This is a genomic window from Streptomyces sp. NPDC050560, assembly GCF_044457285.1.
Lineage (GTDB): Bacteria > Actinomycetota > Actinomycetes > Streptomycetales > Streptomycetaceae > Streptomyces.
This window is the reverse complement of sequence record NZ_JBITGT010000004.1, coordinates 56518-112885: the sequence shown is the minus strand read 5'-3', so window position 1 is coordinate 112885 and position 56368 is coordinate 56518. Positions and strand designations below refer to the sequence as shown.

Annotated in this window: 50 protein-coding genes and 1 pseudogene (2 of these 51 running past the window's edge); 29 read left to right on the top strand and 22 right to left on the bottom strand. The window is 70.7% G+C overall.

The window, feature by feature from the left end:
• Window positions 1-555 carry the 3' portion of a LysR family transcriptional regulator gene (locus ACIBIW_RS10545; protein WP_399334214.1) on the top strand. 375 nt of this gene lie to the left of the window's left edge, so only the last 555 of its 930 coding nucleotides appear in the window; its start codon lies beyond the left edge, outside the window; the stop codon is at window positions 553-555.
• A 59-nt stretch (window positions 556-614) separates the two neighbouring features.
• Here the strand turns inward: ACIBIW_RS10545 and gdhA are convergent, their stop codons facing one another.
• Together gdhA and ACIBIW_RS10535 are read right to left on the bottom strand one after the other, a co-directional pair.
• The gene (gene gdhA / locus ACIBIW_RS10540; protein WP_399334212.1) at window positions 615-1952 is read right to left on the bottom strand and encodes an NADP-specific glutamate dehydrogenase; all 1338 of its coding nucleotides are present in this window, start codon (window positions 1950-1952) and stop codon (window positions 615-617) included.
• A 233-nt stretch (window positions 1953-2185) separates the two neighbouring features.
• Window positions 2186-2716 (bottom strand): MarR family winged helix-turn-helix transcriptional regulator, encoded by a 531-nt coding sequence (locus ACIBIW_RS10535; RefSeq protein WP_399334210.1) that lies wholly within the window; start codon window positions 2714-2716, stop codon window positions 2186-2188.
• A gap of 192 nt (window positions 2717-2908) precedes the next feature.
• Between ACIBIW_RS10535 and ACIBIW_RS10530 the strand changes: the two genes are divergently transcribed.
• Window positions 2909-3493, top strand: a complete 585-nt coding sequence (locus tag ACIBIW_RS10530) for a flavin reductase family protein (RefSeq protein WP_399334208.1) — start codon at window positions 2909-2911, stop codon at window positions 3491-3493.
• On the top strand, window positions 3490-4959 hold the full coding sequence (locus ACIBIW_RS10525; RefSeq protein ID WP_399334206.1) for a 4-hydroxyphenylacetate 3-hydroxylase family protein: 1470 nt from the start codon (window positions 3490-3492) through the stop codon (window positions 4957-4959). The genes ACIBIW_RS10530 and ACIBIW_RS10525 overlap by 4 nt, the downstream gene beginning before the upstream one ends.
• Before the next feature lie 123 nt (window positions 4960-5082).
• Here the strand turns inward: ACIBIW_RS10525 and ACIBIW_RS10520 are convergent, their stop codons facing one another.
• The 8 genes from ACIBIW_RS10520 to ACIBIW_RS10485 all read right to left on the bottom strand — a co-directional run bounded on the left by ACIBIW_RS10520 (window position 5083) and on the right by ACIBIW_RS10485 (window position 12403).
• Window positions 5083-5427, bottom strand: a complete 345-nt coding sequence (locus tag ACIBIW_RS10520; RefSeq protein WP_399334204.1) for a cupin domain-containing protein — start codon at window positions 5425-5427, stop codon at window positions 5083-5085.
• 69 nt (window positions 5428-5496) lie between these two features.
• Window positions 5497-6174: a DUF2848 family protein gene (locus ACIBIW_RS10515; protein ID WP_399334202.1), complete on the bottom strand. Its 678-nt coding sequence runs from the start codon at window positions 6172-6174 to the stop codon at window positions 5497-5499.
• Complete coding sequence (locus ACIBIW_RS10510) at window positions 6171-7001, bottom strand: carbon-nitrogen family hydrolase (RefSeq protein WP_399334200.1); 831 nt, start codon at window positions 6999-7001, stop codon at window positions 6171-6173. The genes ACIBIW_RS10515 and ACIBIW_RS10510 overlap by 4 nt, the downstream gene beginning before the upstream one ends.
• The gene (locus ACIBIW_RS10505; protein ID WP_399334198.1) at window positions 6998-7927 is read right to left on the bottom strand and encodes an ABC transporter substrate-binding protein; all 930 of its coding nucleotides are present in this window, start codon (window positions 7925-7927) and stop codon (window positions 6998-7000) included. Before ACIBIW_RS10505 ends, ACIBIW_RS10510 begins: the two co-directional genes overlap by 4 nt.
• A 10-nt stretch (window positions 7928-7937) precedes the next feature.
• Window positions 7938-8696 (bottom strand): isochorismatase family protein, encoded by a 759-nt coding sequence (locus ACIBIW_RS10500; protein ID WP_399334196.1) that lies wholly within the window; start codon window positions 8694-8696, stop codon window positions 7938-7940.
• Complete coding sequence (locus tag ACIBIW_RS10495) at window positions 8693-9316, bottom strand: UbiX family flavin prenyltransferase (protein WP_399334195.1); 624 nt, start codon at window positions 9314-9316, stop codon at window positions 8693-8695. Before ACIBIW_RS10495 ends, ACIBIW_RS10500 begins: the two co-directional genes overlap by 4 nt.
• Window positions 9317-9332: 16 nt before the next feature.
• Window positions 9333-10787: a UbiD family decarboxylase gene (locus ACIBIW_RS10490; protein ID WP_399334193.1), complete on the bottom strand. Its 1455-nt coding sequence runs from the start codon at window positions 10785-10787 to the stop codon at window positions 9333-9335.
• A gap of 68 nt (window positions 10788-10855) precedes the next feature.
• Complete coding sequence (locus ACIBIW_RS10485) at window positions 10856-12403, bottom strand: UbiD family decarboxylase (RefSeq protein WP_399334191.1); 1548 nt, start codon at window positions 12401-12403, stop codon at window positions 10856-10858.
• Window positions 12404-12641: 238 nt separating this feature from the next.
• On the opposite strand from ACIBIW_RS10485, the gene ACIBIW_RS10480 reads away from it, so the two are divergent.
• Entirely contained in the window at window positions 12642-13991 is a 1350-nt protein-coding gene (locus ACIBIW_RS10480; protein WP_399334189.1) for an MFS transporter, read from the top strand.
• A gap of 27 nt (window positions 13992-14018) precedes the next feature.
• Here the strand turns inward: ACIBIW_RS10480 and ACIBIW_RS10475 are convergent, their stop codons facing one another.
• Window positions 14019-14555 (bottom strand): MarR family winged helix-turn-helix transcriptional regulator, encoded by a 537-nt coding sequence (locus ACIBIW_RS10475; protein ID WP_399334846.1) that lies wholly within the window; start codon window positions 14553-14555, stop codon window positions 14019-14021.
• Window positions 14556-14935: 380 nt separating this feature from the next.
• Between ACIBIW_RS10475 and ACIBIW_RS10470 the strand changes: the two genes are divergently transcribed.
• The 5 genes from ACIBIW_RS10470 (at window position 14936) to ACIBIW_RS10450 (ending at window position 19488) form a co-directional block, all read left to right on the top strand.
• Window positions 14936-15922 carry an ABC transporter substrate-binding protein gene (locus tag ACIBIW_RS10470; RefSeq protein WP_399334187.1) on the top strand — a complete coding sequence of 329 codons (987 nt, stop codon included), beginning with the start codon at window positions 14936-14938 and terminating at the stop codon, window positions 15920-15922.
• A gap of 73 nt (window positions 15923-15995) precedes the next feature.
• The gene (locus ACIBIW_RS10465; RefSeq protein ID WP_399334185.1) at window positions 15996-16847 is read left to right on the top strand and encodes an ABC transporter ATP-binding protein; all 852 of its coding nucleotides are present in this window, start codon (window positions 15996-15998) and stop codon (window positions 16845-16847) included.
• A gap of 157 nt (window positions 16848-17004) precedes the next feature.
• Window positions 17005-17769 (top strand): ABC transporter permease, encoded by a 765-nt coding sequence (locus tag ACIBIW_RS10460; protein WP_399334183.1) that lies wholly within the window; start codon window positions 17005-17007, stop codon window positions 17767-17769.
• Entirely contained in the window at window positions 17766-18590 is an 825-nt protein-coding gene (locus ACIBIW_RS10455; protein WP_399334181.1) for an ABC transporter permease, read from the top strand. The genes ACIBIW_RS10460 and ACIBIW_RS10455 overlap by 4 nt, the downstream gene beginning before the upstream one ends.
• Window positions 18591-18711: 121 nt before the next feature.
• The gene (locus ACIBIW_RS10450; RefSeq protein ID WP_399334179.1) at window positions 18712-19488 is read left to right on the top strand and encodes an NYN domain-containing protein; all 777 of its coding nucleotides are present in this window, start codon (window positions 18712-18714) and stop codon (window positions 19486-19488) included.
• A 7-nt stretch (window positions 19489-19495) separates the two neighbouring features.
• On the opposite strand, the gene ACIBIW_RS10445 is transcribed toward ACIBIW_RS10450, so the two are convergent.
• Complete coding sequence (locus ACIBIW_RS10445; protein WP_399334177.1) at window positions 19496-20047, bottom strand: TetR/AcrR family transcriptional regulator; 552 nt, start codon at window positions 20045-20047, stop codon at window positions 19496-19498.
• Window positions 20048-20194: 147 nt separating this feature from the next.
• Between ACIBIW_RS10445 and ACIBIW_RS10440 the strand changes: the two genes are divergently transcribed.
• Together ACIBIW_RS10440 and ACIBIW_RS10435 are read left to right on the top strand one after the other, a co-directional pair.
• Window positions 20195-21247, top strand: coding sequence for an aldo/keto reductase (locus ACIBIW_RS10440; RefSeq protein ID WP_399334175.1), 1053 nt, complete (start codon window positions 20195-20197; stop codon window positions 21245-21247).
• Window positions 21248-22351: 1104 nt separating this feature from the next.
• Window positions 22352-22885 carry a GNAT family N-acetyltransferase gene (locus ACIBIW_RS10435; RefSeq protein ID WP_399334173.1) on the top strand — a complete coding sequence of 178 codons (534 nt, stop codon included), beginning with the start codon at window positions 22352-22354 and terminating at the stop codon, window positions 22883-22885.
• 77 nt (window positions 22886-22962) lie between these two features.
• Here the strand turns inward: ACIBIW_RS10435 and ACIBIW_RS10430 are convergent, their stop codons facing one another.
• The 3 genes from ACIBIW_RS10430 to ACIBIW_RS10420 are packed head-to-tail and all read right to left on the bottom strand — an operon-like array spanning window position 22963 to window position 25207.
• Complete coding sequence (locus ACIBIW_RS10430) at window positions 22963-23832, bottom strand: ABC transporter permease (RefSeq protein WP_399334171.1); 870 nt, start codon at window positions 23830-23832, stop codon at window positions 22963-22965.
• A 44-nt stretch (window positions 23833-23876) separates the two neighbouring features.
• Entirely contained in the window at window positions 23877-24830 is a 954-nt protein-coding gene (locus ACIBIW_RS10425) for a M56 family metallopeptidase (RefSeq protein WP_399334169.1), read from the bottom strand.
• Window positions 24827-25207: a BlaI/MecI/CopY family transcriptional regulator gene (locus ACIBIW_RS10420; protein WP_399334167.1), complete on the bottom strand. Its 381-nt coding sequence runs from the start codon at window positions 25205-25207 to the stop codon at window positions 24827-24829. The genes ACIBIW_RS10425 and ACIBIW_RS10420 overlap by 4 nt, the downstream gene beginning before the upstream one ends.
• A 208-nt stretch (window positions 25208-25415) precedes the next feature.
• Between ACIBIW_RS10420 and ACIBIW_RS10415 the strand changes: the two genes are divergently transcribed.
• The 5 genes from ACIBIW_RS10415 (at window position 25416) to atzF (ending at window position 34101) form a co-directional block, all read left to right on the top strand.
• Window positions 25416-25964: a hypothetical protein gene (locus ACIBIW_RS10415; RefSeq protein ID WP_399334165.1), complete on the top strand. Its 549-nt coding sequence runs from the start codon at window positions 25416-25418 to the stop codon at window positions 25962-25964.
• A 236-nt stretch (window positions 25965-26200) separates the two neighbouring features.
• Window positions 26201-26935, top strand: coding sequence for a GntR family transcriptional regulator (locus ACIBIW_RS10410; protein WP_399334163.1), 735 nt, complete (start codon window positions 26201-26203; stop codon window positions 26933-26935).
• 152 nt (window positions 26936-27087) lie between these two features.
• Window positions 27088-28746, top strand: a complete 1659-nt coding sequence (locus ACIBIW_RS10405) for an allantoin permease (RefSeq protein WP_399334161.1) — start codon at window positions 27088-27090, stop codon at window positions 28744-28746.
• A 58-nt stretch (window positions 28747-28804) separates the two neighbouring features.
• On the top strand, window positions 28805-32389 hold the full coding sequence (gene uca, locus ACIBIW_RS10400; protein WP_399334159.1) for an urea carboxylase: 3585 nt from the start codon (window positions 28805-28807) through the stop codon (window positions 32387-32389).
• On the top strand, window positions 32386-34101 hold the full coding sequence (atzF, locus tag ACIBIW_RS10395; RefSeq protein WP_399334157.1) for an allophanate hydrolase: 1716 nt from the start codon (window positions 32386-32388) through the stop codon (window positions 34099-34101). The genes uca and atzF overlap by 4 nt, the downstream gene beginning before the upstream one ends.
• A gap of 260 nt (window positions 34102-34361) precedes the next feature.
• On the opposite strand, the gene ACIBIW_RS10390 is transcribed toward atzF, so the two are convergent.
• A complete protein-coding gene (locus ACIBIW_RS10390) occupies window positions 34362-34613 on the bottom strand; it encodes a transposase (RefSeq protein ID WP_399334155.1) in 252 nt (83 codons plus the stop codon).
• Window positions 34614-34804: 191 nt separating this feature from the next.
• On the opposite strand from ACIBIW_RS10390, the pseudogene ACIBIW_RS10385 reads away from it, so the two are divergent.
• A pseudogene (locus tag ACIBIW_RS10385) lies at window positions 34805-35071 on the top strand (transposase); the annotation flags it as partial.
• Window positions 35072-35156: 85 nt separating this feature from the next.
• Here ACIBIW_RS10385 and ACIBIW_RS10380 read toward each other — a convergent pair.
• Window positions 35157-35702, bottom strand: a complete 546-nt coding sequence (locus ACIBIW_RS10380; RefSeq protein ID WP_399334153.1) for a hypothetical protein — start codon at window positions 35700-35702, stop codon at window positions 35157-35159.
• On the bottom strand, window positions 35699-36691 hold the full coding sequence (locus tag ACIBIW_RS10375) for a hypothetical protein (protein ID WP_399334151.1): 993 nt from the start codon (window positions 36689-36691) through the stop codon (window positions 35699-35701). The genes ACIBIW_RS10380 and ACIBIW_RS10375 overlap by 4 nt, the downstream gene beginning before the upstream one ends.
• Here ACIBIW_RS10375 and ACIBIW_RS10370 point away from each other — a divergent pair.
• Window positions 36681-37013 carry a hypothetical protein gene (locus ACIBIW_RS10370; protein WP_399334150.1) on the top strand — a complete coding sequence of 111 codons (333 nt, stop codon included), beginning with the start codon at window positions 36681-36683 and terminating at the stop codon, window positions 37011-37013. The two genes, ACIBIW_RS10375 and ACIBIW_RS10370, sit on opposite strands and share 11 nt — an antisense overlap.
• A gap of 37 nt (window positions 37014-37050) precedes the next feature.
• On the opposite strand, the gene ACIBIW_RS10365 is transcribed toward ACIBIW_RS10370, so the two are convergent.
• Window positions 37051-38580 carry a helix-turn-helix domain-containing protein gene (locus ACIBIW_RS10365; RefSeq protein WP_399334148.1) on the bottom strand — a complete coding sequence of 510 codons (1530 nt, stop codon included), beginning with the start codon at window positions 38578-38580 and terminating at the stop codon, window positions 37051-37053.
• A gap of 431 nt (window positions 38581-39011) precedes the next feature.
• On the opposite strand from ACIBIW_RS10365, the gene ACIBIW_RS10360 reads away from it, so the two are divergent.
• A complete protein-coding gene (locus tag ACIBIW_RS10360; RefSeq protein ID WP_399334146.1) occupies window positions 39012-39584 on the top strand; it encodes a TetR family transcriptional regulator C-terminal domain-containing protein in 573 nt (190 codons plus the stop codon).
• Between the two features lie 400 nt (window positions 39585-39984).
• Window positions 39985-42714 carry an aconitate hydratase AcnA gene (gene acnA / locus ACIBIW_RS10355; protein ID WP_399334843.1) on the top strand — a complete coding sequence of 910 codons (2730 nt, stop codon included), beginning with the start codon at window positions 39985-39987 and terminating at the stop codon, window positions 42712-42714.
• Window positions 42715-42787: 73 nt separating this feature from the next.
• Here the strand turns inward: acnA and ACIBIW_RS10350 are convergent, their stop codons facing one another.
• The 3 genes from ACIBIW_RS10350 to ACIBIW_RS10340 are packed head-to-tail and all read right to left on the bottom strand — an operon-like array spanning window position 42788 to window position 45614.
• Window positions 42788-43360 carry a hypothetical protein gene (locus tag ACIBIW_RS10350; RefSeq protein ID WP_399334144.1) on the bottom strand — a complete coding sequence of 191 codons (573 nt, stop codon included), beginning with the start codon at window positions 43358-43360 and terminating at the stop codon, window positions 42788-42790.
• Window positions 43350-45167, bottom strand: a complete 1818-nt coding sequence (locus ACIBIW_RS10345; RefSeq protein WP_399334142.1) for an alpha/beta hydrolase — start codon at window positions 45165-45167, stop codon at window positions 43350-43352. The genes ACIBIW_RS10350 and ACIBIW_RS10345 overlap by 11 nt, the downstream gene beginning before the upstream one ends.
• Window positions 45168-45176: 9 nt before the next feature.
• A complete protein-coding gene (locus ACIBIW_RS10340) occupies window positions 45177-45614 on the bottom strand; it encodes a hypothetical protein (RefSeq protein ID WP_399334140.1) in 438 nt (145 codons plus the stop codon).
• Between the two features lie 260 nt (window positions 45615-45874).
• Between ACIBIW_RS10340 and ACIBIW_RS10335 the strand changes: the two genes are divergently transcribed.
• From ACIBIW_RS10335 to dxs, 9 genes are all read left to right on the top strand, one after another.
• On the top strand, window positions 45875-46246 hold the full coding sequence (locus tag ACIBIW_RS10335) for a hypothetical protein (RefSeq protein ID WP_399334138.1): 372 nt from the start codon (window positions 45875-45877) through the stop codon (window positions 46244-46246).
• 704 nt (window positions 46247-46950) lie between these two features.
• Window positions 46951-48399, top strand: coding sequence for an N-acetylglucosamine/diacetylchitobiose ABC transporter substrate-binding protein (gene ngcE / locus ACIBIW_RS10330; protein WP_399334136.1), 1449 nt, complete (start codon window positions 46951-46953; stop codon window positions 48397-48399).
• An 80-nt stretch (window positions 48400-48479) separates the two neighbouring features.
• Window positions 48480-49400 carry a carbohydrate ABC transporter permease gene (locus tag ACIBIW_RS10325; protein ID WP_399334134.1) on the top strand — a complete coding sequence of 307 codons (921 nt, stop codon included), beginning with the start codon at window positions 48480-48482 and terminating at the stop codon, window positions 49398-49400.
• Window positions 49400-50323 carry a carbohydrate ABC transporter permease gene (locus ACIBIW_RS10320; protein WP_399334132.1) on the top strand — a complete coding sequence of 308 codons (924 nt, stop codon included), beginning with the start codon at window positions 49400-49402 and terminating at the stop codon, window positions 50321-50323. Before ACIBIW_RS10325 ends, ACIBIW_RS10320 begins: the two co-directional genes overlap by 1 nt.
• A 291-nt stretch (window positions 50324-50614) precedes the next feature.
• Complete coding sequence (locus ACIBIW_RS10315; RefSeq protein ID WP_399334130.1) at window positions 50615-51814, top strand: ROK family transcriptional regulator; 1200 nt, start codon at window positions 50615-50617, stop codon at window positions 51812-51814.
• A gap of 121 nt (window positions 51815-51935) precedes the next feature.
• The gene (locus ACIBIW_RS10310) at window positions 51936-53048 is read left to right on the top strand and encodes a sugar ABC transporter substrate-binding protein (protein WP_399334128.1); all 1113 of its coding nucleotides are present in this window, start codon (window positions 51936-51938) and stop codon (window positions 53046-53048) included.
• A 218-nt stretch (window positions 53049-53266) separates the two neighbouring features.
• Window positions 53267-54055, top strand: coding sequence for an ATP-binding cassette domain-containing protein (locus ACIBIW_RS10305; protein WP_399334126.1), 789 nt, complete (start codon window positions 53267-53269; stop codon window positions 54053-54055).
• The gene (locus ACIBIW_RS10300; RefSeq protein ID WP_399334124.1) at window positions 54052-55344 is read left to right on the top strand and encodes a sugar ABC transporter permease; all 1293 of its coding nucleotides are present in this window, start codon (window positions 54052-54054) and stop codon (window positions 55342-55344) included. Before ACIBIW_RS10305 ends, ACIBIW_RS10300 begins: the two co-directional genes overlap by 4 nt.
• Window positions 55345-55641: 297 nt before the next feature.
• Window positions 55642-56368 carry the start of a 1-deoxy-D-xylulose-5-phosphate synthase gene (gene dxs, locus ACIBIW_RS10295; RefSeq protein WP_399334122.1) on the top strand. 1187 nt of this gene lie beyond the right edge of the window, so 727 of the gene's 1914 nt are visible here — the first part of the coding sequence; the start codon lies at window positions 55642-55644; its stop codon lies beyond the right edge, outside the window.

The window sequence follows — 56368 nt, the reverse complement described above, 5'->3', positions numbered from 1 at the left end:
ACCGGCCGCCCCGCGACCAATGTCGAGCTGACCGCCGCCAACAGCGTCGCGGTGGCCGACGCGGTGGCGGGCGGCAGCGCCGACGTCGGCTTCGTGGAGGGCCCCAGGGCGCCCCTCGGGCTGCGCTCGCGCACCGTCGCCAGCGACGAGCTGCTGGTCGTGGTCGCCGCGGGCCACCCCTGGGCCAGGCGTACGTCCCCGGTCACCGCGGCGCGGCTGGCCGCGACCCCGCTCGTCATGCGCGAGGAGGGCTCGGGCACCAGGGAGGCACTGGCCGCGGCCCTGCTCGACGCCGTGCCCGGCACCCCGCAGGCCGCCCCGGTGCTCGAACTCACCGGCACCGCCTCGGTCAAGTCCGCCATCCTCGCGGGCGCGGGGCCCGGCGCGCTCTCCTCGCTCGCGGTGGCCGACGACATCGCCCTCGGCAGGCTGCACGCGGTCCCGGTGACCGGTGTGGACCTGGTACGGGAGCTGCGGGCGGTCTGGGCGGGCGGCACCCAGCCGCCCCAGGGCCCGGTGCGCGACCTGATCACCCTGGCCTCACGCGGCCGGTGAACGCCCCACCGCCCGGCGGTGGGTACCCGGGCGGGCACCCACCGCGCCGGTCGGCCGGGTCAGATGAGCCCCTGCGAGAGCATCGCGTCCGCGACCAGCTCGAAGCCGGCGATGTTGGCGCCGGCGACGTAGTTGCCCGGGCTGCCGTAGCGCTCCGCTGTGGTGTAGCAGGAGTCGTGGATGTGGCGCATGATCGCCGCCAGCCGCTCCTCGGTGTGCTCGAACGTCCAGGAGTCGCGCGAGGCGTTCTGCTGCATCTCCAGGGCGCTGGTGGCCACACCGCCCGCGTTGGCCGCCTTGCCGGGCGCGAAGGCGACGCCCGCCTCCTGGAAGACGCGTACCGCCTCGGGCGTGGTGGGCATGTTGGCGCCCTCGGCGACCGCCTTCACACCGCCCCGCACCAGGGCCTGCGCGTCGGCCTCGTTCAGCTCGTTCTGGGTGGCGCAGGGCAGGGCCACGTCACAGGGGACGCCCCACAGGCCGGTGCCGGGGACGTAGGTGACGTGCTGGCCGCGGCGCGCCGCGTACTCGGAGATCCGGCCCCTGCCGACCTCCTTGATCTCCTTCAGCAGGGCGACGTCGACCCCCTTCTCGTCGACGATGTAGCCGTCTGAGTCGGAGCAGGTCACCACGGTCGCGCCGAGCTGCTGGGCCTTCTCGATCGCATAGATCGCGACGTTGCCGGAGCCGGAGACCGCGACCCGCTGCCCGTCCAGCATCTCGCTCCTGCGGTGGAGCATCTCGGCGGTGAAGAGCACACAGCCGTACCCGGTCGCCTCGGTGCGCGCCTGGGCGCCGCCCCAGCCCAGGCCCTTGCCGGTGAGGACCCCGGACTCGTAGCGGTTGGTGATCCGCTTGTACTGGCCGAACAGATAGCCGATCTCCCGGCCGCCGACGCCCACGTCACCCGCGGGGACGTCGGTGTACTCGCCGAGGTGGCGGTGCAGCTCGGTCATGAACGACTGGCAGAACCGCATGATCTCGGCGTCCGAGCGGCCCTTCGGGTCGAAGTCGGCACCGCCCTTGCCGCCGCCGATCGGCATCCCGGTGAGGGCGTTCTTGAAGATCTGCTCGAAGCCGAGGAACTTCACTATGCCGAGGTTCACCGAGGGGTGGAAGCGCAGGCCGCCCTTGTACGGTCCCAGCACGCTGCTGAACTCGACGCGGAAGCCGCGGTTGACATGGATGTCGCCCGCGTCGTCGGACCACGGCACCCGGAAGATGAGCTGGCGCTCGGGCTCACAGATCCGCTCGATGATGCGGGCGTCCAGGAACTCGGGTCGCTGCTCCAGTACCGGATCGAGGGTCTCCAGCACCTCCCGTACCGCCTGGTGGAACTCGTTCTCCCCCTGGTTGCGGCGGAGGATCTCCGCGTACAGCGGCTCGATGACGCGCATGTGGGCCGTACCTTCCGTGAGTCGGGATCGCGTGCGGAGGCGCCCCCGTCCCAGGGGCGCCAGCGGTCCCCCTCCCCGTTGAGGGCGTCGCCCGGACATCGCACGCTCCGCGGCTCACGAAAGCGACGTACAGAACCGTCGTGGCCGGTCCATTGTCCCCGTGACGTCTGCACAGCGTAAGACCGCCTGATGCCGGTGTGACTGAAGTGACCTCCCGCGGGTCGCGGCGGCGCTCAGCCGTCGGTCTGCGCGCGAATGGCACCGGCGACCGGGCCGCGGGGGTCGAGGCCCACGTAGAAGGCGAAGACCGAGAGGGCCATGCGCCGCTCGTCCGCGCCGAGCTGGTGGTGGAGGAGGGCGGCGTGGCGGTGCACGTCGTCGTCGATGTCGGAGAGCTTGTCGACGCCGTCCCCCGTGGCGGTCACGATGGTGACCCGCCGGTCGGTCCGCGAGGGGGTGCGGGTGACGAGGCCGGTCTCCTCCAGGCGCCGCACCAGGCGTGAGGCGAAGGCCGCGGCGATGTCGAGGCGCCCGGCGAGGCGGCTGACGGTGACGCCCCCCTCTGCCCCGTAGATCTGGAGCAGGGCCTGGTGGCTCAGGGGTTCGAGGCCGTGCTCCTTGGCGCGGTCCTCGGTGATGCGCAGCACACGGCGCATGACGTAGCGGGCCTCCGCGACACCGCGCACATACGGCTGGAACTCGCGCACCCGGCGCCCCTCGCCGAGGTCGGCCCATTCCAGATAGGCGCGCATGCCGTCGCTCATCGGTGCACCCCACTCTCCGTCGATGCCCTCTACGGCATCGCGCACAAAAGTAACACACTTGAAACAAACACTTTTCTCCCGTACTGGAGTACCTCACTTCGGCGTTCCTGCCCATCGGAAACCGACATTTCATCTACTCAAGTACTTGACCTAAGTACTCCATTGCCGTTCACTGAGGACGAGGAGGTTTTCATGAGTCTTCAACCTGCCGCCACGGACGCCGACGGCTTCCGGGCCGCCCTCGGCTCCTTCGCCGCCGGTGTCAACGTGATCACGCTCAACGACGCCGACGGCAGCCCGCAGGGGATGACCGCCACGGCGTTCTCGTCGGTCTCCACCGACCCGTTGCTCGTCCTGATCTGTGTCAACCGCGCCAACCGCACCTATGAACGCATCGCGGAGACCGGCAGGTTCGGGGTCAACATCCTGGGCGCGGCGGCTCGCGAGATCTCGGACCACTGCGCACGCCCCGGCTCGGACAAGACCCTGGCTGGCGAGTGGCTTGTCGACCGCCCCGAGTGGCACGCGCCCGCCCTCGCGAAGGCTCTCGCCTTCCTCGACTGCGAGACCGAGAAGGACGTGGAGGCCGGCACCCACGCCGTGCTGATCGCCCGCGTCCGCAGCATCGGGATCGCCGGCGACGACCGCCCGGGCCGCGCCCCCCTGATCCACTTCCGCGGCGCCTACCGAGAACTCGGCGGCGCCGCGTCCCCCGCGTCCCGTCCGCAGGCCGCGGACCGGACAAGTCCGCCGTCCGTCGTGAAGGAGTACGCGTGACCCGCTCAGGCAAGGGATACATCGAGGGGCTGCGCGACGGCCGCCGAGTCTTCATCAACGGCGAGTTCGTCGACGACGTCACCACCCACCCCGCCTTCCGCGGCGCGGTGCGCTCCATCGCCGGCCTCTACGACCACGCGAACGACCCGGCCAACGGCGACGTGATGACGTATCCGTCCCCCACCACGAGCGAGCGGGTGAACAAGTCCTTCCTCATCCCCCGCGGCGAGGACGACCTGCGCGCCCGCCGCACCGCGCTGCGCGCGCAGGCCGAACTCACCTTCGGCCTGATGGGGCGAGGCCCCGAGCACGTCGCGGGCTTCCTCGCCGGCTGGGCGGCACGCCCCGACGTCTTCGCCGAGGGCGGCCAGCGGTACGCGGACAACATGGTGCGCTTCTACGAGCACGTCCGCGACAACGACCTCTACTGCTCGTACGCCATCGTGCCGCCGCAGATCGACCGCTCCAAGCCCGCACACCAGCAGGCCGACCCGCACCTGTACGCGGGCGTCAAGGAGGAGCGCGAGGACGGCGTCGTCCTGGCCGGGGCGCAGATGCTCGGCACCGGCGCCGCCCTCTCCGACTACCTGATACTGAGCTGCATCGTGCCGCTGCGCCCCGGCGACGAGGACCAGGCCGTCAACGTGGCGATCCCGATCGGCGCCGAGGGCCTGAAGATCTACTCCCGGCGCGGCTACGCGGAGGCCGCCACCAGCTTCTACGACTACCCCCTCGCCTCCCGATTCGACGAGACCGACGCCCTCATCGTCCTCGACGACGTCTTCGTCCCCTGGGAGCACGTCTTCGTCTTCCGCAACCTGGACATCGCCCGGGACCAGTGGAGCCGCACCCCGGCCCATCTGCTCGGCAACAACCAGGCCCAGACCCGCTTCTCCGTCAAGCTCGACCTGATCGCCGGCATGGCCATGCGGGTCGCGGAGATGAACGGCACGGCCGGCTTCCCGCCCGTCCGCGGCACCCTCGGCGAGATCGCGGCCCACGCCGCCATGGTGTCCGGGCTCGTCGCCGCCCAGGAGCAGAACTGCACCGTCGACGAGTACGGCATCGCCTGGCCGGGCAGGGCGGAGGCGTACGCGGTGATGACCCTCCAGTCGGAGTTCTACCCCAGGCTCCTCAACACCGTACGCGACCTGTGCGGCGGCGGCGTCATCCAACTGCCCTCCGCCGCCGCCGACTACGCCGACCCGGAGGCGCGCGCCGACCTGGAGCGGTATGTGCAGTCGCCCGGCTTCCCGAGCGAGGAGCGCGTCAAGCTGTTGAAGCTGGTGTGGGACATGGTCGGCTCCGAGTTCGCCAGCCGGCACCAGCAGTACGAGATGTTCTACGCGGGCGCCCCCTTCCTTGTGCGCACCCGCATGAGCGAGATGTACGACTTCGACCGCGCCACGGACCTGGTCGACAGGGCCCTGGCGGGCTACGGCCTTGAGGGCTCCCGCACCGACTGACCGCCGCTGCCGCCCTGCCTCCTCCCCGGCCGGCCACGACAGACCCGGGCACGACAAAAGGGGTGGGGAACCCGGCCGGGTTCCCCACCCCTCGTCTGCGTCGCACGCTCCCGGCCCTGGCCCTCAGGCCCGGTAGCGGACCTCGAAGGTCGTCACACCCTCCTCGGTGGTCCAGGGGCCGTGCTCCATGCCCGGCGGGCGGCAGGCGAAGTCGCCCGCGGAGAAGGTCTGTCCGAGCCGGGTGTCGGTGAAGGAGCCCGCGACGATGTAGACCTCCTCCCAGAAGTCGTGCACCTGCACACCGTTGGGCGTGGTGTCGGTGCCCGGCGGCATGTGCAGGACGCGGGTGGCGACGCCCGACGCGGGGTCGCGTGCCAGCACCCGCTCGACCAGGCTCTCGACCGCGCCCTCGCAGCGGGTGAACTCGACGGACTCGGCGGGGAAGAACTCGTACTCGGGCTTGGCCACGGCACGGCTCCTTTCGGGAGGGGGCGTACATGGGGGAGGGGCGGAAGGGCGGAGGCGCGGGGGGCCTGGTCAGACCGCGACGCGCGTCCTGACCGTGTAGGCGTGGCGGATCTCGGCGCCGTCCGGCAGCCTCAGCGCCAGCCGCCAGGAGGTGCCCGCGACGAAGGTGCCGTCGAGCAGCGGGAGCGTCCCGCAGAGCATCACCACGCTACGGCCCGCGTGCACCGCGGCGTCGCGCAGGGCGAGTACCTCGGTGGGGACGCGGAGCGCTTCGAGGGTGCCGCGCTGGTAGACGGCGCCGTCCACCACGCACTCCGCGCCCACCGCGTCCCAGTCGAAGTCCGCGCCGCCCCGGGGGAGTTCGACGACCTGCGCGGAGACCGGCTTCGGGCACACCTCCTTGGACCTGGCGACGCTCTCGCGCTCCAGGTCGCGGTCGGTGTGGTCGGAGGCGACCCCGAGGAAGAGGCGCCCGCCGTGCCGCACGAGCAGGGGCTCCACCTCGCCCGAGGTGTAGCCGCCCGCCACGGCGATCTCCGGGTCCTGGACGGCGAGTTCGGGACCCATCGGGTAGAACGCGGGCACCGAGTCGGGCTCGGGGACCCCGATCGCCGCCAGCTCCTCGATATGCGCGCGCACCGAGACCTCGTCGCGTCCTGTGTAGCCGGCGACCACCAGGTCGAAGTCGTCGAGGCGCAGTTCCTCACCTGTGCCGGCGACCGTGAACGTCAGTGTCGTGGCGGTCATACGGGGCTCCTCGTGGAATCGGGGGTGTCGGCGCGCAGCGGCGCGTAGGACGGCAGCCGGTCGCCGAGCACCGGGAACTCCGCACGCACGCTCGGCACGACCTCGGGGTCCACGTCGCAGTACGTGATGCCCTCGCTTTGGCCCGCCTCGGCGCGTACGTCGCCCCACGGGTCCACCACCCGGCTGTGGCCGCCGAGTTCGACGCCGTCCTGGACGCCGACCGCGTTGCAGGCGATCAGCAGCACCTGCTCCTCGACCGCGCGCGCGGAGGTGAACAGCCGCCAGTGGGCGAGGCGCGCGGCGGGCCAGGCGGCCGGCACGATCACCACCCGGGCGCCCAGGTCGACAAGACCGCGCCAGAGTTCGGGGAAGCGCAGGTCGTAGCAGGTGGTCGCGGCCACCGTGCCGAACGGGGTCGGGGCGGTGGAGATCCGGTCGCCGGGCCGCAGCAGCCGGGCCTCCTTCGACCGGTAGCCGAAGACGTGCACCTTGCTGTACCTGTGCACGACCCCGCCGTCCGGGCCGAGGAGCACCGCGGTGTTGCGCAGCCCCCCGTCCGCGAGGCGTTCCACATGGCTGCCTGCGTGCAGATGGATGCCCAACTCGCTTGCCAGCGCGCCGAACTGACGTACCGTGACGCCGTCGGCGGGCTCCGCCTCCGCCTCGTAGGAGTCGAAGGCGAAGTAGCCCGCGGCCCACAGCTCGGGCAGTACGACGAGGTCGCCCCCGCCGCGTGCCGCCTCGCGGACCAGCGACTCGGCGCGCGCCCGGCGGTTTGCGGAGGGCTCGTCGGCCGGGCTGGCGATCTGGATCAGCGCGATCCTCACGCCGCGCCCCTCTGCCAGACGGCGCGCGCCGCATCGGGCACCACCGCCGCCAGGTCCGTCACACCCTCGGCCAGGCCCGCCCAGCGGGCGAACCCGGCGAGGCCCGCCAGCGCCTCGGCGTCCAGTCCTGGCCGGTAGTAGGGCAGGTCCCGCTCGATGAGCCCGGCGATCAACTCGGCCTCCATGACCGGGAAGAGGGCGCGCCCGACGGCCGTGGCGCGCCCGGTGTCCTCGCGCAGCGCCCGCTGGGCCCGCACGATGGCCCGGGTGGCGGCAGCGGCGGCCTCCGGCCGCTCCTCGGCCAGCCGCCGGGAGGTCATGAGGGCGGGGAAGGTGAACAGGGCCGGGCCGCCGCCGTCGCGGCGCGCGTCGACGACGACCTTGCCGACCCCCTCGCGCACGGCCACCTCGGTGCCCATGCCGTTGGCCCAGAACGCGTCGATACCGCCCTGCGCCAGCGCCCGCGCGGCGGTGACACCGAAGGAGACGTCGCCTGCGGCGCCGGGCACGGGCGCGATCTCGATGCCCGCTGCCTCCGGTGCGACCCCGGCGGCCGCGAGCAGCCCCCGAAGGCCGAGGTCGGGTCCGGGCGCCGCGCCGATACGGAGCCCCTTCAGCAGGTCGAGCCGGTCCCTGGTGGGGAGCGGGTCGAGGTCGGCGCGCACCACGAGGAACCAGTACATGTTGCGGGCGAGCGCCGCCAGCAGCCTGGTCTCCCGCCACCCGGGATCGACATGGAACGGCGCGTGGGCCGCCCCGGCGAGGAAGTCGAGTTCCCCGTCGCGCAGCGCGGCTGCCGCGTCCGTCACGGGGAACCGCAACTCCAGGTCCACGTCGAGGCCCTCGTCGCGGAAGTAGCCGAGTTCCGCGGCCGCCACCGCGGGGAAGTACGAGTTGGACACGAGGTCGGGCACTGCCAGGCGCATAGCGGGCTCCCTACTTGAGCGTCGTGAGGTGGCCGACCGTCTCGTCGGTGTCGATGACGTCGCCGTACTTCATGTCGATGTCGAGGAGGCCGGCCCAGTGCGGGGTCCCGACCCGGTCGAAGCAGGCGTCGCGGACGACGGTGACCTTGAAGTTGTGGGAGAAGCCGTCGACGGAACTCGCGTACACACAGCCGCTCGTGGTGCCGCCGCACACGATCAGGGAGTCGACGCCGCGCGCCACGAGGTGGTCGAGCAGATTGGTGCCGTGGAAGATGCTCGGCTTGCCCTTCGCCAGCACCAGGTCGCCAGGGGCGGGGCGCAGTTCGTCGACGACGTCGTTGTCCCTGCGGGGGGTATCCCCGCGGGGCCCGTCGCCAGCCGCGGGGCTGTCCTCCGTGCCGCGCGCGTTCTTCGCGCCCCACAGCCCTGGCTCGTACGCGGGGCTGTCCGGGTCGATCATGGTGCTGTACACCACGGGCACCCCCGCCGCGCGCGCCGCGTCGACGAGCCGGACCATGGCGTCGACGGCCTCCCAGGCCCACTCGCCGCAGGAGCGGCGGTTCCTGCTGATGGCGTCGAGCACCGGCATCGGGGTGGCGCCGCAGAAGCTGTAGGTGACGTCGACGACCAGCAGGGCGGGCCGCTCGCCGAAGCCCATGCGGGCGCCGTAACCGGCGGCGGCGAGGACGTCGAGTTCGGCGGCGGGGAAGTGCGCGCCCCACTTGTCGGAGAGTGCTCTGGCGTGCTCCGCGGTCGTCGTGGCGGTCATATGAGGTGGTCCTTCCGCTCGGTGTCGGTGTCGGCGCGGGTGTCGGCGTGCGTGGGCCCGGCGGGGCCCTCCCCCCAGCGCCGGAAGCCGGGGAACGTCAGGCCGAGCTGGTCGAGGACGCGCGCCACGATGTGGTCGACGATCTCGTCGACGGTCTTGGGCCGGTGGTAGAAGGCGGGCATGGGCGGGACGAGCCGTACGCCCATGCGGGCCAGGGCGAGCATGTTGTCCAGGTGGATCTCGCTGAGCGGTGTCTCGCGGGGGACGAGGACCAGGGGGCGCCGCTCCTTGAGGACGACGTCGGCGGCCCGCCCGATGAGGCCGTCGCTGTAACCGGCCCTGATGCCCGCGAGCGTCTTCATGCTGCACGGCGCGACGACCATCCCGTCGGTGAGGAACGAGCCGCTGGAGACGGGCGCGGCCTGGTCGCGGGGGCCGTGCACCCGGGCGGCGAGCGCGCGGACGTCGGCGATGCTCCAGTCGGTCTCCGTCTCGATGGTGACCCGGGCCCACTGGCTGAGGATCAGATGGGTCTCGACGCCGAGTTCGGCCAGGACCTGGAGGAGGCGGATGCCGAGGGGGGCGCCGGTGGCGCCGGTCACGCCGACGATCAGCCGCATGGGGCGCCCCCGCCGTTCATCGGGCGCCGCCCAGCTCTTTTGGCCAGCGGCGCAGCATCTCGTCGAGCAGGCCGCGGTCGGCCTCGGCGACCGGGGGGAAGCTGTCGAGGCGGGACCAGGGCCGGCAGGCGTCGATGACGGCGCGGGTGTTGAACGGCGGCGCACCGGCCTCCTTGAGCGGGTCGACGCGGCTGCCCCAGGTCTGGCGCAGCGTCTCGATGTCCTGCGCGGGGTCGGTGCGGGTGCACATCGCCCAGACGACCTCGTCGAGGCTGCGGGGGTCGACATCGGCGTCGACGACGACCACGAACTTGTTCATGTAGGCGGCGGCGGGCAGGTGCGCCGCGAGGTGGCCCGCCTGCCGGGCGTGGCCCGGGTACTGCTGGTGGACGGCGACGGCGATGAGCTGGCGCCCGCCGCCCGACTCGTGGGCCCAGACGGCTTCGAGCCCGGGCAGCCCTGTGCCGACGAGCGCGTCGTGGATCATGGCCGACTTCATGACGCTGCGCATGTACGAGTAGTCGTGCGGGGGCTTTCCGGGCGGCGCGCCGAGCAGGATGGGGTCGTCGCGGAAGTACATGCGCTCGATGTCCATGGCGAGGACCTCGGTCTGGCCGCCGCTGTAGTAGCCGGTCCACTCCCCGAACGGGCCCTCAAGCTCCCGCTTGTCGGGGTACAGCCAGCCCTCGACGCAGATCTCGGCGGTGGCGGGCACGGGCAGCCCCGTGAGGTCCCCGGGGATGACGTCGACCGGCTCCCCGAGCACCGCGCCCACGTACTCCAACTCGGAGACGGTGCCCGGGACTTCGGTGCCCGAGGCGATGAGGAGCAGCGGGTCGCTGCCGAGGGTGGCGGTGAGGGGCGCGCGGCCCTCGCGCGCGAACCACTTGCGGACGTGGGCGGCGCCGTGCTTGCCGGCCTCCATGTTGACGGTGGCGGTGCGGCCGCCGTGGTGGACCTGCATACGGTAGGCGCCGGCGTTGAGCTGCCCGGTCTCGGGGTCGGTGGTGAACACCGCGCAGCCGGTGCCGGCGTAGCGGCCGCCGTCGCCCTCGTGCCAGCGCGGGACGGGCAGGTCGAGGAGGCTGGCCTCGGGCGCGCTGCGGACGTTCTGGAGGACGGGCCCGTCGGAGACCTCGCGCACCGGGTAGCGGTGTGCGTCGGCGGCCCACTGCCCCGGGCGGCTGCGCAGCGCCTGGACCAGGGAGCGGTCGGTCATGTCGGTGCCCAGGCGCAGGGTCATCCCGAGCAGCCGTGCGTTGCTCGTGGAGGACGTGAGGACACGCAGCCCGGGACGGTAGCCGACGATGTCGTCGAAGAGGAGCGCAGGGGGCGCGGGGCGCTGGTAGTTGACGGTGCCTGCGGCGCCGATCTCCTTGTCCCAGTGGGCGCCGTGCAGCGTCCTGACGTCGTTCAGCCTGTGCGCCGTGTCGAGCCAGGCGCGCAGGTCGAACGGGGGGTGTGCGGGCATGACGGGTGCCACCGTCCCTTTCACTTGGTGTGCGGGCAGAGGGCGTCTGCGGCGCAGGACCTCGCGCCCTACTCCGGCCGTTCGCCCCGGACCGCGGCGTCGGCGTTGCGGCGGTCCTCGTCGCTCCACGCGCCCAGCTCGTAGCCGTGCCAGGGCTCGGCGAGCCGCAGCTCGGGCAGCCCGAGTTCGTCCCACAGGGCGCGGGCGTGCTCCATGTGAGCGCGCGCGGGCAGCGAGGTCGGGGGGTACGGGGTCTTGCGGGTGGCGTCGATGAGCAGGGCCGACGAGGAGGCTTCCGAGCCGTCCGTGGTGGCGGAGGGGTCGAGGCGGGGGAGCTTGCCCGGCAGGACGGTGACATCGCGTGCGGGCTGCATACGGAAGCTCATGGCCCACACCACGGCGTCCATGTCGTCGGGGTCGATGTCGTCGTCGACGGCGACGATGGTCTTGCCCATGGACGCCTCGTACCCGGAGGCGGCGTAGAGGGCCTGGCGCGCCTGGCCCGCGGTGGGGTCGCTGAGCTGGACGACGAAGAACATGTTGCAGGTGCCGCTCTCGTGGGTGACGACGCGGCGCACAGCGCCGATGTTGCAGGACTGCCTGAGGAAGCGCAGGTAGACGTTCTCGAAGGCGATCTTCCGCATCAGCGTGGACTCGCTGGGCGGGAACTCGCTGATGAACGCCTGGACGACCGGCCTGGTGCGGTGGGTGACGGCCGTGACCCGCAGCACCGGCGACATGGTGCGCGCCCCCATATACCCGGACGCCTCGCCGAAGGGGCCCTCGGACTCCAGGTGCCCGGGGTCGATCTCGCCCTCGATGACGATCTCGGCGTGGGCGGGCACCGTGAGGTCGACGCTCTCGCACGGGACGACGTCGAGCGGCCGGCCCATGAGGCCCCCGGCGACGGCGTACTCGCTGACGCCGTACGGGATCTTCTGGACGCTGGCGAAGCCGACGGCGGGGACGGCGCCGATGACGACCGCCGCCTGGAGCTTGCGCCCCGCGCGGCGGGCCTTCGCGAGGTGGATGGCGATGTGCTGGGTGGGCGTGTCCATCTGGAGCCCGATGCGGTCGGGGCCCTTGACCATGCCGCGGTAGGTCCCGACGTTGTACGTGCCGTCCTCGGGGTCCCTGGTGATCCAGTACGGGGCGGTGAGGAACGGCGCGGGGTCGAAGCCGGGGGTGGAGACGGGGTGCGGGAACGCCTCGACACCGCCGGAGTCGAGGAGGTCCTGGCCGGTCAGGACGTTCTCCTTGCAGGGGCCCGTGTCGACGAGCACCGGCTCGACGGGGTGGTCGAGGGCGGCGGCCCAGCGCGCGCCCACCTCGTCGGGCTTCGCGCCGAGGGCGGCGGCGTACACGTCCCGTGACGCGGCGAAGCCGCCGATGAGGACGGAGCCCTCGTAGCTGCGGCCGTGGGCGTCGGTGACGTGCGTGAAGTGGAAGGCGCGGCGCCGGCTCTCCGGCAGCCCGCGGAACTGGAGCCGTACCAGGGGAACGAGTTCGGAGTTCTTGTCGATGGGTTTGTCGACGCGGCAGAGCAGGCCCTCGGTGTCGAGCGTGTGCAGGTAGTCGCGGAGGTCTCGGTACGGGTAGGCGCCTGCGTCGGCCACGTGTGGGCTCCTCGTCGAACGGGCCGGTCGTCGGCCTGTGGAAGCGGGCTGTGGGTCGGTGGCGGTGGACCGGTCCGCTGAGCGATCCGTTGACAGCGTGGTTCTGGCCACTTAGCCTCACCCCACTAATTCAAGTTGTCAAGTCAGGTACTTGGGTACTTGACATGGTTGAGCGGGATGTGGCGATGACGCCTTCCCCGACAGTCGTATGTGCCCGGCGTCTGCCCTGGAGTTGCGCATGGAAGCAACAACCTTCGATCAGGCCGTCTCCCATGTACCGATACCGCGACGTGTGTACGCGATCGCGGCCATCGCGGGTGTGGCCGTCATTTTCGACGGCTTTGACCTGCAAGCTCTGTCCTACACCCTGCCGAAGCTGGTTGCCGAGTGGCACATCTCCTCCGTGGAGGCGGGGCTGCTCGCCTCGTATACGTTCGGCGGGCTCTTCGCCGGTGCCGTCGGCCTCGGCGCGGTGGGCGACCGCCTTGGCCGCAAACGCATGCTGGTCATCGGCATCGTGGTCTTCGCCCTCTTCATGGGGTCGGCCGGGTTCGCCCGCAGCTACGAGCAGTTCGTGGTCCTGCGGTTCTGCGCCGCGCTCGGCATGGGCGGTGTGCTGCCAGGCGCGATCACGATGATGAGCGAGTACACACCCGCCAAGTTCCGCGGCCGGATCGTCGCCATCGGCGGTGGGTGCTTCACCCTCGGGTTCACGGTGGCCGCGGTGCTTGCCATGGTCATCGTGCCGCACCACGGGTGGCGGCCCATGTTCCACCTGTCCTACCTGGCGCTCGCGGTGGCCGCGCTGGTGGCGTGGTTCATCCCGGAGACCCCGCAGTACCTGGCCTCCAAGGGCCGTTACGACGAGGCGTTCGCCACCGTGCGCAGGGTGTTTCCCGCCGCCGCCGTGCCCGGGGCGGTGTCACCGGATGTTTACTTCAGCGTCGAGGACGAGAGCGCGGGCCGGGCGGCCTTCCGCACCCTGTGGGCACCGCGGTACCTGCGCTCGACGGTGCTCGTCACCCTGCTGTACCTGTTCCTTCAGTTCGTGGTGTACGCGCTGGACTTCTGGATGGTCAGCCTGCTGGTCAAGCACGGTATGTCGCTGGTCGGCAGCTACTCGTACGCGATCGAGCAGGCGCTCGCGGCGACGGTGGGCGGGTTGGCCATCGGCTGGGTACTGGACCGGGTGGACAAGCGGCTCGCGCTCGCGGTCGCGTTCGCGGCGGGCGGTGTGTGCCTGGTCCTGTTCGGTTTCACCGACGCGGTGTGGGCGCTGTACCTGCTCAACGCGCTGGCGGGCGCCCTGATCATCGGCGGTCAGAACGTGGTGCACACCCTGGTGATGGGCACCTACTCCACCGAGATGCGGGCGACGGGGCTCGGCTGGGCGCTCGGTGTGGGGCGCCTCGGCGGCATCCTGGGCCCGCTGGTCGGCGGCTACCTGCTGGAACTCGACCTGCCGTACCCGGTGTACTTCATCGTGTTCGCGGTGCCCGCGCTGCTGAGCTGCGGGACGACGCTGGCGCTGCGGGCGGCACAGGTGCGCCAGGTGCGCGCCGAGAAGCTGCCGCAACTGGCCTCCTGAACCGGCCCCGTGCCCCGGGGCGCCGCGTCAGTCGCCCATCGCCGAGCGGATCTCGCGGGCCACCGGCGCCTCGGGGCTCAGGCCCACGTAGAACGCGAAGATCGACAGCGCCATCAGCTTCTCCTCGTCGCCCAGCTCCTGCTGGAGGAAGGCGACGTAGCGGTGCACGGAGTCGTCGATGGCGGCGAGCCTGTCCGCCCCTTCGGGGGTGGCGCTGACGATGATGGCGCGCTTGTCGGTGGCGCTCGGGCTGCGCACGACCAGGTCCTTCTCCTCCAGGCGGCGCACCACCCGGGAGGCGAGGGCGGCGGCGATGTCCAGGCGTGCGGCCAGCGCGCCGACGGTGATGCCCTGGCCGTCGCCCGTGCCGTAGACCTGGAGCAGGGCCTGGTGGACGAGCGGGTCGAGGCCGTGCTCCTTGGCGCGGTCCTCGACGATGCGCAGCACGCGGCGCATGACGTAGCGGGCCTCGGCGATGTTGCGCACGTAGGACTGGAACTCGCGCTTGCGCCTGCCCTCTCCGAGGTCGGCCCAGTCCAGGTAGGCGCGCATCCCGTCGGTCATCGACACCAGGTCCCTCCTGCGGTGGTCGGCCGGTTGCTCAAGCTATCGGAAAGGCAGACCCATGTCACACACTCAGGTGCGCTCGCAAGGTGCCGCCCGGGGCGGTCCCCTCCGTGTCGAACTCGTACCGGGCATGTTTTGCTTCGGAGAATTACTTGACTCCAGTACCTCATTAAAGTTCCATACCGGTCAGAGAGTGTTCCCCCGGTCTTCAGCCGCCAGGGCGTGGCCCGGGCCGTGTCCGGTGGATCTTCGCGGGCCCGCGACGCCCGGCACCCCACCTTGCCGCGCCGAGCGGACGGCCCCGCAGTCTGCCACCCGTCACAGGTCACGCACTGCCGTACCCGCCATTTCCCCTCAGCCACTGAAATGAGCCTCGCATGAAGAACCACCCCATCGGTCATCGCAGAACGACCGCGCAGGTCATGGGCGGGACGGCGCTTGTCCTCCTCGCCGCGTTCTCCCTCGCAGGCTGCGGCTCGTCCGACTCGTCGTCCGGCAGCGGGAAGACGGGGAAGGTGAAGCTGGCGGCCAGCCCGAACGCCTCCGCACTGGCCATCGCGATCGCCGACAAGAAGGGCATCTTCGAGAAGAACGGCCTCGACGTGTCGATCAACAAGATCGACAACCAGCAGCTCATGCCCGCCGCGATCGCGTCGAACCAATACAACTTCTCCAACATCACACCGCCGCTGTTCCTCAACGCGGTGCTGCAACATCTGCCGGTCGTCGCGGCCGCGGGCGGCAACATGGAGAACAAGGACGACCCGCAGTTCGGCCTCATGGTGCCCGAGAAGAGCCCCGTCAAGTCGCTGGGCGACCTGGGCGGCCGCAAGGTCGCCACCCCGACCGTCGGCGGCAACCTGTCGCAGTGCCTCCAGTGGCACATCAACCAGAAGGGCCTGAAGCCCGCCCACCTGGTCGCCGTCCCGTTCACCAACATGAAGAGCCAGTTGAGCGCGGGACAGGTGGACGCCGCCCTGCTCCAGACCCCGCAGACCGCCGCGATGACCAAGTCCGGCTACCGCATGATCGAGGACCCCTGCCTCTCGATCGGCACCCCGCAGCAGACTTCCTTCCAGATGGCCAACTCCCAGTGGGCCAAGCAGAACCCGAACGCCGTGAAGGCGATGCAGAAGTCGCTGGAGGAGGCCGCCGCCTGGGCCGGGAAGAACCCCGACGAGACGCTGAAGATCCTGTCGGACTGGACGGGGCAGCCCGCCGCCGACGTCGCCGCCTTCGAGATGCCGCAGGTCGTCGGAGTCCCGCCCACCGCGGACGACCTGGGCAACTGGTCGGAGGCGCTGACCACCCTCGGGGCCATGAAGTCGAAGCCCGATCTGTCCGACGCGATCTTCAAGGGCTGAGCCCCCGCGCGCAGCGGCCGCACACCGCACCGCGACCCGGATCGCGCGCTCTACGTCAGAGGAGAGAACAGCGATGAGCACATCCACCACCGGCTGGCTCAGCAGGGGAGGGGCGCCGACGGCAGCGGCGAAGGGCGGCGGGGCGGGCGGCTTCGTCTGCGAGAACGTGTCGCTGAGCTTCCCCACGGGCACCGGGCACACCAGGCTCGTCCTCGGCCCGCTCGACCTGTCGATAGCGCCGGGGCAGTTCGTCTCGCTGATCGGCGGCTCGGGCGTCGGCAAGACCAGCCTGCTGCGCGTCCTCGGCGGCCTGCACAGGCCGGACCCGACGTCCCATGTCAGCTACGGCGGCCAGGGCGTCTCGGGACCCCCGGCCGGGGTGGTGACCGTCTTCCAGGACTACGCGTCCTCGCTGCTGCCCTGGCGCACCGCGCAGCAGAACATCGAACTCGGCATCGAGCAGACCTGCGACAAGAAGGAGCGCCGCGAACGCGCCCGCGAGGCACTGGAGATGATCGGCCTCACCCGGTACGCCTCCTCCTACCCGTGGCAGCTCTCCGGCGGCCAGCAGCAGCGCGTGCAGATCGCCCGCGCCGTCGTCACCCGGCCCACCGCCCTCATGATGGACGAGCCCTTCGGCGCCCTCGACGCCATGACCAAGGCGTCCCTCCAGGACAGCCTCCTGAGGATTCACGCCGAGACGCGGACGACCGTCGTGTTCGTCACCCACGATATCGACGAGGCCGTCTACCTCGGCGACCGCGTGATCATGCTCGCCGGCTCGCCCGGCGCCGTCGCGGTCGACGCCGAGATCACCCTGCCCCGCCCACGCCACCAGGTCACCACCAAGGAGGCCCCCGAGTACCTGCGCATCCGCCACCTCCTCTACAGCGCCCTGCGGGAGAGCCATGAGAACGCCAGCTAGGTCGTGTCTTCAAAAGCCCGTCTGGTCGGGGCGGCCCGGCACGCACGCTCGCCGCGTTGTCGTCGGTCGCCGACGCGCCGCGTCGACTCCCTCCTCCGCCTTGCGATCGCACGCACCGGACCACCCCGCCCCCGCCCTCCAGGCGGACGACGCTCTTTTGAAGACACTCCCTAGGGCGGCGCTCGGCGTCGGTGCGATCGTCGCCGTGCTCGGCATCCTCCAGGGCCTCGCGAGCCTCGGCGTCTCCCGGCTGAAGTACCTCCCCGAGCCCACCGAGGTGTTCGCGGCGGGCGGCGGCCTCGTCGGCACCGGCGAGTTCTGGAACGCGGTCGGACACACCGCCTGGGTGTCCCTGCTCGGATGGCTGATCGGCTCCGCCGTCGCCGTCGTCGTCGGCACCGCCGTCGGCCTGTCGCGCCACGCGCAGATCTGGTCGATGTCGACCCTCGACATCTTCCGCGCCATCCCCGTGGTCGCCGTCCTGCCCGTCATGGTGCTGGTGCTCGGCCTCACCACCAGGATGGAGATGTACCTCGTCGTCTACGCCTGCCTCTGGCCCGTGCTGCTCAACACCGTCGCCGGGGTCTCCGGTGTGAACAGGGCGCTCCACGACGTCGGCAGGACACTCCACCTCGGGCGTCCCGCGACCCTGTTCAAGATCGTGCTGCCAGGTTCGACGGCACAGATCGCGGTGGGTGTGAACCTGAGCCTCGGCATCTCCCTCGTCGTCTCCGTCATCGCCGAGATCATCGCCACACCGGCCGGCGTCGGCCACGAGGTGACCATGGCCCAGTCGGCGCTCGACCCACCGCGGATGTTCGCCTACATCGCGGTCAGCGGCCTGCTCGGCATCCTCTTCTCCTACGGACTGCACCTGCTCTACGGCCGCGTCAGGCCGGGAATCCTGGAGGCGAGGCGATGACCACGCAGACACTGGCCCGCACACCGCCGAAGCCCTCCGCGGCCCGCAGGACGGGCCGCGGCGCCCTCGCCGTCCTCAGACCGCTGCGCGGCCTCGCGCCCCTCGCGGTGCTGCTCCTGCTGTGGCAGCTCCTCGGGAACAGGAACTCCCCCTACTTCCCGGTGCCTTCGCAGTGGGCGTCCGCCCTCGTCCACGACGCCGAGTCGGGGGTGCTCGGCGACGCGGTCGTGCTCACCGTGGTGTCGTTCCTCGTCGCCCTCGTCCTGGCCGTCGTCATCGGCGGCGTCATCGGGGTGGCCGTCGGCTCCTCGCAGCGCGCCGACGCGGCGTTCAACCCGCTCATCCAGTTCCTGCGCGCCATCCCGGCGGCGGCGATCGTCCCCGCCGCCACCCTGCTGCTCGGCACCGGCGACGCCACCGCCGTCGCCATCGTCGTCTTCACCAGCGTGTGGCCCGTCATCATCGCCACCCGCAGCGCCGTACACGCGCTCAACCCGCTGCTGCTCGACGTCAGCGCCACCCTGCACCTGTCGCGCGGCGCCCGCCTGCGCAAGCTGCTGCTGCCGTCCCTCATCTCGCCCGTCCTGCTCGGCGCGCGCGTCACCGCGCCGATCGCCCTGCTCATCACCCTGCTCGTCGAACTGCTCACCGGCACCACCGGCATCGGCGGACTCCTGGCCACCGCACAGCAGCAGTTCCTCAGCGCGACGGCGTACGGCTACGTCGTCATCGCCGCGGTGCTCTCCCTGCTGGTCAACGCGGGCCTGCACGGCATCGACGCCTGGGCGAAACGCTACGCACCCCGCACCACCGACCACTGACCGCGCCGCCCCGGAACCCGGCACCGTCAGGACGCGGTGTGCGGGGGCCCGGCGCGGGCCGCACCGTGCCACGTCCTGGCGCGCTCCCCTTCCCGGGGGCGGCTGCGCTACGGTCGACTTCGTGGACAGAGCCGAGGAGAGCACCGCGAAACTGGCGCTGCTGATCGACGCCGACAACGCCAAGCCCACCGCCGTCGAGGAGTTGCTCGCGGAGGTCGCCAAGTACGGGACGGCGCACGTCAAACGCGCCTACGGGGACTGGACCGGCACCCAGTTGAAGGGCTGGAAGGACCAACTGCTCACCCAGTCGATCCAGCCGATCCAGCAGTTCGCCTACACCACGGGCAAGAACGCCACCGACTCCGCCATGGTCATCGACGCCATGGACCTCCTGTACTCGGGCAGGTTCGACGGGTTCTGCATCGTGTCGAGCGACAGCGACTTCACCCGCCTCGCCGCCCGTATCCGCGAATCCGGCCTGACCGTGTACGGGTTCGGCGAGCGCAAGACCCCGAAGCCGTTCGTCGCGGCGTGCGACAAGTTCATCTACACCGAGAACCTCAGCAGCGCCACGGCCCCCGCCGAGGCGAAGCCCGCCGAGCGCGCCACGGCCGCCCGGCTGAAGGGTGACACCGCCCTGGTCAACCTGCTGCGCCACGCCGTGGAGGCGGCCTCGGACGACGACGGCTGGGCCCATCTCGCCAACGTCGGCCACATCATCACCAAGCAGCGCTCCGACTTCGACTCCCGCACCTACGGCTACACCAAGCTCAGCGACCTCCTCACCGCCACCACCCTGTTCGAGATGGCCCGCCGTGCCCCAGGCGACGGGAAGACGGCCGTCATCTACGCCCGCGACAAGCGCCGCTCGGGCGAGGGCCACAAGCAGACGACCTGAGGCGGCGCTACGGGCGGAAGCCGGTGATGGCGAGTTCCAGCAGGCGGTCGGCCTGGGCGACGCCCTCGGGGGTCTCGGGGGTGCGCCACAGGCAGCTCAGCAGCAGCACGACGTCGACGGGGTCGATTCCGGGGCGTACCTCCCCGGCCGCCTCGCACGCCTGGAGGAGCCGGGCGACGGCGGCGGTGACCGGGGGCCACGCGGCGCTGACGGCCTCCTGCGCGGCGGCCGAGTGGAGCGCCTCGCCCAGGCCGTGCTTGATACGCCCCGAGGTGGCGAGGGTGGTGAACCAGAGCCGCAGCGCGTCCAGCGGGGGATGGGCGGCGAGCAGGTCGGGCACGGAGGCGACAAGGCGCTCCATGTAGTGCCTGTGGACCTCAAGGAGCAGCGTCTCGCGGGTGGGGAAGTGCCGGTAGAGCGTGCCGGCCCCGACACCGGCGCGTTTGGCGATGGAGTTGAGCGAGGCGTCGGGGGACTCGGCGAGCGCGTCATGGGCGGCCTGGAGGATCGTCTCCCGGTTCTTCAGCGCGTCGGAGCGCTGCGCCGCTGCGTCGGGCATGGGGGCCTCCTGGGGTGCGGTCCTGGCATGCGGTCCGGTGTGCGGCCGAGGGCTGCGATTGCCATCCGGAGAGTTCTCCGTTAGCGTCGGCGATGTCAGGCGGAGAATTCTCCGTTTACTGTCGCCTCCCATTGTAGGAGCTTTCCCGTGCGCTACATCAAGCTCGGCCGCACCGGCCTCGACGTCTCGCCGCTCGCCGTCGGCGCCATGACCTACGGCGAGCCCGACCGCGGCCACCCCGTCTGGTCCCTCGACGAGGAGGCCAGCCGCCCCCTGATCCGGCACGCCCTTGAGGCCGGCATCAACTTCTTCGACACCGCCAACATGTACTCCTACGGTTCGAGCGAGGAGATCCTCGGCCGCGCCCTCAAGGACTACGCACACCGCGACGACGTCGTCATCACCACCAAGGTGCGCCACAGCATGCGCCCCGACAGCCCCAACGGCGGCGGGCTGTCCCGCAAGGCGGTCATGGCCGAGATCGACAACAGCCTGCGCAGGCTCGGCACCGACCACGTCGACATCTACATGATCCACCGCCTCGACGTCGACACACCGCTTGAGGAGACCCTGGAGGCCCTGCACGACGTGGTGAAGTCCGGCAAGGCCCGCTACCTCGGCGCCTCCTCCATGCACGCCTGGCAGTTCGCCAAGGCGCTCCACCTCCAGGAGCGAAACGGCTGGGCCCGCTTCGTGACCATGCAGGACCACTACAACCTGCTCGCCCGTGAGGAGGAGCGCGAGATGCTGCCGCTCTGCGCGGACGAGGGCGTCGCCACCATGGTGTGGAGCCCGCTGGCCAGGGGCCGCCTCGCCCGTCCCGTGGGCCAGGAGGGCGGCACCGAGCGCGCCGCCACCGACGCCGCCTACGCGGACCTGCTCTACACCGAGGCCAACGCCGACAGCGACCGGCAGATCCTCGACGAGGTGGGTGCGGTCGCCGACGCCCACGGCGCCACCCGCGCCCAGGTCGCGCTCGCGTGGCTGCGCCGCAACCCCGTCGTCGCGGCCCCCGTCGTCGGCGCCCGCTCGATCCAGCAGATCGACGACGCGGTGGCCTCCCTCGACCTCGACCTCGACGACGAGGAGGCCCGCCGCCTCGAAGCCCCCTACACCCCGCGCCACGACTTCCAGGGCATCTCCGACCCCCGCGCGATCGAGCGCATCAAGGCACTCATCCCCGGCTACGCCCGCCACTGACCGGCCGTCACCCCGCGCCCCGAAGTCCCGTACGGCGCCGCCCAGGGTCTTCCGCTCGGATCAGGGTGGGCCAGGGGGACCAGGGAGCGATGGGGGTGCCCCCAGGGGCCCGTGATCCGCCGGGTGGTCATGACGTCGTCGGGCAGCACCGTGGAGGCGTCAGGCCCGGGGCCGTACGACGAGACCCGGTGGCGGGACCCGGACGCGCCGGGCACCACCGCCTACGTACGCTCCAAGATCCTCGCCGGGCGCGCGGCCTGGCACGGGGCCGACGCCCGGGGCGACAGGGACCGCCTCGTGGCCCTCGCGCCGTCGGCCATGGTCGGCCCCGTCCTGGCGACGGGCCCCTCGTACTCGATGCGCACCGTCTCCCGACTGCTCGACGACAGCATGCCGGGGCTGCCCCACCTCGGCTTCCCCCTCGTCGACGTGCGGGGACGTGGCGGACCTGCACATCGCGACGATGACAGAACCCGCCGCCGCGGGCCGCCGCTTCGTCGCCGACGCCGGGTTCCGCTGGATGAGCGAGATCGCGGCCCTGCTGCGGCAGCGGCTCGGCCCGGCGGCCGCGAAGGTGCCGACCAGGACACTCCCCGATCTCCTGGTGCGCGTCGTCGCGCTCTTCGACGCCGAACTCGGACAGGTGGCCGGGGGGGGGGGGGCTCGGCAGGCGCGTCGACCTCGACACGGCCACCACCCGGGACGTGTTCGGCCGGTGGCCGAGGAGCGTGGAGGAGCCCCTGCTGGACGCCGCGCGCAGCCTCGGGTGGACACCCTGCCGCCCCACGGGGGTCGGCGCAGGGCGGCACGGATCTTGGGACCGAGCTTGTCGATTCCCCACCGCACGTGCAGCGCGGACGGGAAGCCGATGGCCAGCGCCGTGGACAGGTCGAGGCCGATACAGGAACCGCGGCGTACGGTGGCGAGCCTCATGCCCAGTTGGGCCATGAACTCCGCGGAGGCGTCCTTGACCCAGGGGGCGACATCGCCGGGTGTGTGTAGGTGACTCAGTAAGGTGCGGCTAACTTGTGTGACATGTCTTCGAAGGGCCCCACGGCCTCTCTTGACGCGACGGCGCGTTTCGCCCGTGAGAGGGTTGCTGCCATGACAGATGGCGCACCGGGCGGCGGGGTCGTCCTGGAGACGAGCCGTCTGCTGCTCAGGCCCTGGCGGGTGGCCGAGGCCCCCGTCCAGCGTGAGCTGTGGACCGAACGTGACCCACGGGTGCCGCCGCACCGCAGAATCGACGCGGACGGACACCCCACGGTCGCGGACCTTGAGGAGGCGATCCGCACCGAAAGGCTGTGGTCGACCGGGCTGCTGGCGGTCGAACGGAAGGCCGCCCGCGACGTCATCGGCTACTGCGGGCTGGTCCCCGGCGGGCGGACGGCGGCGGGGGAACCGGAGTTGGCGTTCGAGCTGCTGCGCCGGGTCTGGCGGCAGGGATACGCGACCGAGGCCGCGACGGCGGTTCTGGAGTGGGCGCGGTCGTCCGGGTATGAGCGTGTGTGGGCCACTGTCTGGGACTGGAACACCGCCTCTCGCCGCGTGCTCGCCAAGGTCGGTTTCACCGAGACCGACCGGAAGGAAGTGGACGCGGTGTACGGCACCACCCTGTTCACCACGAGACGCCTCTGACGCACACTCCCCCCGGACCTGCTGCCCGGCTGTCGGCTCGGAGGGCTCGGGGGCCGGCAGTCCTTGTCACTCCGCGCTCAGGGCCCTGGCACGCCGCGACGGCCGAGGAGAGCCGCGAGCGCCCGCCTCCGGCGTCCCGCCGCCCCCGGCGCCCGGCCCTGGCCGTCTGCGCCCTCGGGCGGCCGGTGCAGGACGCCGCGGGAGACGAGTTCGACGGTCACGGCCACCGCCACCGCCTGCACCGCCATCAGGGCGATCAGGACGAACAGTTGGACGGCTCCCGCGGCCGCTGGGCTCGCGCCCCCCAGCAGCATCCCGACGAACGCCCCGGGAAGCGTGACGAGGCCGACCGTACGCGTCTGGTCGAGGCCGGGCAGCAGCGCGTCCGAGGCCGCCGGGCGGGCGATCTCCAGCTGGGCCTCCCGGTCCGGCAGCCCCAGCGCCATCCCCGCCTCCACCTCGCCGTGCCGCGACCTCAGTTCGTCCAGGGCCCGGCGCCCGGACAGCACGGTCGCGGTCAGCGCCCCGCCGATCAGGATCCCGGTGATCGGAATCAGCGCGATGCCCCTGACCGGTACGAGGCCGAGCCCCACCAGCACCCCGACGACCGGGAAGGCCCCGGCGGCGATGGGGGCGGCGGTGGCCCACCACGATCCGTCCGCCGTGACCCGGCGGCCCGCGGTGCGGACGGCGACCGCGAACATCAGCGCAAGGAACGCCAGGGTGCCGGCGAGCGATCGGATGACCCACGCGATGACGGCGGACACCGCGGCGAGTTGGAGCGCCGCGCGCACCCCCGCGAGCAGCACCTGCCGTACCCGCCCCGAGCCGGTACGGGGTTCGAGGCGGAAGAGCGCCGTCACGCCGCCCGCGACCACCAGCAGCACGGCCAGCAGGGCAGCGAGCGTGGCGTTGACGGGCAACAGGGAGGCCGCGCTCAGGTCCACCACGCGACCGTACCGCGCCCGCCCGCACCCCAGGGGCGGTCCGCTCAGGGCGCGGCGGGCCGCCCCTGGGCGAGGCGCACGTCCAGGTGAAGGTCCTCGACGGCATCCGCGGCGGTGGCGACCGTGGCGGCCATGCAGCACAGCAGCGCGGCGATCACGCACAGCCGCCGCAAGCGCTGCCCCTGCGGCTGTGCGGCGTCGGTTTCGAGGAGGGCCTTCACCCGGCGGGGCACGGCGCCCCCGGCCGTCGCCAGCATCGCCCCCCGGCTCACCGCGGGGCCGTTGGCCTCGTGGGCCGCCAGCGCCGCTCGTCCGATGGCCCGCGCGGCAAGTTGCCGGTCTCCCACGGCCCGGGCGGCGGCCTCGTCGGCCCAGCGCTCCAGCGCGTAGGCCAGCGGTTCACGGAGCCCGAGGAGTACGGGGTGGTGCACGGCGGCGAGTTGGCCCGCCGCGAGGAACCGGTGGTGCCTGCCTGTCAGATGCGCGCGCTCATGGGCGAAGAGCGCCTCCCTCTCGGCCGGGCGCAGGACGCGCAGCATGGCGTCGCTGACGACGATGTGGCCCGGCCGCCCGCGCCTGCCCGGCAGGGCGTAGGCGTAGGGGTTCTCGTCCCGGCGTACGGACAGCTCCCCGGCGGTCGGCCCCGTGGCGCGCCGCTGTGCGCGCACTTCCCGGTGGTGGCGGCCCACGACGCGGGTCGACTGGGCGAGCGCGGCGAGCAGCAGCGCGACGGCCAGGGGAGCCACCCAGAGGGCCGGGGTGGCGTACCCGTTCAGTTGCCGCGGTGTGAAGTGGGCCAGTGCGGCGACGGCCTTGATCTGGAGGAGGCCGAGCGCGGCCAGCGCGCCGAGCGCCGCCGTGCTGCAACAGGCGAGGACGGTCGAGCAGCCGACCAGGACCCAGGCGGCGCGGCGCGGCGGCAGCCTGCGGACGCTGAAGCGCAGGGCCGGGACGGCGAACAGGGGTGCCAGGAGCGGAAGCCAGACGCAGTAGATCACGTCCGTGGCTCCTCGTCGCCCTCCAGCAGCGAGCGGAGCATCGCCTCGTCCTCCTCGCCGAGGTCGGACACGAAGCGGGCCAGGACGCTGTTGCGGTCCCCGCCGCGGTCGAGTTCCTGGTGCATGCGCAGCGCGTGCAGGCCGGAGTCGTCGGTGACGGGGGCGTAGGCGTAGCCGCGTCCGCTGCGGGCGCGGACGACCGTCCCCTTGTCGTGCAGCCGGGTCAGGATGGTGGTGACCGTCGTACGGGCGAGGTCCGCGTCCAGGGCCTCGCGCACCTCTCCCGGCGTCATGGGGCGGTCGGCGGCCCATAGCGCACCCAGGACACTGGCCTCCAGCTCCCCGGCCGGCCGACGCTCACCGTGCTGCTCGCTCATGCCCGCATTGTGGCAGACGGCGACGGTTCTGCGGCCCCGTACCTCGCGGGAGGACGACCGTCGGCCACGGGTGGCGGCTCTCCCTCGCGGCGCCTCTCTAGACTCTTATGGATCAGGCTGGTTGAACGAGCGTTTCGACGGTGGGCGGACTGCTCCCCGGACCCCGCACCGTGCGCGTTGAACCGACATCGAGAAGGGACCCTCCGCCATGCCGGACGCTCCGCCGGAGCAAGCGCCGAACCTCACAAGCCAGTACGCCTCGCGGGTGGCCACCGACCTCGAACGCGTCAGTACCGAGATCGCGACGCTCGAAGAACGGCTCGAACGCCTGCGGGCCGACCGGGAGTTGCTGACGGAGTTCCAGAAGGCGCTCCACGACAAGAGCGCGAACGGAGCCTCCGCACCACTGCTGTCCACCTCGCCCGCGGGACGGGCGGGCGCCGCCGCGGCGCGCGAACGCCCGGCCGCGGCACGGGCGGCGTCCGACGGCAGACGCCAGCGCCACGACATCACCCTCGTCGATCTCGTGCGCGCCTATCTGGCCGGGCAGGGCGAACCACGCTCCGCCGGGGAGATCACCGACGCCCTCGCCACCTCGCACCCGCATCGCAGCTTCAAGACGACCGTGGTGCGCAGCACGGTCGAGTCCCTGGTCGCCAAGGGGGAGGCGGAACGCAGCAAGAAGGGCACCTTCGTCTATTACGGCGCCCCCGGCACCCCGTCCGGGCCCGCCAAGGACGCGCCGCCCCCGAGCTGACCCACCTCAGGCGAACCGGCACGGGCGGCGTTTCCACCCCCGGACCGACTCCCATCGTACGGTTCCGAGCCACCTTTGTCTACGTCGTGTAGACCATGCGGTGGGCCGCGGATGCCGGGGCGGCGGTGTGCACGGGTGTGCGGCCGCCCGCGACGGCCACGGGTGAGGTCCAGGAAACGAGGCGTTCACAGCGCGGGGGCCCGGGGGGAAACAGGCGGTTCCTAGCGTGTCCGTCCATGGATGCGAAGCTGTATACGCCCTCGGACACCGCGCCGGATGCGCTCCTCCCGGCGGTCCCCCCGCTGCGTGAGGCGGTCTACGCGAAGCTGCGGTCCGCCGTGCTCGACGGTGACTTCGGCCCGCGCGAACGGCTGGCCGAGATGCGTCTCGCCGCCCGGTTCGGGGTGTCACGCACCCCCGTGCGCGAGGCGCTGGCGCGGCTCGCGTCCGACGGGCTGATCGAGCGGGGCGACGGCGGCTTCTTCGTCACCATCCCCAACCTCACACAGCTCAAGGACTTCTACGAGCTTCGGATCACCCTGGAGCTGCGCGGGATCGCCCGCGCCAGGGAGGACCCCTCCGTCGTACACACCCCGGAGGTCATCGCGGCCGAGCTGGACCGCTGGTACGCGATGCGCGAGGACCCGCCGGTGCCCGACCCGCGCTTCGTCGTACAGGACGAGCGCTTCCACGCCGAACTCTCGCGCGCCTCGGGCAACCCCGCCCTCACCGACGCGCTCGTGGCGGTCAGCGAGCGCATCCGCCGGGTCCGTATGTACGACTTCCTCACCCAGGACCGCGTCGAGGCGACCATCACCGAGCACATCGAGATCATGGAGTTCGTCCGCGACGGACGGCTCGACGAGGGCTACCGGGCCCTCCACGCCCACGTCGGCGAATCGATGGCCGTGGTCCTGGAACGCGCCCGGCGCGCCATGACCCAGATGGCCCTGCACGCCGACCGCCTCTGAACTCCCCACAAACTCCCGCGGATTCCCGCCCCCGGCCCCCCACACCGCTCCCCGCCAACGGTGTTGGCGACTGCCGACCGCGGGCGCCCCACCGCTCACCCCCTCCGCCGCACCGCACTCGGCTTCACCCTCCCCCCCCCGAAGGGCCGACCATGAGCGCCACCGACGCACGTTCGGCAACCACCACCCCGCCCGGCGCCGAGAAGAGCCAGGCGACCAAGGAGACCCTGGAGGACTACACCCTCCGCTTCGCGCCCCGCGGTTACCGCCGCTGGACCCCGATGGTCGTGGCGACCACCGCACTCGGCGGTATCGCCTACATGGCCGACTTCTCCATCGGCGCCGGCATCGGCCTCGCCCATGGCACCGGCAACGCACTCGTGGCGATCGCCGTCGCCGCGGCCGTCATCTTCGTCACCGGCTTCCCCCTGGCGTACTACGGCGCCCGCTACAACATCGACCTGGACCTGATCACCCGCGGCTCCGGCTTCGGCTACTACGGCTCGGTCCTCACCAGCGTCATCTTCGCCAGCTTCACCTTCATCTTCTTCGCGCTCGAAGGCTCGATCATGGCCCAGGGCCTCAGGCTCGGCCTCGGACTGCCGCTGTGGCTCGGCTACCTGGTCTCCACGCTGATGGTGATCCCGCTGGTCGTCTACGGCATGAAGGCGCTCAGCAAGCTCCAGGTGTGGACGACTCCCGTCTGGCTCGTGCTGATGGTGGCCCCGCTGGTCTACCTGATCGCCGACGACCCCGGTACGGTCGACCGCTTCCTCTCCTACACCGGCACCGACGACACGGGCGGCGTCAACACCGCCTCCGTGCTGCTCGGCGCGGGCGTGTGCCTCTCGCTCATCGCGCAGATCGGCGAGCAGATCGACTACCTGCGCTTCATGCCGCCCAAGACCGAGGCCAACAAGCGCGGTTGGTGGACCGCGGTGGTCATGGCAGGACCCGGCTGGGTGGTGCTCGGCGCGCTGAAGCAGGCCATCGGCGTCTTCCTCGCCGTGTACATCCTCGCCGAGGTCGGCCCCGAGGCCGCGCCCGAACCCATCCAGCAGTTCCGCAGCGCCCTCGACGCGATGCTGCCGTCCTGGCTCGTGCTCCCGCTCGCCGTCGCCCTCGTCGTGATCAGCCAGATCAAGATCAACGTCACGAACGCGTACTCGGGATCGCTGGCGTGGACGAACTCCTTCACCCGCGTCACCAGGCGCTACCCGGGGCGCATGGTCTTCGTCCTGGTCAACCTGGGCTTCGCGCTCGCCCTGATGGAGGCCGATATGTTCAGCTTCCTCAACACCATCCTGGGCTTCTACTCCAACTGCGCGATCGCCTGGGTGGTCACCGTGGCCACGGACATCGGCGTCAACAAGTACCTGCTGCGACTCTCCCCGCTCCAGCCCGAGTTCCGCCGGGGCATGCTCTACGCCGTCAACCCCGTGGGCGTCGTGGCCTTCGTCGCCGCCTCCGGTCTGTCCATCGCCCTGTACTTCCACGCGCTGGGCGACACCCTCCAGCCGTACTCTCCCGTCGCCGCCGCCGTCATCGCCTTCCTCCTCACCCCGCTGACGGCCCTGGTCACCAGGGGCAGGTACTACCTGCGCCGCGCTGACGACGGCATCGAAGAACCGCTGCTCGACGCGGCAGGCAACCCCACCGCGACGGCGTACGACTGCCACGTCTGCCACCAGCCCTACGAGCGCCCCGACCTGACGGCCTGTCAGACCCATGACGCGGTCGTCTGCTCGCTGTGCCTGAGCACGGACAGGCTCGGCGACCACGTGCTGCCCGCCCGGCCGTCCGCCGTCTGACCCGGGACCCGAGCGGCGCGTCCACCGCCCCCTGCCGTTCTTCGGAGGAGCTGCCACCATGTTCGACACGTTGCTCGTCGCCAACCGCGGAGAGATCGCCTGCCGCGTCATCCGCAGCGCGCGCACCCTCGGCCTGCGGACCGTGGCGGTGTACTCCGACGCCGACCGCACGGCCCCCCACGTCCGCATGGCCGACGAGGCCGTACGGCTGGGTCCCGCACCGGCCGCAGCGAGCTATCTGCGCGCCGACCTGGTCCTGGCGGCGGCCGCGGCCACCGGCGCCGGAGCGGTCCACCCCGGCTACGGCTTCCTCTCCGAGAACGCCTCCTTCGCGGCGGCCGTGGAGAAGGCCGGACTCGTCTTCGTCGGCCCGACACCCGCCCAGTTGGAGGTCTTCGGCGCCAAGCACACCGCCCGCGCCGCCGCGCTGGCGGCCGGAGTGCCCCTGCTGCCCGGCAGCGGCCTGCTCGCCGACGAGGCGGAGGCGCTGAGCGCGGCCGAGGCGACCGGCTACCCGGTGATGCTCAAGGCCACCGGCGGCGGAGGCGGCATCGGCATGCGGGCCTGTGCCGGCCCCGAGGAGCTGCGGGCGGCGTTCGCGCGGGTGACCCGGCTCGCCCGGAGCAGCTTCGGCGACGGCGGGGTCTTCCTGGAGCGCTGCGTCGAGCGCGCACGCCATGTCGAGGTCCAGGTCTTCGGCGACGGAGCGGGCCGTGTCACCGTGCTCGGCGACCGCGACTGCTCCCTCCAGCGCCGCAACCAGAAGGTCGTCGAGGAGGCCCCCGCGCCCGGCATCCCCGCCCACATCCGCACCCGACTCCACATCGCGGCACGGGAGTTGTGCGCCTCCGTCGGCTACCGCTCCGCCGGGACCGTGGAGTTCGTCCACGACCCTGCACGCCAGGAGGCGTACTTCCTCGAAGTCAACACCCGCCTCCAGGTCGAGCACCCGGTCACCGAGGAGACCCACGGCATCGACCTGGTGGCCTGGATGCTGCGCCTCGCCCGCGGCGAGACCGGCTTCCAGACCGACCCGGTGCCGCTCGGCCACGCGGTCGAGGCCCGCATCTACGCCGAGGACCCCGCCCTCGACCACCGGCCGAGCTCCGGCCTGCTGACCCGGGTGCGCCTTCCCGACGGGGTGCGCGTGGACGGCTGGGCCGAGACCGGGCAGTGGATATCCACGGCGTACGACCCCCTGCTCGCGAAGGTCGTCGCGACCGGCCCGAACCGTGCCGAGGCCCTCGACCGCCTCGCACGGGCCCTGGACGACACCAGGATCGACGGGGTGGAGACCAACCTCGGGCTGCTCCGCGTCGCCTGCCGCGCGCCCGAGGTGCGTGCGGCGCTGCACTCCACCGCCACGCTCGCCGGGCTCACCGACCCGCGCCCCCGTATCGACGTCGTGCGCGGCGGCGCCCAGACCACCGTGCAGGACTGGCCGGGACGCACCGGCTACTGGGAGGTCGGCGTCCCGCCCGGCGGCCCGATGGACGACCTCTCGTTCCGGCTCGGGAACACCGCGGTCGGCAACGCCGAGGGCGCACCGGGCCTCGAATGCACCCTGGAGGGCCCGGCCCTGCGCTTCTCCCGCCCCGCGGTGGTCTGTGTGACCGGGGCACCCGCCGAGGTCAGGGTCGACGGACGGGGCGTCGCCCAGTGGCAGCCACTGGAACTGACGGCGGGTCAACTCCTGGACGTGGGCGTCGCCAAGGGCCCCGGCATGCGCACCTACGTCCTCGTACGCGGCGGTCTCGACCTCCCCCCATACCTCGGCAGCACGGCCACCTTCACCCCCGGCGCCTTCGGCGGGCACGCGGGACGCGCCCTGCGCACCGGGGACGTGCTGCGCCCCGCCGCCCCCGCGGCCGACGCCCCCACCCCCACCGAGGTGCCCGCGGCCGACCGGCCGCACTGCACCGCGCACTGGCGCGTCGCGGTCAGCGAAGGCCCGCACCCCGCACCGGACTTCCTCACCCGCGACGGCATCGGGGCCGTCTACGCCACCGACTGGAAGGTCTCTGCCCAGTCCGCCCGCACCGGCGTACGCCTCATCGGCCCCCGCCCCGACTGGGCACGCCCCGACGGCGGCGAAGCCGGACTGCACCCCTCCAACGTCCACGACACCGCCTACTCCGTCGGCGCGGTCAACTTCACCGGCGACACCCCGGCGATCCTCGGCCCCGACGGCCCCAGCCTCGGCGGCTTCGCCTGCCCCGTCACCATCGTCAGGGCGGACCGCTGGAAGACCGGGCAGCTACGCCCCGGCGACACCGTGCGTTTCGTCCCCGTCGGGGAGGCCGCCGCCGACACCCTGCGCCGCGCGCCCGCCCCGCTCACCACCCTCTCCACGGGCACGGGCCCCGACGGCGACGACGGTGTACTCGCCCGCCGCCCCGCCACCGACACCACCCCCGAGGTCACCTACCGGCGCGGCGCCGAGGACAACATCCTCGTCGAGTACGGCCCGATGACCCTCGACCTGGCCCTGCGCATGCGCGTCCACGCACTCGCCCGGCATCTGCACACCCCCCGGCCGCCCGGCCTCATCGACATCACACCGGGCGTCCGCTCCCTGCACCTGCACACCGACCCCGACACCCTGCCGCTGCGCACCCTCCTCGGCCTGCTCCAGGAGGCCGAGGAACGGCTGCCGGAAACCGCAGAACTGACCGTGCCCAGCAGGGAAGTCCACCTCCCGCTCTCCTGGGACGACCCCACCGTCCGGGAGGCCATCGCGCGCTACACCGCCTCCGTACGCGACGACGCACCCTGGAACCCGTCGAACATCGAGTTCATCCGCCGTATCAACGGCCTCGCCGGCACGGGCGACGTACGCCGCGCGGTCTTCGACGCCCAGTACCTCGTCCTCGGCCTCGGCGACGTCTACCTCGGCGCCCCCGCCGCCACCCCGCTCGACCCGCGCCACCGCCTGGTCACCACGAAGTACAACCCGGCCCGCACCTGGACCGCCGAGGGCGGGGTGGGCATCGGCGGCGCCTATCTGTGCGTCTACGGCATGGAGAGCCCCGGCGGCTACCAGCTCATCGGCCGCACCGCCCCGGTCTGGGGCGGCCTGCGCCCGCCACGCTCCTTCGCCGACGGCACACCCTGGCTGCTGCGCTTCTTCGACCGCATCGTCTGGCACCCGGTGAGCGCGGAGGAACTCCTCGACATCCGCGCCGACCTGGCGGCCGAGCGCGCGTGCCTGGACATCAGGCCCGGCACCTTCTCCCTCGCCGCACACCAGAGGTTCCTGCGCGAGAACGCCCACAGCATCGACGCCTTCCGCACCCGCCAGGCCGCCGCCTTCGAGGCGGAACGCCAAGCCTGGGAGAAGGCGGGCGAGTTCGCCCCACGCCAACCGCCCGCGGCCGTCGCACAGGACGCGGCCGCCCCGGCGCTCCCGCCGGGCGGCAGCCTCGTCGAGGCACCCCTGAGCGCCACCGTCTGGAAGGTCGAGGCACGCCCCGGCACCCGTGTCGCACCCGGCGAGCCCCTCCTCGTACTGGAAGCCATGAAGATGGAGGTCGTGGTACGCGCCGCCGCCCACGGCGTCGTCGCCGACATACTCGTCACCACCGGGTCGCAGATCGACGCCGGCGCACCGCTGGCCGTCGTCGTAGGAGAGGAGACCGCATGACCCAGGCCCCGGCCGCCAGTTGCGCCGACCGCGTCACCGACGCCTACCGGCGCATCGCCGAGATCGGACGGCCCGAGATCTGGATCACCCTGCGGCCCGCGGCCGACGTCCTGGCCGAGGCCCACGACCTCGACCGGCGCCTCGCCGCCGGAGCCGAACTGCCCCTGGCGGGAACACTGGTGGCGGTCAAGGACAACATCGACGTCGCGAACCTGCCCACCACGGCCGGCTGCCCCGCGTACGCCTACACACCGGACCGCTCGGCGCCCGCCGCCCGGCGGCTGCTCGACGCCGGTGCGCTCGTGCTCGGCAAGACCAACCTCGACCAGTTCGCCACCGGCCTGGTCGGCACCCGCAGTCCCCACGGCCCGGTCCGCAACGCGCTGCGCCCCGAGAAGATCGCGGGCGGCTCCAGCTCCGGCTCCGCGGTCGCCGTCGCACTGGGCGTCGCCGACATCGCGCTGGGCACCGACACCGCGGGCTCAGGACGGGTCCCGGCCGCCCTCAACGGCATCGTCGGCGTCAAGCCCACCCTCGGCCTCGTCCCCACCACGGGAGTCGTCCCCGCCGCCCGCCCGTACGACACCGTCACCGTCTTCGCCCGCACCCTCACCGAGGCCCAGCGTGCCCTGGTGGTCATGACCGGCCCCGACGACGGCGACCCGCTCGGCCGCACCTGGCCGGACGACGTCCGCCTGGCGGCCCCCGAGCACCCCCGTGTCGCGCTCCCCGGCGACAGGGACCTCGCACCCCTCTCGCCGCAGGCACGGGCCGCGTTCCACACGGCCGTCAAGCGCCTGGAGGTTGCGGGCGCCGAGACGACCGTCATCGACGTCTCCCCGCTGCTGCGGGCGGCACGGCTGCTCTACGACGGTGCCCTGGTCGCCGAACGCTACGCCGCGGTGGGCGAGTTCATCGCCCGGGACCCGTCGGCAGCCGACCCCACGGTGGCCGGCATCATCCTCGCCGCCGCCGCGCTGCCCGCCCACGCCCTCGCCGCCGACCAGCACCGCCTTGACCGGTACAAGGCCCTGGCCCACCGCATCCTGTCCGGCCACGACGCCCTGCTCCTGCCCACCACCACGGAGCACCCCGACATCGCCGCCGTCGCGGCGGACCCCGTCGCCCTCAACTCCCGCCTGGGCACCTACACCAACTTCGTCAACCTCCTCGACCTGGCCGCCGTCGCCGTCCCGGCGGGCGAGGCCGACGGCAGCCCCTTCGGCGTCAGCGTCATCACCCGCGCCTTCGAGGACCAGCCGGCTCTGGACATCGCGGCCCTCCTCACCGGCGAACGAGCGCAGGACCCGCTGCCCGACACGGGGGTCGACCTCGTCGTCTTCGGCGCCCATCTGCGCGGCCAGCCCCTCAACCACCAGCTCACCGACGTCGGCGCCCGCTACCGGGACGACGTCACCACAGCCGCCGCCTACCGCCTGACCGCACTGCCCACCACCCCGCCCAAGCCCGGCCTCGTCCGCGTCGGCCCGGACACCGGAAGCCCGATCACCGGCGAACGCTGGACCCTCGCCCCCGCCGCCCTGGGCCGTTTCCTCGCGGCGCTCCCCGCCCCGATGTCCCTGGGCCGCATCCAACTCACCGACGACACCTGGCCCCTCGGCTTCCAGTGCGACCCGCACACGGCAGCAACAGGCACCGACATCAGCCATCACACGAACTGGCGCACTTACTTGGCATCCATCCGGTCCTGACGCTTTATGCCGCCGCATCCCTCCCCGACCGGCTGAGTGGCGGGTCGGGGAGGGGCGCGGCGGGGTGCGCTTGTCAGATGTTGCGGAAGAGACCAGCCAACGCCGTGACCTGAGATGTCTGGTAGCCACAGGTCGCTGAGCTGCACGAATGCCCCTCGGTTGTTTCGCGCTCGTACTGGCTGACGACGGACCGGTGTCGGCACCCCCTTTTTTTTCGCGCGGATGTGGGAGCCGTCCACGCAGGCTCGCGACCAGTCGAGTCAGCTCGCCGCGTTCAGTTCGGCGAGCAGGACGCGGTGCAACTGGTCGAAGACACCGGCCCGCTGCCACCGCTCCAGGCGGCGTCGGCAGGTCTGCCCTGAGCCGAACCCCAGCTCAAGCGGCAGCAGTTGCCAGGCCATGTCGTTGCAGAGGATGTAGAGGATGCTCTGAGACAGAGACGGTCCGGCACCGGCCGTGGCCCCGGTGACCGCTCGGGCCAGGGCGGTAGCAGCGGTTCGAGCAGTGCCCACAAGTCGTCGTCCACGATCCACGGCCGAATACTCACACCATCACCAACGTCCAAACCGTCAGACCGGTCACGCCCGACCGGGCCACTTCAACAAGATCGCGTTACGAGCCCCAAGACGTCGTTTCTGATGGTGTGATCGTTCGTTGATCCGTGTATGGCGGATCTCGTCGAGCACTTGGTGCCGGAGGAGTTATAGATGCTGTTTCGGCATCCTCGATGAACTCGGCGCCCGCGGTGAACTGGACCGGTCGCGGCAAGAGCGGATCGAAAATCCACCTGATCACGGACCGCAACGGGCTGCCGCTGTCGCTGGGCATCTCCGGTGCCAACATGCACGACAGCCTCGGCCTCAAGCCGCTCGTGCGTGGGATCCCGCCCATCCGCTCCCGCCGTGGACCGCGCCGCCGACGCCCGGCCAAGCTTCACGCCGACAAGGGCTACGACTACGACCACCTCCAGCACACTTCCCCGCGTTCGTCGGCATAGCTGCCGCCCTCATCGGCTACCGCCGACTCACCAACTGAAACCGCGGCGGACGCCGCCGTCAGCAGCCCTGCCGCTGCACCGCCGCCGGCACGTAGGCGCGGAAGAACTTCGCCACGGCCTTGCGGCGGTCCTCCAGCTTCTCGGGGTAGTCGCGGCCCAGCTCGACCTCGACGGCGAAGTTGTGCTTCTTGCCCTCGAAGGTGCAGTGCGCGACGGCGACCGCTCCGCTGTCGGCGAGCGTGGCGCCGTCGGCGATGTCCGCCGGGGCCGGGTTACCGTCCCGCTGCATGTCGTCCGCTTTGACCTTGAGTACGTCGGTGTCCGCGTCCGTGATGTCACCCGCCAGCCAGAGGATCATCGAACCGTCGACGTACACACGGCAGCGCTGCCGCTCCGGCGGCTTGGCCGCGTACGGCTTCTTCTCCAGCTTGTCTCCGTCCGGCAGCAACGGCGAGATGACGTCGGGGTCGATGGGGACGCCGCACAGGTCGTCCGGGACGGCGTAGTCGCGGGACGAGCCGCACCCGGACATCGTCAGCAGCAGCGCCGCCGTGAGCGCGGCACAGCACGCCGCCCGGAAGGACCGGTCACCGAACGCGGTCAATGTTTGCCACCCAGCCCCTTCACACGGTCATTGCCGTCGAACGCGTGCGCGTTGATGTCGTCCTCCACGGTGTACTCGTTGTACCCGTAGCGCTTCATCCCGTCAGGGTTGGCCTCCGCCCACTGCTTGGCGAAAACCGATAGCTGCTGCTCCCGGGCCCCGAACACCTTCCGGTTCTCGTCCTCCTGCTTACCGTCGATGCGTGCCTGTTCGTCCTCTTGCCACGCGTAGGCGGCGGCGTCGACACCGCGCTGTGCCGCGTCACCGACCCCGGGAATGAAGTTGAGGGCGCCGCCGACGAGGTGGTAGCCCCACTTCGCCTTCCAGGACGGGTCCTCCTTGTCTGTGTCCATCGCCTCGTACCGCGCTTCTTCGAGGAAGCCGACCGTGGCACCGGCGCGGTACAGCGTCTCGCGCGGATCCTTGGGATGGTCGTTGTAGAGGTCCCCGACTATCTCGTGGTTGATGCCCTCGTTGAGTAGACCGTAGGCGTGCTGGCTCCGGGAGATCTGCTTGGACACCTCCATGAGCTGGTTCCGGTCCAGCATCCGCGGGTCGTCATCGCCCGAGTGCTGGGAGCTGGCCGAGTAGTGGTACTCGTCACCGTAGTTGACCAGGGCCTTCGCCATGTCGTCGCGCGTCTCGGGCGGGAAGTCGTCGCCGGTTTCCGAGAGGTACTTCAGCGACCGGTCGAGCGCGTGCCGGTTCGCTGCGGTGTGTGGTTGCAGCGGCGCGTGCGGGTCGTTCGGGTCCATGCCGGTGGTGGCGGCGAACAGGGCCTTGCCGGTGGCCTCGCGGGACAGGTTGCCGTCGTCGTCGTTCAGCGGCGAGTCGTCGAAGACCGGGCGGTCCTTCAGCACCCACTGGGCGTTGTCCTGCGGCTTCGTCTCGTTGAAGAAGGTGGTGGCCGCGTCGGGGCTGCGCGACAGGCCCTGCATGAACCCGGTCATCGGATCGCGGCCGAAGTCGTCGTCGCCGATGAAGTTCATCTTCGGCGGCATCGGCCCGCAGGTGGACGAGGAGGGGCCAGCAGCGCTCCAGGACCACGCCGATGGCTCCGTCGATCCGGCGGCTGGTCTCTTCGAGCTGGTGGACCGTGATTTCCAGGGCGTCGGCAAGTTCCTCCTGGCCCGGGTCGTGCAGGTTGGCATGGCGGGAGGCGAGGTGGTGGGCGGCGAGGCACAGTCGGCCGAGGAGGCGGCCGGGCAACGTCACGCATCGGCCGTCGAGCTCGTGACTCGTAGCCCCCCGCGGGCCCAAAGCCCCAGAGAAGCCCCAGAGATGCCGCCGCACCCCTCCCCGACCGGCTGAGTGGCGGGTCGGGGAGGGGTGCGGCGGGGCGCGCGTGTCAGATGTCGCGGAACGTCTCGATCTGGGCGCCGACGGAGTTCAGGCGTTCTGCCAGCTCCTCGTAGCCGCGGTTGATGACATAGACGTTGCGCAGCACGGAGGTGCCCTCCGCCGCCATCATCGCCAGGAGCACGACGACGGCGGGGCGCAGTGCGGGCGGGCACATCATCTCGGCGGCGCGCCAGCGGGTCGGGCCCTCGACCAGCACACGGTGCGGGTCGAGGAGTTGCAGCCGGCCGCCGATCCTGTTGAGGTCGGTCAGGTAGATGGCCCGGTTGTCGTAGACCCAGTCGTGGATCAGCGTCTTGCCCTGCGCGGATGCCGAGATGGCCGCGAAGAACGGGACGTTGTCGATGTTCAGGCCGGGGAACGGCATCGGGTGGATCTTGTCGATGGGTGCCTGGAGCTTGGAGGGCCGCACCGTGAGGTCCACGAGCCGGGTGCGCCCGTTGTCGGCGACGTACTCGGCGGAGCGGTCGTGGTCGAGCCCCATCTCTTCAAGGACGGCGAGCTCGATCTCAAGGAACTCGATCGGGACGCGCCGCACGGTGAGTTCGGACTCGGTGACCACGGCGGCGGCGACCAGGCTCATCGCCTCCACCGGGTCCTCGGAGGGGGAGTAGTCGACGTCCACGTCGATGTTCGGCACGCCGTGCACGGTGAGGGTCGTCGTGCCGATGCCCTCGACCCGTACGCCCAGGGCCTCAAGGAAGAAGCACAGGTCCTGGACCATGTAGTTGGACGACGCGTTGCGGATGACGGTGACCCCGTCGTTGCGGGCCGCCGCGAGGAGGGTGTTCTCGGTGACGGTGTCCCCGCGCTCGGTCAGGACGATCGGGCGGTCGGGGGCGATGTCGGGCTGTACGTCGGCGTGGTAGAGGCCGTCGGTCGCGGTGATGTCGAGCCCGAAGCGGCGCAGGGCGATCATGTGCGGCTCGATGGTCCGCGTCCCCAGGTCGCAGCCGCCCGCGTACGGGAGCCTGAAGTGGTCCGTGCGGTGCAGCAGGGGGCCGAGGAACATGATGATCGAGCGGGTGCGGCGGGCCGCTTCGGCGTCGATGGCGTCGAGTTCGAGCTGTGCCGGGGGCACGATCTCCAGGTCGACGCCGTCGTTGATCCAGCGGGTGCGCACGCCGATGGAGCCCAGCACCTCCAGGAGCCGGTACACTTCCTCGATGCGTGCGACCCGGCGCAGCACGGTGCGGCCCTTGTTGAGCAGGGACGCGCAGAGCAGTGCGACACAGGCGTTCTTGCTGGTCTTCACGTCGATGGCGCCGGAGAGCCGACGTCCACCGACGACGCGCAGGTGCATGGGACCCGCGTAGCCGAGAGAGACGATCTCGCTGTCCAGGGCTTCTCCGATCCGGGCGATCATCTCAAGACTGATGTTCTGATTCCCGCGCTCGATACGGTTCACGGCGCTCTGACTCGTTCCCAACGCCTCCGCGAGCTGGGTTTGTGTCCAGCCACGGTGCTGACGGGCGTCACGGATGAGCTTGCCGATACGTACGAGGTAGTCGTCTGACATACATGCAGGCTATCTCAGATATGAGATGAGATACGCACTGGGTGTCGAGTACAGAAACTGTACGGGTGAGGCGTCCGCGCCAACCGGGACGCATGGTGATGATGAGTCAGCCGGGTGTCCCGCGGCAATCGGTGTTGGGCCGGTCCGGTGGTCGCATCCCTCTTCTCGCCCCTCGCGACCCCCCTCCCGCTTGCGGAAACGCGCCCCGTGCGGGTCCCTGACGGCCGGGCGCGTGGGCGCCGTTCGGGGTGGCCCGTCCTCCGTCCCGTGATGTTGCGAAACGGCCGCGGGCCGTTGGGCCATTCGGCGGTGCCCGGCGTGTCGCGCCGTCGCCCGGCACCGGATTCCACCCGAACGAGGGCGTGCCGCGCCCGGCGGGCGACCTGGCGTCCCGCTCCGGGTGTGTACCTACCGGTATGTACGCTTGACTCATGGCCACGACACCGGAACGCCTCATCGAGAGCATGCGCTCACTGCTGTGGGAGCGCGGCTACGTGGGCACGAGTCCGAAGGCCGTCCTGCGGCGCGCCGACGTCGGCCAGGGCAGCATGTACCACCACTTCAGCGGCAAGCGCGACCTGGGCGTCGCCGCGATCAGGCGCACCGCGGACGAGATGCGGGTCGGCACCGAGGAACTCTTCGCCACACACGGCGGCGCGCTCGAACGGGTGCGCGCCTATCTGCTGCGCGAGCGCGACGTGCTGCGCGGCTGCCCGGTCGGGCGGCTCACCCAGGACCCCGAGGTGATGGCGGACGACGCGCTGCGCGCCCCGGTCGACGAGACCTTCGCGTGGCTGCGCGCCCGCATCGCCGAGGTGCTGGCGGAGGGCAGGGAGGGCGGCGAGCTGAGGGCCGCCATGGACCCGGAGGAGACCGCCGCCGCGGTGGTCGCGACCCTCCAGGGCGGCTACGTCCTCGCCCGCGCCGCACGGTCCAGGGCCCCGTTCGACCAGGCGGTGGCGGGAATCCTCGGCCTGCTGAAGGCCCACGGGGCGCAGGACTGACCCCTTCGACGCCTCGGCCCCGTACCCCGGGCCCGCACCCGGACCGGCGCCCCGCATCGGCACCCCGCGCCGGTGCCTGCGCCCCGGCGTCGTACCCCAGGACCAGGACCGCACCCGTACCCCGGGCCCGCACCCGGGACCGGTGTCCCGCATCGGCCCCTCGCGTAACCCGCGCCCCGGGCCTCTCCCGGGGCGCGCAGGCATGGCTGATGCCCCCGCCGCGCATGACCGGACCGCGCGCATGTACTAGAGTTATCTCGACATCGAGATATCTGCCGGGGCGCAACCGCAGCCGCCGTATGACGGGGTAAGGACTTAGGCAAGGCTTACCTTAGCGGATGGTGACGACTCGTGGCGGCAGGCACGCGGTGGTACGCGCACATCTATGGAGGAGACTGTCGTGTCGGCGAACAGCTTCGACGCCCGCAGCACGCTGAGCGTGGGCGACGAGTCGTACGAGATCTTCAGGCTGGACAAGGTCGAGGGCTCCGCGCGCCTCCCCTACAGCCTGAAGGTGCTGCTGGAGAACCTGCTCCGCACCGAGGACGGCGCGAACATCACCGCCGACCACATCCGGGCGATCGGCGGCTGGGACTCCCAGGCGCAGCCGAGCCAGGAGATCCAGTTCACCCCGGCCCGCGTGATCATGCAGGACTTCACCGGTGTGCCCTGCGTCGTCGACCTGGCCACCATGCGCGAGGCCGTGAAGGAGCTGGGCGGCGACCCGGCGAAGATCAACCCGCTGGCCCCCGCCGAGCTGGTCATCGACCACTCCGTCATCGCCGACAAGTTCGGCACCAACGAGGCCTTCGCGCAGAACGTCGAGCTGGAGTATGGCCGCAACCGCGAGCGCTACCAGTTCCTGCGCTGGGGCCAGACCGCGTTCGACGAGTTCAAGGTCGTCCCCCCGGGCACCGGCATCGTCCACCAGGTCAACATCGAGCACCTGGCCCGTACCGTCATGGTCAGGAACGGCCAGGCGTACCCCGACACGCTGGTCGGCACCGACTCGCACACCACCATGGTCAACGGCCTCGGTGTGCTCGGCTGGGGCGTCGGCGGCATCGAGGCGGAGGCCGCGATGCTCGGCCAGCCGGTGTCCATGCTCATCCCGCGCGTCGTCGGCTTCAAGCTGACCGGTGAGCTGAAGCCCGGCACCACCGCCACCGACCTGGTGCTCACCATCACCGAGATGCTCCGCAAGCACGGCGTGGTCGGCAAGTTCGTCGAGTTCTACGGCTCCGGCGTCGCGGCCACCGCCGTCGCCAACCGCGCCACCATCGGCAACATGTCGCCCGAGTTCGGCTCCACCGCCGCGATCTTCCCGATCGACGACGAGACCCTGAACTACCTGCGCCTGACCGGCCGCAGCGACCAGCAGGTCGCGCTCGTCGAGGCGTACGCCAAGGCCCAGGGCCTCTGGCTCGACCCCGCCGCCGAGCCCGACTACTCCGAGAAGCTCGAACTCGACCTGGCCTCGGTCGTGCCGTCCATCGCGGGCCCCAAGCGGCCGCAGGACCGTATCGTCCTCGCGAGCGCCGCCCAGCAGTTCACCCAGGACGTGCGCAACTACGTCGCCGACGACGAGGAGGCGGGCAAGGAGTCGTTCCCCGCCTCCGACGCGCCCGCCGCGTCCGACGGCGTCCCGAGCCGCCCGACCCCGGTCACCGCCCCCGACGGCACCACCTACGACCTCGACCACGGCGCGGTCACCGTCGCCGCTATCACCTCCTGCACCAACACGTCCAACCCGTACGTCATGGTCGCCGCGGCGCTCGTCGCCAAGAAGGCCGTCGAGAAGGGCCTCACCCGCAAGCCCTGGGTGAAGACCACGCTGGCGCCCGGCTCCAAGGTCGTCACCGACTACTTCGACAAGGCGGGCCTCACGCCCTACCTCGACAAGGTCGGCTTCAATCTCGTCGGCTACGGCTGCACCACCTGCATCGGCAACTCGGGCCCGCTGCCCGACGAGGTCTCCAGGGCCGTCAACGACAACGACCTCGCGGTGGCCGCGGTCCTCTCCGGCAACCGCAACTTCGAGGGCCGTATCAACCCCGACGTCAAGATGAACTACCTGGCGTCCCCACCGCTGGTCGTCGCCTACGCGCTCGCCGGCTCCATGCGCGTCGACATCACCCGTGAGCCCCTGGGCACCGACCAGGACGGCAACCCGGTCTACCTGAAGGACGTCTGGCCCTCGGAGGCCGAGGTCAACGACGTCGTCGCCGGTGCCATCGGCGAGGACATGTTCACCAAGTCCTACCAGGACGTCTTCGCCGGCGACGCCCAGTGGCAGGCGCTCCCGGTGCCCACCGGCAACACCTTCGAGTGGGACGCCGAGTCCACCTACGTCCGCAAGCCCCCGTACTTCGAGGGCATGGCGACGGAGCCCGCGCCGGTGCAGGACATCACCGGCGGGCGGGTGCTCGCCAAGCTCGGCGACTCCGTCACCACCGACCACATCTCCCCGGCCGGGGCCATCAAGGCGGACACCCCCGCGGGCAAGTACCTCACCGAGCACGGTGTCCAGCGCCGCGACTTCAACTCGTACGGCTCGCGCCGCGGCAACCACGAGGTGATGATCCGGGGCACCTTCGCCAACATCCGGCTGCGCAACCAGATCGCGCCCGGCACCGAGGGCGGCTACACCCGCGACTTCACCCGGGCCACCGAAGGCGAGGGGGGCGCCCCGGTCTCCTTCATCTACGACGCGTCGGTCAACTACCAGAACGCCGGCATCCCGCTGGTCGTCCTCGCGGGCAAGGAGTACGGCTCAGGATCGTCCCGCGACTGGGCCGCCAAGGGCACCGCGCTGCTGGGCGTGAAGGCCGTCATCGCCGAGTCCTACGAGCGCATCCACCGCTCCAACCTCATCGGCATGGGCGTCCTGCCGCTCCAGTTCCCAGAGGGCACCTCGGCGGAGTCCCTGGGCCTGACCGGCGAGGAGACCTTCGATTTCACCGGCGTCACCACGCTCAACGAAGGCACCATCCCCGAGACGGTGAAGGTCACCACCGACACCGGCGTGGAGTTCGACGCGGTGGTTCGCATCGACACTCCTGGGGAGGCGGATTACTACCGTAATGGTGGGATTATGCAGTATGTTTTGCGGTCGCTTTTGCGGAAGTAAACGCCCTCCGGCTGCCAGAACGGGCCGCGGTTTCCCTCGTGAGGGAGGCCGCGGCCCGGTGGGTTTCTGGGGGTCAGAACGTCTCCACGTGCTGTCCCTCGGGCACTTCGTAGCAGCCCGAGACCACCTCCACCATGAGCATCGGTGGATCATCTTTTGCGAAGTGCGTGATGTTGACGCTGAACTTCTTCTTGTCGTTGTCCGCGGTGAGACTCACGTTCCTGTTGCGACTGGAGTCACGGCCGTACGACATGATCTTCCAGCCGGACCGGGGAAGGTCGGTCTTCAGCCGCTCCATCACGCCGTCGAGGCTGGCCGCCGAAGGGGGAACCAGGCTCCAGGGGTGATACGCCTGGAAGAAGCGGTCTTTGTCCTTTCCGTCGCACTCATGAACACCGGGGCCCGGTTCTGACAGCTTTCCCTTGACGCCGATCAGGTCGTAGATCTCGCTGGAGATCTGTTTCGTCTTGTCCGACGCGTTTTCTGTGCTGCTGATACCCGCAGAGGGGATACCGCCACTGTCGTCGGAACTGTCCATGTCGCATCCCGTGAGGAAGAGAGGGAGGGCCGTCGTGGCCAGGACGATGAGGGGTGAACGGAGCAGATGCCGGGCGCGCTTCGTCCGCTCGAAGGTGTCAGCGTTCAAGGTGCACGTCTCCGTAATCTCCGGTGACGACGACGGCCTGATTGCGTAGAGCCGTGCTGTCCGCCTTCCAGTACTCGCTGTGCCCGTGGGAGCCGACCGTGGCAACGGGACCCGATCCCTCCGCCGCGGTCGTCATCTGATTCGCTCCGAACCACTCGTCGCTCGGATTGATGAAGACGCCGCCGCCCATCCTCCCCTGGCTTCCACCGAGTCCCCAGCGGCCGATGTCGGGAATCCAGTCGCCGTCCGCCTCTTCGTTCCACACATGCCCCTTCGGGACGTCCATCTCCGCTGCGGAGCCGACCTCGACCCCGGGACTGCCGGCGAAGATGACGTCGTCGGCGTCCAAACGCCCCTGCCGTGCGGCAGAGCCGATGAGCGTCGTGCCGTAGGAGTGGCCGATGGCGGTCCTGTGCGGGTCGGAGCCGGTGGCATGCGAGACGTCGAGGCCGTCCATGAACGTGTTGTACGCGCCCGCGCCGTCGTCCGCGTAGTGGCGGAAGGGCGAGTCCGTATAGGGGTTCTGCGGTGCGTCGTAGCCCAGCCACGTAATGGTGGAGACTTCGGCGCTCGGGTCCTTGGCCTTTGCGCGGCGCCACAGTTCCGTCATGTGATCGATGTTTCCACCGATGTTTCCCAGATTCGACGTGGTGCCCGGCACGTACACCGCTTGATGGTCGGCCGTGTCCGGATTCCCCGTGGCCACGATCGCGCGTCCGTTGCCGCCCGAGTCAAAACCAAGGAGGTACGCCTCGGGCAGGCCGTTCACGCCGGTCTGGTCGAACCGCTCCTGAATCTGCTCCATCCCCCGCAGGGAACTCTCCAGATGGGCCTTCCGGGCGCCGTACTTCTTGTTCCACTCGATCCACTCGTCGGTGTACACCTGCGTCGGGTACATGCCCGCGAAGATGGTCGTCATCTGCGGCGGCTCTTTCGGGATTCCATCCAGTTCGACCCGATACCGGCCGTGCTCCTCCGCGAGCACGGCCCTGTTCGCCTCGTCCCTGATGTCCGCGGGCAGTCCGTCGAGCTTTCCGACCGTCCCTGGTTGGAGGGCCAGATACGCTTCCCGCTCCTGTGGAGTCAGGCCGTCCCACCACTCCTTGTTCGCCTGCGGACCGCCGCCCCCGGGCGGGCCGCCGATCGACTTGAGGTAGTCCGCCGCCGCGTCCCGCGTCCCGGCCGTGTCCTTGCCCACGTCGGCCCAGTCCTGATCGCTGACGACCAGATCGTCGTCGGCCTTGAGGGCCCGCAGCTTCGGCGCCCACTTCTGGTCGACGCGGGTGGCCTCTTCGAGCGCGGCCACGATGTCGTTGGCGCACCCCTGGGCGGCCGCGTAGTGGGGGTTCGGGTCGAAGTTCGCCGCCTGGCGCTGGACGGCCCGGGCCGTGGCGTCGGTCGAGCCGACGGCCGTGCCGCCCCTGGGGATCTCGCCGTCCACTTCGTCGGGACCGTCCGGATAGGTGACCGCCCCGTCCGGGCCCACCGTGAAGTGCTGCGCCGCCGCTTCCGCGAGCGCCGCGGTCAGCTTCTTCCTGGGGGCGGCCATGTCGTGTGCGAAGCCGTTCAGGGCGGTGCTGACCAGGCCGCACTCGGTCTGGGTGTAGTGGAAGTCGTCCGACAGCTCTTCGAGCTGGCCCCGCGCGGCCTTCGCCGCCGCACCGTCCAGCGACTTCCGCATCCCCGCGACGACCACGTTGTCGATGTGGTCCTTGGCCGCACTGGCCATGTCGCTGAGCGCGCGGTATCCGTCGGCGGCGTCCTCGAACCGGGCAGGTTCGAGCTTTCTGAGTGTGTCGAGGTCCATGGGTCCTGGTCACCCGCCCCCGCCGACCGGGGGAGTGTCCGTATACCGGGTCCGCACCTTTTCGAGGTCGGCCGCGACCGCGGTGTCGGGCTTCGACAGCTCGTGTCCCGACTGTTCCAGCAGCTCGCCGAGGTCGGCACATCGCTTCTGGACCTTCTCGGCGTACTCCTTCCACGAGGTGTGCACCTCCCGCTGGGCCGCCGTGGTCTCGCACTCCGCGTCCTTGCCGAGTCCCTGCTGTCCGTCCTCAAGCCTGCGTCGGCCCCTGGCAATGCTCTTCCTGAGCGAGGCGAGCCCCTCGCCCGCCTTGGCCCAGGCGGCCTTGCTCGTCCTGAGACCGTCGGACGCGCCAGGTCCCTCGCCGCCGGACGTGCCGTCTAATCGGGTCCCCGCCGACTGCCGCCCCGCGGCCCCGGCTTTCAGCCTCTCCCATTCGTCCCACCCCATGAGGCGACAGATCTCCCTGTGACCAGTGCGCCGGGTCGTCCACCGGCGCGTGACGGCGAAACGGTAGCAACGCCCGTCGTCTCTCGTCGATCTATGGCCAATCACCCGTACGGGGCATTCTGGAACGGGGAGCGCCCGGTCCGGAGCACACGATCGCGCCCCCGGGAGCCGCGCCAACTCCGTTATCCAGTAAGGCCGATCCTGATAGCCTCCCGGGCACGCGGGGCCCGAGGGGGACCATGGGTTACAAGGAGCGGAGGGTGGAGATGATCTCCACCCGGGCGAAGCCCCATCTGTTGCCGGGCGAGCGGGTCCAGACGGGGTTCATCGCGCAGACAGGCGCGATGCTCTTCAGGACGACGGTGTGGACGATCATCGCCACCGACCGCGCGATCCTGGTCGTGCGCCGCGGCGAGGCACTTCGGCTGGGGCGTGACGTCGTGTTCGGGACGCCGACCGGGCTCTACCACGAGATACATCTGGACCGCGCGTACAAGGTGCACCGGGACTACTACAAGGAGATCGCCCAGGCCGACGAGGCCCTGCACGAGATGCGGTCCCAGGACGCCCCGCCCCCTGCTGCCCCGTCCCCGGATGCCCCGCCTCCTTATGCCCCGCCCCCTGGGGACTGATCCCCGATCGGTCTCCGCATCGCGCGCCCGGCCTGCACCTCGCGCCCGGGCTGTACACCATGCCTGGGCCGTACATCGCCCCTGACCGGCCCCCCCTGCACCCCACGGCCAAGCCCGCACCCTGCGCCGGGTCGCGCCGCACGCCCGGCCCGCACCCCGCACCCACGCCGCGCGCCACGCCGGGCTCACCCACCTCAGGCGAGTCCCATCGAGCCGCCCGACTCCGCCCCCACAGCCCCCCGGCCCCCACCACCAGGCCGACCGGCGACCGCCCGACCACCCCCGACACGCCCATTCCCCCAAACGCCCGCCCCACCCTGAAACCCACCCCGGACCCCCCACACCCCCCACCCACCCCAGACAACGTTGTCGGCCCGCCGGGAGTATTGAGGATCGCCCCATGTGTCCACGAGGTCTCAACTCGGGAAAGAACGCAGACCAAACCTGCATTCGATCTTGCCCATATCTCGGGAAGTGGACTATACCTGTCGGCGTCCGCACAGCGGTCGGGCCCGTACGGGCCGACCGGGGAACGGGGAGGCGGCACGCGGTGCCTGGGCGCGCCAACTGCCGGGTATTCCGGCTGATCCCGGTATTTTCGTAGCACGACCCCAGTTTTCGAGCACGACCCCAGCTTCACACACCGCGGTGCCGGGGAGTATCCGGTTCACCGCCTGAGTCCTGGAGAAGGCGAGGACTTGAGCATGGGATCTCCCACACCCGCGCAGAACAACCACGGCGTCGGCCGCCGTGACCTGATCAAGAGGTCGGCGGCGCTTGGCATGATCGGGGTCCCCACCATGGGCTTCCTCTCGGCATGCGCCAGCGGTGGCGACAGTGGCGGCGACTCCGGTGAGAAGGGCGAGAAGAGCGACAAGAACCCGCTCGGCGTCAAGGAGAACGCGCCGCTCAAGGTCGTCATCTTCAACGGCGGCTTCGGCGATCAGTACGCGAAGGACGCCGAGGCCCTTTACCACAAGGCGTACCCGAAGGCCAAGATCGACCACCACGCCACCGAGAAGATCCAGACGGAGCTTCAGCCCAGCTTCAACGGCGGCACCCCGCCCGACCTGATCGACAACTCGGGCGCCGAGCAGATGGACATCGGCACCCTGGCCTCCAAGAGCCAACTGGCCGACCTCACCCCGCTGCTGGACGCGGCCTCCTGGGACGACCCGTCGAAGAAGGTCCGCGACACGCTGCGCCCCGGCGTGGTCGAGATGGGCCAGTTCGACGGCGACCAGGTCTGGGCCATGTACTACGCGTACACGGTGTACGGGGTCTGGTACTCGAAGACCAACCTCGCCAAGTTCGACACGGAGTACCCGGAGAACTGGGACGACATGCTCGCGCTGTGCGCGAAGGCCAAGAAGAAGGGCGTCGCGGGCTGGACGTACGCGGGCAAGTACCCGTACTACGTGCCCTTCTCCCTCTTTCCCTTCATCGGCAAGATCGGCGGCCGCGAGGTCCTCGACCGCATCGACAACCTGGAGCCGAACGCCTGGAAGGACCCCGCCGTCAAGGCGGCCTTCGACGCGTACTACGAGCTGTTCAAGAAGGGCTACATCCTCAAGGGCACCCCGGGCCTGACCCACATCGAGTCGCAGACGGCCTGGAACGAGGGCAAGGCCCTGTTCATCCCGAATGGCTCCTGGGTGGAGAACGAGTCGGCGAAGACCACGCCGAAGGACTTCGAGATGAGCGTCGCGGGCCCCTCCAGCCTGGACAGCAGCGACAAGATGCCGTTCGGCACCATCTGGGCGGCCGGCAGCGAGCCCTTCATCGTCCCCGCGAAGGGCAAGAACTCGCTGGGCGGCATGGAGCAGCTCCGCATCATGCTCAGCGAGAACTCCTCGAAGAACTTCATCAACGCCGTGAAGTCCCTCAGCTCCCTCAACGGCGGCACCGACGGCCTCGACCTGACCCCCGGTCTGAAGTCGGCCGTGGCGGCGCTGGACAAGGCGGGGGACAACGTCCTCAACCCGCGCCTCCAGGACTGGTACGTGGACCTGGAGAAGCAGCGCATCGGCGTGAGCGTCCTCGGTGAGATGATGGCGGGCCGGATGACCCCGGCCGAGGCCGTCAAGAAGTGCCAGGCGGCCGCGGACACCACCGCCAAGGACGACTCCGTCAAGAAGTACAAGCACCGGTGAACAGGCGTCACGTGGGAGCCTCCCCCAGGGCTTTCGGGCACTGGGGGAGGCGAGCGCGAACGGATCGGGGTCGGTAGGTCATGCAGCACGGTAAGTACCGCTTCATCGTGGGATTCCTCGTGGTCCCGCTCGCCCTGTACGCGCTCTTCGTCATCTGGCCGTTCATCCAGGCGATCTACTACTCGTTCACGGACTGGACCGGCCTGAGCCCGGAATTCTCCGTGGTCGGGTTCAAGAACTACTCGAAGATGTTCCACGACGGCATCTTCTGGAAGTCGCTCCAGCACAGCATCCTGTTCGTGGTCCTGCTGCCGCTGGTGACGCTGACGCTGGCGCTCTTCTTCTCGTTCATGCTCAACGTGGGCGGGCGGCGCCGCAAGGGCGCGGCCATCTCGGGCGTGCGCGGCTCCGGCTTCTACAAGGTCGCGTACTTCTTCCCGCAGGTGCTGTCGATCTCGATCGTCGCGCTGCTGTTCCAGTTCGCGTACAACCCCCGTCAGGGAGCGATCAACGGTCTGCTCAAGGCGGTCGGGAGCAGTAACCTGCCGGACTGGCTCGGCGACCCGAACCTCGCCCTGTGGTGTGTGATGGGCGTGCTGGTCTGGAGCACCGTCGGGTTCTTCGTCGTGCTCTTCTCGGCGGGCATGGCCTCGATCCCGAAGGACTTCTACGAGGCGGCGCTGCTCGACGGCGCGGGCCGGGCCACCACGTTCTTCCGGATCACCCTGCCGCTGCTGTGGGACACCGTGCAGTCGGGCTGGGTCTACATGGGCATCCTGGCGCTCGGGGCCGAGGCGTTCGCGACCGTGCAGATCATGACCGTCGGGCCCGGCGGCCCCGCGGACTCGACGACGGTGCTGCCGCTGTACGTGTACCAGAAGGCGTTCCGGGACGGCCAGGCCGGTTACGCGACGACGATCGGTGTCGCCCTGCTCATCGTCACGCTGCTGTTCGCGGCCGTCGTGATGCGGCTGGGCCGGCGCGAGCGGCTGGAGTTCTGATGAAGACCACTGACACCCCGCCCCCCATGGACGAGGCGGTCACGAAGACGGACGGGCCGCCCGCGAAGGTCCCGCCCGCCCCCCGCGGGCGGGGCGGCGACAGCGGCGTCATGAACGTCTTCTCGCACGGCGTGCTGATCCTGTGGGCGATCATGGTCGTGCTGCCGCTGCTGTGGGCGGTCATGACGTCGTTCAAGGACGACAAGTCGATCTTCACCTCGCCCTGGGCGCTCCCGGACCACCTGCACTTCGAGAACTGGTCGCGCGCCTGGTCGCAGGCGCACATGAGCGACTACTTCCTCAACACCGTGATCGTGGTGGGCTTCTCGCTCGTCGGGACGCTGGTGCTCGGCTCGATGGCGGCGTATGTGCTGGCGCGCTTCGAGTTCCCGCTCAACCGCTTCATCTACTTCCTGTTCGTCGGCGGCATGAGCTTCCCGATCATGCTGGCCCTCGTGCCGTTGTTCTACGTCATGAACAACATGCAGCTCCTGAACACGCTGCCGGGGCTGATCCTCGTCTATATCGCGTACTCGCTGCCGTTCACGGTGTTCTTCCTGACGTCGTTCTTCCGCACGCTGCCGACCTCGGTGGCGGAGGCGGCGTTCGTGGACGGCGCCTCGCACACCAGGACGTTCTTCCAGATCATGCTGCCGATGGCGAAGCCGGGCCTGATCAGCATCGGGATCTTCAACTTCCTGGGGCAGTGGAACCAGTACATGCTGCCGACGGTGCTCAACACCGAGCCGGACCACAAGGTGCTCTCCCAGGGCCTGGTGGAGCTGGCCGTCAGCCAGGGGTACAAGGGGGACTGGTCGGGCCTGTTCGCGGGCCTCGTGATGGCGATGCTGCCGGTGCTCGTGGCGTACATCGTCTTCCAGCGCCAGGTCGTCGCCGGACTCACCGCCGGTGCCCTGAAGTAGCCGTTCGCCGGTCCGGGCCGGGCGCCGCGGAGGCGGCCCCGGCCCGGACGCGTGTACCGGGCCCGGGGGCGAGGCGCGCGCCGGACCGATGCGGAGGGAGTGGTTCTGCCCGGCCGGGGAGCGCCCCGGCTCCCGCGCGCTCGGCACCGATTTCCGTCAAGGACTTGACTGCGGTAACCCGTTCAGCGGAGCTTGGAGTTCACAACTTGTAAATGGCCCGGGTCCCGTTGCTCTGACCTGGGCTACGGGTGGCCCCGTGCTGCCCGGCCGAGGGCAGGAGTGGATGGGTCGATGGAGACTCCGGGGTCGCAGTCGTCGCTGCACCGGGCAAATCTGGAGCGGGTCGTACGCGCCGTGCGGCTCGCCGGATCGCTCACTCAGGCAGAAATCGCACGGACGACGGGCCTGTCCGCTGCCACCGTCTCGAACATCGTAAGGGAACTGAAGGACGGCGGAACGGTCGAGGTCACGCCCACCTCGGCGGGCGGCAGACGGGCGCGCAGCGTCTCGCTCAGCGGGGACGCCGGGATCGTCGTGGGAGTCGATTTCGGCCATACCCACCTGCGGGTCGCGATCGGGAACCTGGCGCACCAGGTGCTCGCCGAGGAGTCCGAGCCGATGGACGTCGACGCGTCCGCCTCCGAGGGCTTCGACCGGGCCGAGGAGCTGGTGGGGCGGCTGATCGACGCCACCGGCGTGGACCGGGTGAAGGTGGCGGGCGTCGGGCTCGGCGTACCGGGCCCCATCGACCTGGAGTCGGGCACCCTGGGGTCCACGTCGATACTGCCGGGCTGGAGCGGTACGAGCCCTGCCGAGGAGCTGCGGGGGCGCCTCGGAGTGCCGGTACACGTGGACAACGACGCCAATCTGGGCGCGCTCGGCGAACTGGTCTGGGGCAGCGGCAGGGGAGTGCGCGACCTCGCGTACATCAAGGTCGCGAGCGGTGTCGGCGCGGGCCTGGTGATCAGCGGGAAGATCTACCGGGGCCCCGGGGGCACGGCGGGTGAGATCGGACACATAACGCTGGACGAGGCGGGCCCGGTCTGCCGCTGCGGCAACCGCGGCTGCCTGGAGACCTACGCCGCCGCCCGCTACGTGCTCCCCCTGTTGCAGTCGAGCCACGGCGGCGACCTGACAATGGAGACGGTGGTCAGGCTCGCCAGGGACGGCGACCCGGGCTGCCGGCGGGTGATCGCGGACGTGGGGCGGCACATCGGCAGCGGTGTGGCGAACCTCTGTAACCTGCTCAACCCCAGCAGGGTGGTGCTCGGCGGCGATCTGGCGGAGGCCGGGGAGCTGGTGCTCGGGCCGATCAGGGAGTCCGTCGGGCGGTACGCGATCCCCAGCGCGGGGCGCCGCCTCTCGGTGCGCCCCGGGGCCCTCGGGGGCCGCGCCGAGGTGCTCGGTGCGCTCGCCCTGGCGCTCAGCGAGATGGGTGATTCGACCCTTTTGGACGGGTTCCAGCCCGCGGTCACACCTGCCTTCACTTAGTTCACGCATGGCACCGTTGTCATCTCGTTAAGGATTTACTCCTTGACGTCTGCCTGGCGGCCGAGTTGACTTCCAGCCACCTCGGCCGCAGCGACGCGGCCTCGTCAGGGAGGTTTGTGAAGTGAACACGCACAAGCGTCGTGCAGCCGTTGCCATAGCCGCCACCGCCATGGCGGTCTCGCTGGCCGCCTGCGGCAGTGCCAAGGAGTCCGGCAGTGGCGACAAGGACGACTCCGCGAAGAAGGGCGACGACCTCACGGTCGGTCTGCTCCTCCCGGAGAGCCAGACCGCGCGGTACGAGAAGTTCGACAAGCCGCTGATCGAGAAGAAGATCAGCGAGCTGACCAACGGCAAGGGCCACGTCACCTACGAGAACGCCAAGCAGGACGCGAGCCTCCAGAGCCAGCAGGCCGACACCATGGTGACGAACAAGGTCGACGTGCTGATCGTCGACGCCGTGGACTTCAAGGCCATCGCCAGCTCGGTCAAGAAGGCCCACGAGGCGGGCATCCCGGTCGTGGCGTACGACCGCCTGGCCGAGGGACCGATCGACGCTTACACCTCCTTCGACAACGAGACCGTCGGCAAGGTGCAGGGCGAGGCCCTGCTGAAGGCGCTCGGCAGCAAGGCGAAGTCCGGCAAGGTCGTCATGATGAACGGCTCCGCCACGGACCCCAACGCCGCCCAGTTCAAGAAGGGCGCCCACTCCGTCCTCGACGGCAAGGTCAACTACGGGCCCGAGTACGACACCGTCGACTGGAAGCCCGAGAAGGCCAACGCCAACATGGACGCCGCCATCTCGGCCGTCGGCAAGAAGAACATCGTCGGCGTCTACTCCGCCAACGACAGCATGGCGGGCGGCATCATCCAGTCGCTCAAGGGCGCCGGGTTCTCCACCCTCCCGCCGGTCACCGGACAGGACGCCGAGCTGAACGGCGTGCAGCGCATCGTGACGGGCGAGCAGTACATGAGCGTCTACAAGTCCTACCCCAAGGAGGCGGAGACCGCGGCGGAGATGGCGGTCGCGCTGGGCCAGGGCAAGAAGCTCGACAAGATCGCCACGAGCAAGGTGGACAGCTCCACCGTCAAGGGCGTTCCCGCGGTGCTCGTCCCGGTCGTCTCCCTGACGAAGGACAACATCAAGGACACGGTCATCAAGGAGGGGATCTACTCGGTCTCCGACATCTGCACCGCCAAGTACAAGGCGGACTGCGACAAGATCGGCCTCAAGTAGGTCAGCGCCCCCCTCGGGGCCGCTCCAAGCCTGTCCGGCGTCCCGCCTCCGACAGCCCCGCAGCTTCGGCGGGGCGCCGGACAGAACGTGGCGGCCCCGCCGCGGTGTCCGCCGCGCACGCGGCCCACGGGCCGCGACCCACGCATACTCCCCCCCAGCTCAACCCCGCGCCCCCCACCCCCGGGCGCGGTATCCCCGCCGGTCAGGCGGCGAAGGAGATGGTTCACGTGTCCGCTACGCCCGTGCTGGCGTTGCGCGGGGTCTCCAAGCGGTTCGGCGCCGTACAGGCGCTCACCGACGTTGACCTTGAGGCCAAACCCGGCGAGGTGGTCGCCCTCGTCGGCGACAACGGCGCCGGAAAGTCGACCCTCGTCAAGACGATCGCCGGGGTGCACCCCATCGACGACGGCGTCATCGAGTGGGGCGGCACCCCCGTCCAGATCAACAAGCCGCACGACGCTCAGAACCTGGGCATCGCGACCGTCTACCAGGACCTCGCGCTGTGCGACAACATCGACGTCGTGGGGAATCTCTTCCTCGGCCGGGAGCTGCGCAAGGTCGGCGTCCTCGACGAGGTCGAGATGGAGCGCCGCTCGCGCGACCTGCTGACGCAGCTCTCGATCCGCATCCCCAGCGTCCGCATCCCGGTCGCCTCGCTCTCCGGCGGCCAGCGCCAGACGGTGGCGATCGCCCGCTCGATGCTCGGCGAGCCCAAGCTCGTCATCCTCGACGAGCCCACCGCCGCCCTCGGCGTCGAGCAGACCGCCCAGGTGCTCGACCTGGTCGAGCGGCTGCGGGAGCGGGGCCTCGCGGTGCTGCTCATCAGCCACAACATGGCGGACGTCAAGGCGGTGGCCGACAAGGTCGCCGTCCTCAGGCTCGGCCGCAACAACGGGGTGTTCGACGTCAGGACGACGTCTCAGGAGGAGATCATCTCCGCTATCACGGGCGCCACGGACAACGCCGTGACCCGTCGTGCGGCGCGCGCCGGGGAGGCTGCGAAGTGAGCATCGACAAGACCTCCGCGGCACCCGCGGACGAGACCGCGGAGAACCCCGAGGCGGCCGCGGAGGCGACCACCGTCGTCGACCCGCGCCTGCTGGTGCGCGAGCAGGGCTTCGGCGGCTACATCACCGAGTTCAAGCGGCGGATGCGCGCCGGTGACCTCGGCGCCGTCCCCGTCGTCGTCGGCCTGATCATCATCTGGCTGATCTTCTCGCTGATGAACTCCCGGTTCTTCACCGCGGAGAACCTCAGCAACATCTCCGTCGCGATGGTCGGCACCGGCATGATCGCCACCGGTATCGTCTTCGTGCTGCTGCTCGGCGAGATCGACCTCTCCGTCGGCTCCGTCAGCGGTGTCGCGGGTGGCATAGCCGCGGTGCTCGCGGTCAACCACGGGGTGACCGAGTGGCTCGCGGTGATCGTCGCCATCGCCTCGGGCGCGGTGATCGGCACGCTGCACGGCTTCTTCTTCGCCCGCATAGGCGCCCCCGCGTTCGCCGTCACCCTGGCCGGACTGCTGTTCTGGCAGGGCTTCATGCTCCAGATCCTGGGCAAGAACGGCACGATCAACCTCGACGGCGAAGGCTTCATCGCCAAGCTGACCTCGTACTACTTCTCCGACGTGATCGCCGCCTACCTGCTGGCCGTCGTCGCGATCGCGGCCTTCTTCCTCGGCTCCTTCCTGGACGCCCGCAGGCGCAAGGCGGCGGGCGTGCCGTCCCGGCCGATGAGCGAGATCGTCCTGCGCACCGTCGTGCTCGCGGTCATCGCCTTCGCCGCAGCGATCATGTTCAACCAGTACAAGGGCCTGCCGCTGGCGCTGGTCATCTTCCTCGTGGTGCTCGTCGGCACCGACTTCACCCTGCGCCGCACCACCTACGGCCGCAAGGTGTTCGCGCTCGGCGGCAGCGTCGAGGCGTCCCGCAGGGCGGGCATCAACGTCACCCTCGTCCGCACCTCGGTGTACGCGATCGCCGGCACCTTCGCGGCGATCGGCGGCCTGTTCATCGCGTCCAAGATCGCCTCGGCGAACCAGGGCGCGGGCGCGGGCGACCTGCTGATGAACGCCATCGCGGCGGCCGTCATCGGCGGCACCAGCCTCTTCGGCGGCCGCGGCCGCACCTGGAACGCGCTGCTCGGCGTCATGGTGATCACCTCCATCCAGTACGGCCTCGCGCTGGAGGGCATCGAGACCCCGATCCAGTACATGATCACCGGTGGGGTGCTGCTGATCGTGGTCTGCATCGACTCCATCACCCGCAGGACCCAGCGGACCGCGGGCCGCGCCTGACCCACACGGTCGGCGGGGCCCCACCCCCGGGCCGCCGCCGACGCCCCGGGCGCCACGCCCGGGCCCGCAGATGTGCCCCGTGTCACCCCCCGGCACGGGGCACATCCCTGTTCGGCGCGCCATACCTTCGGGTGACGCGCGGGCCCGGCACCCCGCTCCCGCGGTCGAAGGCGGAACATTAGACTCAACGGGCCCTCACGGGTTCACGACACGGTGGAACGGTCGAAGTTCGGACGGACTGTGCGAGGCTCGGCAGAGCACCGCACACCCCGTACGGCTCTACGCAAGGAGGCACGGGTGCCGCTACTGACCCGCATCACGGGACCGCGCGACCTGGACCGGCTCAGCCCTGAGCAGCTCACCGAGCTGAGTGCGGAGATCCGGGCCTTCCTCGTCGAGGCCGTCTCCCGTACGGGCGGGCATCTCGGTCCCAACCTGGGCGTGGTCGAGCTGACCGTCGCCCTGCACCGGGTGTTCGACTCCCCCCGGGACCGTGTGCTGTTCGACACCGGGCACCAGTCGTACGTGCACAAGCTCCTCACGGGCCGTCAGGACTTCTCCCGGCTGCGCGCCAGGGGCGGCGTCTCCGGCTACCCCTCGCGCGCCGAGTCCGAGCACGACGTCATCGAGAACAGCCACGCCTCCACCGTCCTCGGCTGGGCCGACGGCCTCGCCAAGGCCAACCAGGTGCGCGGCAGCGGCGACCACGTGGTCGCCGTCATCGGCGACGGCGCGCTGACCGGCGGCATGGCCTGGGAGGCGCTGAACAACATCGCCGCCGCCAAGGACCGCCCCCTGATCATCGTCGTCAACGACAACGAGCGCTCCTACGCGCCCACCATCGGCGGCCTCGCCAACCACCTCGCCACCCTGCGCACCAGCGACGGCTACGAGCGCTTCCTCGCCCGCGGCAAGGACCTCCTGGAGCGCACCCCGGTCGTCGGCCGCCCGCTGTACGGCACGCTGCACGGCGCCAAGAAGGGCCTCAAGGACTTCATCACCCCCCAGGGCATGTTCGAGGACC

What these genes read in the sequence shown, in the direction of transcription:
- ACIBIW_RS10410 (WP_399334163.1), top strand. Translation starts at nt 26,201, where the DNA reads ATGGATGCGAAGCTGTATACGCCCTCGGACACCGCGCCGGATGCGCTC.
- ACIBIW_RS10315 (WP_399334130.1), top strand. Translation starts at nt 50,615, where the DNA reads ATGGAGACTCCGGGGTCGCAGTCGTCGCTGCACCGGGCAAATCTGGAG.
- ACIBIW_RS10515 (WP_399334202.1), bottom strand. Translation starts at nt 6,174, where the DNA reads ATGACCGCCACGACACTGACGTTCACGGTCGCCGGCACAGGTGAGGAA.
- gdhA (WP_399334212.1), bottom strand. Translation starts at nt 1,952, where the DNA reads ATGCGCGTCATCGAGCCGCTGTACGCGGAGATCCTCCGCCGCAACCAG.
- ACIBIW_RS10500 (WP_399334196.1), bottom strand. Translation starts at nt 8,696, where the DNA reads ATGACCGCCACGACGACCGCGGAGCACGCCAGAGCACTCTCCGACAAG.
- ACIBIW_RS10480 (WP_399334189.1), top strand. Translation starts at nt 12,642, where the DNA reads ATGGAAGCAACAACCTTCGATCAGGCCGTCTCCCATGTACCGATACCG.
- ACIBIW_RS10415 (WP_399334165.1), top strand. Translation starts at nt 25,416, where the DNA reads ATGCCGGACGCTCCGCCGGAGCAAGCGCCGAACCTCACAAGCCAGTAC.
- ACIBIW_RS10405 (WP_399334161.1), top strand. Translation starts at nt 27,088, where the DNA reads ATGAGCGCCACCGACGCACGTTCGGCAACCACCACCCCGCCCGGCGCC.
- ACIBIW_RS10340 (WP_399334140.1), bottom strand. Translation starts at nt 45,614, where the DNA reads ATGGGGTGGGACGAATGGGAGAGGCTGAAAGCCGGGGCCGCGGGGCGG.
- ACIBIW_RS10325 (WP_399334134.1), top strand. Translation starts at nt 48,480, where the DNA reads ATGCAGCACGGTAAGTACCGCTTCATCGTGGGATTCCTCGTGGTCCCG.
- ACIBIW_RS10445 (WP_399334177.1), bottom strand. Translation starts at nt 20,047, where the DNA reads ATGCCCGACGCAGCGGCGCAGCGCTCCGACGCGCTGAAGAACCGGGAG.
- ACIBIW_RS10495 (WP_399334195.1), bottom strand. Translation starts at nt 9,316, where the DNA reads ATGCGGCTGATCGTCGGCGTGACCGGCGCCACCGGCGCCCCCCTCGGC.
- ACIBIW_RS10505 (WP_399334198.1), bottom strand. Translation starts at nt 7,927, where the DNA reads ATGCGCCTGGCAGTGCCCGACCTCGTGTCCAACTCGTACTTCCCCGCG.
- ACIBIW_RS10365 (WP_399334148.1), bottom strand. Translation starts at nt 38,580, where the DNA reads ATGTCAGACGACTACCTCGTACGTATCGGCAAGCTCATCCGTGACGCC.
- ACIBIW_RS10455 (WP_399334181.1), top strand. Translation starts at nt 17,766, where the DNA reads ATGACCACGCAGACACTGGCCCGCACACCGCCGAAGCCCTCCGCGGCC.
- ACIBIW_RS10530 (WP_399334208.1), top strand. Translation starts at nt 2,909, where the DNA reads ATGAGTCTTCAACCTGCCGCCACGGACGCCGACGGCTTCCGGGCCGCC.
- uca (WP_399334159.1), top strand. Translation starts at nt 28,805, where the DNA reads ATGTTCGACACGTTGCTCGTCGCCAACCGCGGAGAGATCGCCTGCCGC.
- ACIBIW_RS10375 (WP_399334151.1), bottom strand. Translation starts at nt 36,691, where the DNA reads ATGAACTTCATCGGCGACGACGACTTCGGCCGCGATCCGATGACCGGG.
- ACIBIW_RS10320 (WP_399334132.1), top strand. Translation starts at nt 49,400, where the DNA reads ATGAAGACCACTGACACCCCGCCCCCCATGGACGAGGCGGTCACGAAG.
- ACIBIW_RS10490 (WP_399334193.1), bottom strand. Translation starts at nt 10,787, where the DNA reads ATGCCCGCACACCCCCCGTTCGACCTGCGCGCCTGGCTCGACACGGCG.
- ACIBIW_RS10475 (WP_399334846.1), bottom strand. Translation starts at nt 14,555, where the DNA reads ATGACCGACGGGATGCGCGCCTACCTGGACTGGGCCGACCTCGGAGAG.
- ACIBIW_RS10420 (WP_399334167.1), bottom strand. Translation starts at nt 25,207, where the DNA reads ATGAGCGAGCAGCACGGTGAGCGTCGGCCGGCCGGGGAGCTGGAGGCC.
- ACIBIW_RS10470 (WP_399334187.1), top strand. Translation starts at nt 14,936, where the DNA reads ATGAAGAACCACCCCATCGGTCATCGCAGAACGACCGCGCAGGTCATG.
- atzF (WP_399334157.1), top strand. Translation starts at nt 32,386, where the DNA reads ATGACCCAGGCCCCGGCCGCCAGTTGCGCCGACCGCGTCACCGACGCC.
- ACIBIW_RS10360 (WP_399334146.1), top strand. Translation starts at nt 39,012, where the DNA reads ATGGCCACGACACCGGAACGCCTCATCGAGAGCATGCGCTCACTGCTG.
- ngcE (WP_399334136.1), top strand. Translation starts at nt 46,951, where the DNA reads ATGGGATCTCCCACACCCGCGCAGAACAACCACGGCGTCGGCCGCCGT.
- ACIBIW_RS10305 (WP_399334126.1), top strand. Translation starts at nt 53,267, where the DNA reads ATGGTTCACGTGTCCGCTACGCCCGTGCTGGCGTTGCGCGGGGTCTCC.
- ACIBIW_RS10465 (WP_399334185.1), top strand. Translation starts at nt 15,996, where the DNA reads ATGAGCACATCCACCACCGGCTGGCTCAGCAGGGGAGGGGCGCCGACG.
- ACIBIW_RS10370 (WP_399334150.1), top strand. Translation starts at nt 36,681, where the DNA reads ATGAAGTTCATCTTCGGCGGCATCGGCCCGCAGGTGGACGAGGAGGGG.
- ACIBIW_RS10435 (WP_399334173.1), top strand. Translation starts at nt 22,352, where the DNA reads ATGACAGATGGCGCACCGGGCGGCGGGGTCGTCCTGGAGACGAGCCGT.
- ACIBIW_RS10345 (WP_399334142.1), bottom strand. Translation starts at nt 45,167, where the DNA reads ATGGACCTCGACACACTCAGAAAGCTCGAACCTGCCCGGTTCGAGGAC.
- ACIBIW_RS10535 (WP_399334210.1), bottom strand. Translation starts at nt 2,716, where the DNA reads ATGAGCGACGGCATGCGCGCCTATCTGGAATGGGCCGACCTCGGCGAG.